This is a genomic window from Achromobacter sp. Root170, from assembly GCF_001428165.1.
Taxonomy (GTDB): Bacteria; Pseudomonadota; Gammaproteobacteria; order Burkholderiales; family Burkholderiaceae_B; genus Achromobacter; species Achromobacter mucicolens.
The window spans coordinates 171,936-228,655 of record NZ_LMHN01000016.1 but is presented as its reverse complement, the minus strand read 5'-3'; the positions used below and the strand labels follow the sequence as shown (position 1 = coordinate 228,655).

Genomic DNA, 56,720 nt, shown 5'->3' with positions numbered 1-56,720 from the left:
CGCGGCGCGCAAGGGGCCGACAAGGCGTCCGCGCGGACCGGAGACGATCTTCTCGTACACGCGCTTCTGGTCGTCGGTCATGGTGTCTGGCGTGGGCAGCGGGATACGGCTCATCTTCGTCCTCTCGTTACGGGGTTTCGTCGGGCTGCGTGCGCATCACGGACGGGCGCGCGGCAAACCGCGCGTGCCAGGCCGCCAACGCCGGGTGGCCGTCGCGCCAGGCGATATCCGGGAAACGATAGTCCTTGTACGACAGCGCGCAGCCGATGGCGATCAGGCCCAGGTCGAAGCGGCTTGCCTGCAGCGCGGGCGCTTCGGCCTCCAGCGCAGCCAGCACCGCCCGGGTCTTGAGCGCAAAGGCGTCCAGCCACGCGGGCGTCTGCCGCGCCTCGGGCTTGTTGCGTTCCTGGCGGAACAGCAGCAGCGCGTCCAGAAAGCCGTCGCCCAGCGCCTGGCGCCGTTCGGCGGTCAGGCGCGCCTGCGGGTCGGCCGGCAACAGGCCGCAGCCCGTCAGCGCGTCCAGGTAGGCGCAGATGACGCGCGAGTCGTACAGCGGCTGGCCATCGTCCAGCACAAGCGTCGGCAACTTGATGAGCGGATTGTCGGGCACCAGGTCCAGGTTAGGCTTATCCATCGCGACCGGCGTGCGCACGAGCGTCACGCGGTCCTCGATGCCGGCCTCGTGAATGACGATCATCACCTTGCGCACGAAGGGCGATCGCGGCGACCAATGCAGTTTCATCGACAGGCTCCAAAAGGGTTCAAGGTCTTCTCGGGCATTCAATGCCCCTGCGCGGGCCGCACGGCGGGATCGTTGGCCGCGTCGGGCGTGCGCATCTGAAAGAGATCGCTGGTGTGCGCGTACCAGCCCGCGCCGTGCATGCGGCCTAGAAGGCGCAGCGCGGGCGTGTCCACGTAGAATCTTTCGGCATTGAGCAAGGCGTCGTCGCGCAGGTACAGCGCCACAACGCGCGCCAGCACGATCACGCGCTGCGGCGCGGCATCCAGCACCTGCCAGACCTCGCACTCCAGCGCCGCGGGACTTTGCGCGATGCGCGGCGGCGCCACGATCAGGGACGGCTCGGTGGACAGGCCGGCACGCGCCAGTTCATCGATGCCGGCGTCGTAATCCAGGCTGGTGTGGTTCATCTGCTCGGCCAGCTCCGCCGACACCAGGTTGATCACGAACTGCCCGGTCTGCAGGATGTTGCGCGAGGTGTCCTTCAACTGGCCGCCGCGCGGGCCGATGCCCAGCGCGACGATGGGCGGATCGCTGCTGACCACGTTAAAGAACGAGAACGGCGCGGCGTTGCGCGCGCCTTGCGGCGACTGGCTGACCACCCAGGCGATGGGCCGCGGCACGACCACGCTGGAAAGCAGCTTGAAGGCGTCGGCCGAGGCCAGTTTGCTGAAATCGAAGTTCATGGCGCGGGAGGGTTCATCGTCATTTGGCCAGCAGCCCCAGCGTGCCAAGCAGCCGCTGCATATCGGCGCGGTCCTTGCGGACATAAGCGCCGGCGTCCTGGGGCGACAACGCCATCAACGATATCGCCTGATCCTGCATCACGCGGCGGTAGTCGGGATCGTCGTTCACGCGCCGGACGGTATCGCTCAGCGTCTGCACGATGTCCGCGGGGGTGCCCGCGGGCGCAGCCAGGCTGTACCACGTAGCGGCCTGCGCGCCCGGCACCCCGGCCTCGTCCAGCGTCGGCACGTCGGGCAGCAGCGGCGAGCGCTCGCTGGCCGCGTACGCCAGCGGCACCAGCCGGCCCTGGCGGATGAACGGCAGGCTGGCCGACAGATTCAGCATGGCCAGGTCGATCTGTCCGCCGACGGCGTCATTGATCGCCGGCGACGCGCCCGCATAGGGAATGTGATTGAGCTGCACGTGCGCGGCCTGCTGGAACAGTTCGGCGCCCAGGTGCGTGGCGCCGCCCACGCCGGCCGAGCCATAACTCAGCTTGCCGGGCTCGGCCTTGGCGCGGGCGATCAGCGCCTGCACCGTCTTGATGCCGCGCGACGGGTTCACGACCAGCATGATGGGCTGCACCGCCACCACCGAACAGAATTCAAAGGCCTGGATGCCGTCGTACGTGGTCTTCTGCATCAGCGGCGTCACGACGTGGCCGGCCGACGTGCCGAGCAGCAGCGTGTAGCCGTCAGGCTTGGCGCGGGCCACGAAGCCCGTGCCGATGGACGCGCCCCCGCCCGGCTTGTTCTCGACCACGACGGGCTGGCCCAGCCGCTTTTCCAGGGCGCGCGCCAGGCTGCGCGCCACCACGTCGGCCGGACCGCCGGCGGCGTAAGGATTGATGAGCGTGATGGGGTGGTCGGGATATGCCGCCGCGGCCGGCGCGGACAGCGAGACGGCGGACAGCGCGGCCGCCGCCGTCAGCAGGATTCGAAGCATCGAGGGCATGGAAGGTCCTTTCGTGAAAGCGGCGATGGCGAGACGGGCTGGCGCTCAGTCGGCGCGTGCGCCGGAGGCCTCGATGATCCGCGCCCATTTCTGCGTATCGGCGCGGATGCGTTCGGCAAACGCCTCGGGCGTGCTGTAGGTTGTCTGGATGCCGTATCCGGCCATGCGCTCGACCATCTGCGGCGCCAGCATCACGCTTTTGATGTCCGCATTCAGCCGGTCGATGATCGGGCGCGGCGTGCCCGCGGGCGCCAGCACGCCTGACCACAAGCTGACTTCGAAGGATTCGAAGCCCGGCGACTCCGAGATGGCCGGCACGTCGGGCAACGCCGCCAGACGCTGGCGGCTGGTCACGCCCAACGCCTTGACCTTGCCCTGCTTGACCTGTTCGACAAAGTTGGACGAGGTGTCGATCATCATCGAGATGCGACCGGCCATGAAGTCGTTGATCGCCCCAGACGTGCCCTTGTACGGGATGTGGCGGATATCCACGCCGGCCGTGGACTTGAACATCTCGCCCGACAGATGGCTGGTGGTGCCGCTGCCCGAGGAACTGAAGGTCAGCTCGCCCGGCTTCTTGCGGGCCAGTTCCGCAAGCTCCGCGACCGAGTTCACCTGCAGCGCCGGATTCACCACCAGCAAGTTCGCGGTCAGGTTGGTCATCGCGATCGGCGCAAAGCTCTTCTGCGGGTCGTAGCGCAGCTTGGCGTACAGCGTGGGGTTGATCGTCAGCACCCCCATGGTCGAGTACAGCAAGGTGTAGCCATCCGGCGCGGCGTTGGCCACCGCCTCGGCGCCGATCGCACCGCCGGCGCCGCCCCGGTTCTCCACCACGACGGATTGGCCCAGTTTCTCGCCCAGGCCCTGCGCCAGGGCGCGGGCCATCAGGTCGGTGGCCCCGCCCGCCGGAAACGGAACGACCAGCCGCACGGGCCGGTCGGGATAGGTGGACGCGGCCCCCGCCGCGGAAATCAGCCCCATGCCAAGACAAAGCCCGGCCGCGGTCAGCGCACTTGCGATTTTCATGCTGTCTCCAAACTTCGTTCTTGTGTTTGCAGCATGGTAGGCGCGGGACCGGGCCGGGGCTATGCGCGGGATCGCATATCTGGTTTGCGCGGGGTCTGGCCCCGGCTCAGCCGGGTTGGGCCAGCAGCCGCTGGATCTCGGCCTCGGTTTCCTTGTACCGGCCCTCGCCGAAGTGGGTGTAGACCACCTTGCCCTGCTTGTCGATCAGGTAGGCCGCGGGCCAGTACTGGTTGCGGTAGGCGGTCCAGGTGGCGTAGCGGTTGTCCTGCGCCACCGGATAGGTGATGCCGAAGCGTTGCAGTGCCTTTTCGACATTGGGCGTGGACCGCTCGAACGGAAACTCCGGCGTGTGCACGCCCACGACGACCAGGCCCTGGTCCTTGTACTTCTGGTGCCAGCTCGTGACGTACGGCAGCGTGCGGATGCAGTTGATGCAGGTGTACGTCCAGAAATCCACCAGCACGACCTTGCCGCGCAGCGATTCCATGGTCAGCGGCTCGCTGTTGAGCCATTTTTCGATTCCCGTGAATTCCGGGGCCTGCGCCGGCGCGGCCTGCGCGGTGCCTTGCATAAGGGAGGCGGCAATCAGCGCGCCCAGGGCTATCTTCTTGAACGTGGCAAACATGGCGAACTCCTTGAAGGTCAGGCGAAAAGGTTGGTGATCCAGGCGTAGGCCAGGACGTCGTACTGGAAGTAGATGGCGATGGCGGTCAGGACCAGCAGCACACCGAAGCCTTGCTGCAACCGGTGCGTGTAGCGCGACAGGCCACGCACGCGGGTGGCGATGGCCTGCCCGCCGTAGGCGATCACCAGCATGGGCACGCCCGCGCCGATGGCGAACACCAGCAGCAACGTGCTGGACTGCACCAGATCCTGCGCCTTGGCCGCCAGCACCAGAATGGAAGCCAGCACGGGGCCTGCGCACGGCGTCCATACGGCGCCCAGGGACAGGCCCAGCACGAAGCCGCCCGCATTGCCGCTGCCCGTGCCGCCCGCCGCGGACAGGCGCTGCAGCGGGCCGCCGATGCGGGCGATCAGGCGGTCGTAAGGGCCGGGCCAGATCCGCGCCAGGCCGAACAGCGCCAACAGGACGATCGAGGTCGAACGCACGGCTTCGTGCACGTGTTCATTCAGGTTGGAAATCAGGCTGAGCGCGATGCCCAGGCCCGCAAAGGCCAGCACGAAGCCGGACACGACAAACAAGGGACGCAGGCGGCCGGACCGTTCCAGCGAGGTGCCCAGCAGCACGGGCAACAGAGGCAGCACGCAGGGCGACGCAATGGTCAGCATGCCGGCAAGCAACGCGATGGGAGTATTGATGAGGTCCATGGGGTCGTCCTTGGGAAAGTGACCCCATTGCACCCGCCGCACGTATCCGGCTTGTGCCGGATCGGCGGATTTTTTCAAGCGCGTGTATCCGCCGCCCGGGCGTATACAGTACGACACACTCCGCGAGCGGCCCGGCGCTATAACCCGTTCACACCCCGCACCGGAGCCCCTCATGAAACGCCTGCTTGCCGTCCTGCTGCTGCTCTTTGGCGGCTTTACCGCCGAGGCCGCCAAGCCCTTCCAATGCCAGCTCATTTCCAACAGCCGTCCGCGCCGCGATCCCCTGCCCCCAGGCGACCGCTAGGCCGATAGAATTCCTGAACCCCGCCGGCGCGCAGCGCGCGCCGCCCTCACCCACCAAGAAGGCATCCGCAAATGGACCACACAGACCACGTCATGATCGTGGACGACGATCGGGAGATTCGCGAACTGGCGGGCGGCTTTCTGCGCAAGAACGGCCTGACGGTCACGCTGGCGGCCGACGGGCGGCAGATGCGGTCGCTGCTGGACAGCCTGACGGTCGACCTGATCGTGCTGGACATCATGATGCCCGGCGACGACGGCCTGGTGCTGTGCCGCGAACTGCGCAGCGGCAAGCATCGCCGCATTCCGATCCTGATGCTGACGGCGCGCAGCGACGACATGGACCGCGTGCTGGGTCTGGAGATGGGCGCGGACGACTACCTGGTCAAGCCCTTCGTGGCGCGCGAGCTTCTGGCGCGCATCAAGGCCATCCTGCGTCGCACCCGGATGCTGCCGCCCAACTTCCAGGTGACCGAGCCGGGCCGCGAGATCGCCTTCGGTGACTGGCGGCTGGACACCACGGCGCGCCATCTGCTGGACGCCGACGGCACCATCGTGGCGCTCAGCGGCGCGGAATACCGGCTGCTGCGCGTCTTCCTGGACCACCCCCAGCGCGTGCTGAACCGCGACCAGCTGCTTAACCTGACGCAGGGCCGCGACGCCGACTTCTTCGGGCGCTCGATCGACCTCCTGGTCAGCCGCCTGCGCCAGCGCCTGCGTGAAGACGCCCGCGAACCCCGGTACATCAAGACCGTGCGCAGCGAAGGCTACGTGTTTTCCGCCGCGGTCGAGGTCTCGGAAGGCGAGCCATGACCGGCACGTCCGCGCGCCGCCAAGCCTGGCCCCGCACGCTTGTCGTGCGGCTGTTCCTGATCTTTGTCGCCGGGCTTGTCCTGGCCTACGGGCTGTCGTTCGCCTCGCTGTTCTACGAGCGCTACAGCGCCACCCGCAACATGATGCTGGGCGACCTGGAGCGCGACGTCGCCATCGCCATGGACATCCTGGACCGCCTGCCCGCCGCCGAGCGCCCGGCGTGGCTGCCGCGCCTGTCCAGCAACAACCGTCAGTACCTGCTGGGCGACGGCAAGGCCGACCAGCCGCTCTCCCTGGATGCCGCGCGCACCGCCGCGCAGTCGATCGAGGCGGCGCTCGGCCCCGCGCGCCCCGTCACCGTCCGCGCGATGGCGGACGACCCCCGCCACATCCAGGCGCGCGTCGTGCTGACCGACGGACAGCCCGCCATCCTGGACATCGAGCTGTCGCGGATGCAACCGGCGCCGTGGCTCTTCGGCGTGCTTGCCGTGCAACTGCTGCTGCTGGCCGGCTGCGCCTGGCTGGCGGTGCGTCTGGCCGTGCGGCCGCTGACGCGCCTGGCGCGCGCCGCCGAGGAACTGGACCCCGACCAGAAAAGCCCGCTGCTCGACGAGGCCGGCCCCGCCGAGGTTGCCCACGCCGCCGTCGCCTTCAACGCCATGCAGGACCGCATCGCGGCGCATCTGGCCGAACGCATGCAGATGCTGGGCGCCATCTCGCACGACCTGCAGACGCCCATCACCCGCATGAAACTGCGCACCGAATTCATGGACCCGTCCGCCGACCGCGACAAGCTGGCGCAGGACCTGAACGAAGTCGAACGGCTGGTGCGCGAAGGCATCGACTACGCCCGCAGCGCGCACGGCAAGGCCGAGCAAACTGCCCGCATCGATCTGAACGCTTTTTTGGACAGCCTGGTCTGCGATTACCAGGACACGGGCAAGGCCGTGACGCTTCTGAGCGACTCCGTCCCGCCCTTGATGACGCGCCCGCATGCGCTGCGGCGCATCCTGGGCAATCTCATCGACAATGCGCTCAAGTTCGCGGGCGCGGCCGATGTGCGCGTGGCCGCGCGGGACGACGCCACCCTGTCCATCCTTGTCTTGGATCGCGGCCCGGGCATCCCGGCGGCGGAGCTGGACGCCGTGCTGCAACCCTTTTACCGCCTGGAAAGCTCCCGCAACCGGGACACGGGCGGCACCGGACTGGGACTGGCCATCGCGCACCAATTGGCGCAGGCGCTTGGCGGCACGCTGATCCTGTCGAACCGCGATGGCGGCGGCCTGTCGGCCGAAGTGCGCATCGCGCCGCTGCCTTCCAAGGATTGACGGTCAGGCGTCGCGCAGCGCGCCCGATTGCAGCAACGGCTTCAGGATGCCGGCGGTGTACAGCCGCGCCAGATTCACCAGAAAGTCCGTGAAATCCGTCTTCGCCGTGTGATCGGCGCTGTCGGAAATCACGCGCATCACGGCAAACGGCACGCCGAACTCGTGGCACACCTGCGCCATCGCCGCGCCTTCCATCTCCAGACACAGGGCATCGGGCAGACGCTCGCGCAGCGTGTGCGCCAGGTCGTTGTCGTTCACGAAAATGTCGCCCGTCGCAATCAGACCATGATGGACGCGCGGCGTGGCGCTTGCCGTCGGCAGGCCGCCCTTGCCCGCAAAGTCGCGGGCGCTGTCCAGCAGCAGCGCGCTCAGGGCGGCATCGGTATCGAAGCGTTCGCGTCCCAACAGCGGGATTTCATGGCGGCCGAACAAGGGACGCGCGTCCATGTCGTGCTGCATCAAAGCGTCGGCCACGACCACGTCGCCCACGCGCACCTGCGGATGCAGGCCGCCCGCCAGGCCGGTGAAGAGCACGCGCGTCACGCCAAATTCCTGGATGACGATGGACGCCGTCGCCGCCGCGGCCACCTTGCCGATGCGGCTGAGCGCGATGACGCACGGCGTGCCCCACAGCGTGCCCACCTGAAAATCGCGCATGGCGATGCGGCGCGTTTGCGCGCCGGGGTCCATGGCCGCCAGCAGGTCGGCGATCTCTTCGTGCAGCGCGCCCAGAATGGCGAGACGTCCCATGTGTGGTGTTTCCGTGATCGTTGCGTTGCGCGGCCCGTGCCGCCAGCGCGCAACATACTCCAATGCAGCCTTACCCGCCAATGACGGGGCTTCGTATCGCAGCGTATCGGCGCGTTGCCTGGATACGCGGTGACGCGAGCCAGCCCTGCCGGCGACACATGACCGATACAGCCGATTGATGCAATGCAGGCTCCCAACCCCAAGGATGCGGCCACGCCGCGCCCCCTATTTCGGAGTCATCATGGCAAAGCCCCTTGAGCAGATCCTCTACACCGCCCACACCCACACCACCGCCGGCCGCGAAGGCGCCGGACGCAGCAGCGACGGCGCGCTGGACGTGACGCTCAGCACGCCCGGATCCGGCAAACCCGGCACCAATCCCGAGCAGCTCTTCGGCGTGGGCTATTCCGCCTGCTTCATGGGCGCCATCAAGCGCGCCGGCGCCACCCACGGCATCACCGTGCCGCGCGACATCGCCATCGACGCCAGCGTGTCGCTGGGCAAAGTCGACAATGGCGCCCATTTCGCGCTGGGCGTCACGCTGGCCGTGTCGCTGCCGGGACTGTCTGGCGAACAGAAGCAATTGCTTGTGGAAGCGGCGCATCAGCTTTGCCCATATTCGCGCGCGATTCGCGGCAACGTCGACGTGCAGCTCCAGATCGTCTGACCCGGTTTCAAGTGCCCTGGATAGGCGGCCTGCGGGCCGCTTTTTTGCACGGATCGGATACCAACCTTGCCCGTCCTGGATTGCTACTGATGCGGTAGTGACGGCGTACTCCAGCAATCGGCGGATCGGCTGTTTTCCCGTGCAATTCAGGATGACGCCCGCCTCGGGCTAGGCAAAAAGGTGGTGTACGGACATGCAGCAGGGAAACCCCGCGCCCTGCTGCGATCGCCGCGCATGCTAGCTTGCCTCACGCAGGCGTTGTCCCGGCCAGCGGCATAGGTATCGCAAGCCTTTATCTGTGTGTGGGGAGACGATCATGGTCAAGAAGAACCTCGCCGTTTTCTTCGACGGCACGTGGAACGAACCCAACGACCGCACCAACGTCTACGAGCTCTATAAAGCCGCGCCCGAGACCAGCACGCAGGAAACGCTCTACATCGAGGGTGTGGGCACGCAGGGCCAGGGCCTATGGGCAGCCATCGACAAATTCATGGGCGGCGCGTTCGGCGCAGGCCTGTCAGCCAACATCCGGCAAGGCTACCGCTGGCTCTGCCAGCGTCACCAGCCCGGCGACCGCATCTTTCTTTTCGGCTTCAGCCGCGGCGCCTACTCCGCACGCAGCCTCGCGGGCATGGTGCGCAAATGCGGCCTGCTCAATGAAGCCACCGAGGCCAACGTGTCCGAGGCCTACGCGCTGTACCGCGACGACTGCACCCCGTCATCCCTGGAAGCCGCCGCCTTCCGCGACCGCTTCTCGCGCGACACCGACCTGCACTTCGTCGGCGTCTGGGACACCGTGGGCAGCCTGGGCATCCCCGTGGGCGGCATCTCGTTTCCCGGCTTTTCCAGCTTCTACAACTTTCACGACACGGAACTGAGCAACCACGTCCTGAACGCGTACCACGCCATCGCCACCAACGAATACCGCGAGCCGTACTTCCCCACGCTCTGGACCCGCCGCGCGGGCTCGCCGCCACGACCCGCAAACCTGCCCGTCGAGCAACGCTGGTTCATCGGCGCGCATTCCGACGTGGGTGGCGGATATCAGGATGGAAGCCTGCAGACGCTACCGGCGTCGTGGCTACAGGAAAAGGCGCGGCAGGCGGGGTTGGAGGCGGGGACGGTGCAGCGGATCTCGACGGATTACGAACAGTGCGAACCGCATGATTCGTATAAGGAATTCACGGAGAAGGTGCCGATTCCGGTGAAACGGCGGCCGCGGGTGTGGGATAAGGACATGGTCCTGAATCTGACGATCGATGATCGGCTGGTCCGGCGGTTCGAGCGCAATCAGGCGTTTCTGAAGGAGTATCCGGATTTCCGGGATGCGTTGGGGAAGTTGGAGGTGGGGAGGTAAAGCTTCCGGCACGAAATACGAGGGTTGATCAGGCAGCCTCGTGCAGGCGCATTTCCACACGCAGCCCGGCGGCCGCCGCCATGTTGACCAAAGCGTCTAGCCCAAACAGGTTGATCTTGCCGCGCATCAGGTCCGACACGCGGGGCTGCGTTACTCCAAATAGGCGGGCGGCCTGGGCCTGGCTCATCCCCGACTGCGCCAGGTGACTCGTCAATGCCATCATGAGCGCGGAACGCAACTTCATGTTTTCCGCTTCCGCTGGCGTGCTTTCGATCGCGTCCCACACGCTGTCGTATCGTTGCTTGCTCACGGTTTTAGCTCCTTCATCGAACACTGTCGCAAGGCGCGATTGGAGTGTCGATGAGGATTGGTCTGAATCTGTGGGGCTTCTGCGCAGGATCACCCCGCCACATACCCCAACGCCACACTGGCCGCCAGCGCCTCGCGCTTTACCGCGGCCACCACTGCCCCACCCTCGGAAACGTCAAAACCGCCGGTCGCGCCCAGCGCCGTCAATACCGCGCAGACCCGTCCAGTATGGTCATACAGCGGCGCCGAGACGGCGCTGATGCCGCGCAGGTTCGTGTCCTTCACCGTGGCGCACCCCAGCGCCCGCACGTCTCGACGCAAGACGCCGATGGGATCGTCGCGATCCAGCAGCTCTCGCTGCTCGGCAGGCGCGCTGGCCAATTCAGCCTCCGCCAGCGCCCGCACGGGCGCCTCGTCCAGCAAGCCAAGAAACGCGCGTCCCGTCGCCGACCACAGCATCGACAGCACCGACCCCACGCGTACGTTCACCGTGACCGGCAGGCCGGGTTCCTCAAACCGCACGATGGTGGGACCTTTGTTGCCCATGACGGCAATGAAGCACGTGACGGCCAGGCTTTCGCGCAGGCGAACGAGCGCGGGTTCGCCGATGCGTAGCGGGTCGGCCTGGCGCATGGCGGCTACCCCTACATAAAGCGCTTCGAGGCCCAGGTGGTACTGCTGCGTCGCCACTTCCTGGTCGACCAGGCCCTCGGCAATGAGGCTCATCAGGTAGCGGTGCACCTTGGCGGGGCTTTCGCCGACGTGGGCGGCCAGCGCCGTGAGGCTCGCGCGGCCGCCCAGACGAGCAAGGCCTTTCAGGACGGACATGCCGGTTTCCGCGGCCTGGACCCGCTGCCGGCGTTCGCGAGGCCGGACGGCCGGGGCTTCGGCGGATTCAAGATCAGACGCGAGGTCGGATTCGGGCGGCAAGGCGGCTTTGCGCATGGGGGAATACAACTCCGAGGGCAGGCGCTCGCCGGCAACCGAAGGGCCGAAAGCCTGGAGCGGCACTAAGGTTAACCCTTCTTCAAAAATTACGCATTGCGTATATGCTTTACGCAAACAAGGAATGCACTTTTGACATTCCACAACGAGGAGACTTGTCCATGCGCAGTGTTAAACACCACATCCTGGCCGGCCTGATGGCCCTGCCCCTCTTGGCTTGTGCCAGCGCGTCCGCGCAGCAGGCGGCTGCCGATTACCCGTCCAAGCCCGTGCGCTGGATCGTGCCGTATGCCGCTGGCGGCGGGTCGGACTTCCTGGCGCGCAGCATCGGGCAAGGCCTGACCGGACGCCTGGGCCAGCCGGTGGTGATCGAGAACAAGCCGGGCGGCAACACGGCAATCGCGGCGTCGGAAACGGCGCGCGCCCCGGCCGACGGCTACACGATGTTGTCCGCCGACAACGGCACGCTGGTGTTCAACCCCGCCCTCTACAAGAAGCTGTCGTATGACCCGGCGAAGGATCTGGCGCCGGTCACGCTGATGGGACGGTTTCCGATGATCCTGGTGGTCGGCCCGGCCATGAAGGTCAACTCGGCCAAGGAGTTCCTGGCCGAAGCCAAGGGACGCAAGGAAGGCCTGGATTACGCCTCGGCCGGCGCCGGCAGCCCGCACCACCTGGCGATGGAATTGCTGAAGGTCGAGGCCGGCCTGACGATGACCCACGTGCCGTACCGTGGCGCCTCGCCCGCGCTGGCGGATGTCGCCGGCGGTCAGGTGCCCGCGATGATGGTGGACCTGGCCGCCGGCGCCGGCTTCATCAACGGCGGCAAGGTCAAGGCGCTGGCGGTCGCCAATCCGACGCGTCTGCCGCAATTGCCCGACGTGCCGACGTTCGCGGAGATCGGCCTGAAGAACGTGGAAGCCGCCGCGCAGGTCGGCGTGGTGGTGCCGGCCGCCACCCCCAAGCCGGTGATCGACGCCCTGAACAAGCAGGTGGTCGCGACCATCAATGACCCGGCCACGCGCCAGCGCCTGGTGGAGTTCGGCATCGAGCCGATCGGCAACACGCCCGCGCAATACGCCGAGATGCTGACGGCCGAACGCGCCCGCTGGCAGAAGCTGATCAAAGATCTGGGCATCACGCTGGATTGAGCATTACGCGGGAATGAGCGTCATGCCGGCCTAGGCATCACGCTCGACCGCATCACGTTAAACCCCGCACCACCGGCCCGCCGCATGCATATGCCGCAAGTATGTGCCGCACCCCGCGGCGGGCCCGCAAGACGAACACACGGAACGACCTCATGAACCAAGCATCCGCCACGCCGCGCCCCTCGGGCTGTCCCATCGATCACGCCGCGCTGTCCGCCGCGCAAAGCCCGACGGGCTGTCCGGTCAGCCCGCGCGCCGCGGCGTTCGACCCTTTTGGCGACGGCTACCAGCAGGACCCGCCCGAGTACGTGCGCTGGGCGCGTGAGCAGGAGCCGGTGTTCTACAGCCCGCAGTTGGGCTACTGGGTCGTGACGCGCTACGACGACATCAAAGCGATCTTCCGCGACAACATCACCTTCAGCCCGTCGATCGCGCTGGAGAAGATCACGCCGACGGGGCCGGAGGCCAACGCGGTGCTGGCCTCGTACGGCTACGCCATGAACCGCACGCTGGTGAACGAGGACGAGCCCGCGCACATGCCGCGCCGACGCGTGCTGATGGACCCGTTCACGCCCGAGGAATTGAAGCATCACGAACCCATGGTGCGTCGCCTGACGCGCGAATACGTGGACCGCTTTATCGACGACGGGCGCGCCGATCTCGTCGACCAGATGCTGTGGGAAGTGCCGCTGACCGTGGCGCTGCACTTTCTGGGCGTGCCCGAAGAAGACATGGACCTGCTGCGGCAATATTCCATCGCGCACACGGTGAACACCTGGGGCCGCCCCAAGCCCGAGGAGCAGGTCGCCGTTGCGCATGCGGTCGGCAACTTCTGGCAGCTGGCCGGCAAGATCCTGGACAAGATGCGGCAGGATCCGTCCGGCCCCGGCTGGATGCAATACGGCCTGCGCAAGCAGCAGACGCACCCGGAGGTGGTCACCGATTCGTACCTGCATTCGATGATGATGGCCGGCATCGTGGCGGCGCACGAGACCACGGCCAATGCGTCGGCCAATGCCATCAAGCTGCTGTTGCAGCATCCGCAGGCCTGGCGCGAGATCTGCGAGGATCCGAACCTGATCCCCAACGCGGTCGAGGAATGCCTGCGTCACAACGGATCGGTTGCCGCGTGGCGCCGCCTGGCCACGCGCGACGTCGAAATCGCGGGCGTTGCGATTCCGGCCGGCTCCAAGCTGCTGATCGTGACCTCGTCGGCCAACCATGACGAAGGCCAGTTCGAAGACGCCGACCTCTTTGACATCCGCCGCGAAAATGCGAGCGATCAGCTCACGTTCGGTTATGGCTCGCATCAGTGCATGGGCAAGAACCTCGCGCGGATGGAGATGCAGATCTTTCTGGAAGAACTGACGCGGCGGCTGCCGCATTTGAAGCTGGCGGAACAGTCCTTCACCTATGTGCCCAACACCTCGTTCCGCGGACCGGAACACCTGTGGGTGGAATGGGATGCAGCGCAGAACCCGGAGCGCGCGAACCCATCCCTGCTGGAAAACAGGCATCCCGTGCGCATCGGCGAGCCTTCATCGCACGCCATCACCCGGCCCGTCGTGGTGCAAAGCGCAGAGCAGGCCGCGGACGGCATCCTGCGGCTGCGTCTGGTGTCACCCGACGGCAAGCCCCTGCCCCGCTGGAAGCCCGGATCGCACATCGACGTGGAATGCGGCGACACCGGCCTGTCGCGCCAGTACTCGCTGTGCGGTGACCCGGCCGAGACCGGCGTGTTTGAAATTGCCGTGCTGCGCGAGGCGGATGGCCGTGGCGGCTCGGCCTGGATGCACGCGAACGCCACGCCCGGCGCGCGCCTGCGCATCCGTGGCCCGCGCAATCACTTCCGAATGGACGAGTCGGCTTCCAAGCTCATTCTGATCGCGGGCGGCATCGGCATCACGCCGATCAGCGCGATGGCGCGGCGTGCGCGTGAACTGGGGCTGGACTATGAATTGCATTACAGCGGGCGATCGCGCGGTTGCATGGCGCTGGCGGACGAACTGGCGACGCTGCACGGCGACCGGCTGCATCTGCACGTCAAGGACGAAGGCAGTCGCGCCGACTACGCCGCCCTGCTTGCCGAACCGCGCGCGGGCGCACAGGTATATGCGTGCGGTCCGCAAGGGCTGCTGGATACGCTGACCGATTGCTGCGCGGCGTGGCCGGAAGATGCGCTGCGGGTGGAGCACTTCCATTCGACGCTTGGGACGCTGGATCCGTCGAAGGAACAGGCGTTTGAGGCGGTGCTGAAGGATTCGGGCATCGTCATCACCGTGCCCGCGGACCAGACACTGTTGACGGCATTGCGTGGCGCCAACATCGATGTGCAGAGCGATTGCGAGGAAGGGCTGTGCGGGTCGTGCGAGGTGCGCGTGCTGGAAGGCGACATCGACCACCGCGACGTGGTGTTGACGCGGGCGGAACGCGAGGCGAACAACAAGATGATGGCGTGCTGCTCGCGGTCTTGCGGGGGGAAGACGGTGGTGTTGGAGCTGTAGAAAAAAACGCCCCGGCGCTCACGCCGGGGCCATCCCTGCACTACACACACTGCTGCTTGCTCAGTCCGTCCCGATCAGTTCGGGAACACCTTGATCTGGTCGCTTTTCAATACCTCAGGCGTCAGGCTCTTTTCGATCCACGCCATCGACGTATCCGTCACTCCCGGCGTCACCAGCTCAGCCGGCACGATGGTGATGTCGGACAGGACCTTGAACGGGTACTTGTCGCTCTTCTTGGTGACGCCGAACAGTTGTGCTTCCAAGGCCTGGCCGTCGGCGCGGTGCATCTTCACTTCGCGGCCGTAGCCCTTGAAGCTGACGTCGTGCATGGCGGCCGCGACCTGTTCAGGGGTGGGCCAGTTGCCGCCGTTGTCCTTGATGGCCTTTTCGTAGCCGGCCTTCAGGCCGTAGATGCCTTGCACCATGTGATAGACCGAGTAGATCGGATAGGCGCCGGTCTTGTCGTGGAATTTCTTCACGAAGGCCTGGTGCTTCGGATCGTCCTTGGTTTCCGGATGCAGGAAGTAGTGATCGCCCCGCGCGCCGACCAGGACGCCTTCGGGCAGGGCATTGCCCAGGCGTTCCAGCGAGCTTTCGGCCAGCGACAGCACGAAGGTGGAGTTCTTGAACAGGTTGCGCTGCGAAGCCTGGCGCACGAAGTTGTCCAGATCGCCGCCCCACGAGGTGGAGACGATGACATCCGGGCGCAGCGCCTGCAGGCGGCTGATTTCGGTGGAGAAGTCGGCGGCGCCAAACTTGGGGAACATCTCGGCGACGACCTTGACGTCGGGCTTGAACTTCTTGAGCGCGGCAAGGAAGATGTCGCGCGAATCGCGGCCCCAGGCGTAGTCCTGGTTCACGATGGCGATGGTCTTGAAGTCGGGCTTGACCTTCATCAGGTACAGCACCTGCGCGACCATTTCGGTGGTGGCGTTGGCCTGCGTGCGCACGACGTACTTGTACTTTTTGCCTTCCAGCGCCTTCTCGGTGCCGCAGTCCCACAGCACGTTCAGCACCTTCAGGTCCTCGGCCACGGGCGCGACGATGTTGCAGTGGCCGCTGGAAATGGCCGACAGCATCACGCGCGTGCCGCCTTCGGCCAGGCGACGGTATTCGGATAAGAGCTTTTCGCCGCCGCCGCCTTCGTCGATGTAGCTGGGCACGATCTTGACGCCGTCGATGCCGCCGCCCGCGTTGATCTCTTCGATCAGGATGTCGGCCGCATCGCGCGCCGGCACGCCGAACACGGACGCCGAACCCGACAGGAAGGTCGAGATGCCGACGTTCAGTTCCTTGGGCTTGTCGGCGGCAATGGCCAGCGTGGCCAGGCCCGACAGCAGGGTGGCGCCCAGCAAGGCCGCCAGTCTTGAGGTCTTCATGGTGTTGTCTCCAGTGTTGTTGATCGGGTCTGTGCCCTTAGAAAACGATGGCGTCGCGCAGGCTGCCGCCGGTGGCGAGGTGATCGAACCCCTCGTTGATCTGGTCCAGCGAAAACGATCGCCCCATCATCCTGTCGACCGGCAGGCGGCCGGCCTTGTACAGGTCGATGTAGCGGCTGATGTCGATGGCGGGCACGCCCGAGCCCAGGTAGCTGCCCCGGATCTCGCGCTCTTCGCCCACCATCTGCGACAACGACAGCGGAAAACTGAACTTGGGATTGGGCAGGCCGGAGGTAACCGTCGCCCCGCCGCGGCGCGTGAGCTTGTAGGCGGTTTCGAAGGCCGGCACGGCGCCGGCCATGTCAAAGCCGAAGTCCACGCGGCCGCCGGCCAGATCCATGAGGTCGTCGTCGGTCTTGATCTGTTTTGGGTTGACGAGGTGCGTGGCGCCCAGCTCCTTGGCCAGCGCCAGCTTCTCGTCGCTGAGGTCGATGGCGACCACCCGGCGCGCGCCCGCGGCCACCGCAGCCAGCAGTGCGCTCAGGCCCACGCCGCCCAGCCCGACGATCGCGGCCGTGTCGCCCATCTTGATGCGGGCGCGGTTGATGACGGCCCCGGCGCCGGTCAGCACGGCGCAGCCGAACAGCGCGGCCTCGCGGTGGCTGAGTTCCACATTCACCTTGACGCACGAGCGCCGCGACACCACGGCGTATTCCGCAAAGCAGGACACGCCGGTGTGATGGTTGATGTATTCGTCGCCGATATGCAGCCGGCGCTCGCCGCCCAGCAGCGTTCCTTTCGTGTTGGCGACGGCGCCGGGTTCGCACAGCGCGGGCCGGCCTTCCATGCAGGGGTTGCAGCAGCCGCAGCTGGGCACGAACACCATGGCGACGTGATCGCCGGCCTTCAGGTCCGTGACGCCGGGGCCGGTCTCGACGACTTCGCCCGACGATTCATGGCCCAGCACGATCGGCACGCCGCGCGGCCGGTCGCCGTTGATGACGGACAGGTCCGAATGGCACAGCCCTGCCGCACGGATTCTAACCAGCACCTCGCCAACGCCCGGCGGGTCCAGTTCGATGTCCGCAATGGTCAGGGGCCGGGACTGCGCATACGGTCCTTCGACCCCCACTTGCCGCAATAACGCCGCTTTGATTTTCATGCGTCTTCATCCACAGAAGTGATCCGGACCGCGGGCGGTCGCGGCATCCGGCATGCCGGCGCGAGCGGGGTCTTGCGACCCCGGCAAGCCGGCGCCCAACCCTACACCGTGCGGCCGCCGTCGACAGGGAACTCCACGCCGGTGATGAACTCGGCGGCATCGCTGGCCAGGAACAGCGCGGCCGCGGCCACGTCGGACGGCTGGCAGAAGCGGCCGAGCGGAATGGTCGAGACGAACTTGGCGCGGTTCTCGGGCGTGTCGGGCAGGCCCATGAAGAGTTCGAACATGCCGGTCACGCCCATGACCGGGCAGATGGCGTTGACGCGGATGCCTTCGCCGCCCAGCTCCACGGCCATCGACTTGGACAGCACGTTGACCGCGCCCTTGGACGCGTTGTACCAGCTGAGCCCGGGGCGCGGACGGATGCCGGCCGTCGATCCGATATTCAGGATCACGCCGCGCCGTTGCTTGCGCATGACGGGCACGACGGCCTGCGCCATGTGGTAGATCGACTTGACGTTGATGTCGAACATGCGATCGAAGGTGGCCTCGTCCACGTCCAGCATCGGCTGGTTCTTGTGGGTGATGGCGGCGTTGTTGACCACGATGTCCACGGTACCGAATTTGTCGAGCGCGGCGCGCACCACGTTTTCGATGTCGGCGCGGCTCGACACGTCGGCCTTCACGGCCAGCGCGGCATCGCCGATTTCAGCAGCCACGCGGTCGGCGGCCTCTTTATTGATGTCGGCGATCACGACCTTGGCGCCTTCCTTGGCGTAAAGCTTGACGATGCCCTCGCCGAAACCGTTGCCCCCGCCCGTGACGATGGCAACCTTGCCTTGCAACTGGCTCATTTTCTGTCTCCGTATTGTGCGCGGCGATCACTCGCCATAGAACTGAATCAGGGTCTTGGTCGTGCTCATTTCTTCCAGCGCGATGAAGCCCTTCTCGCGGCCATGGCCGCTTTTCTTCACGCCGCCGAAGGGCAGCTCCACGCCGCCACCGGCGCCAAACCCGTTGATGTAGACCTGGCCGCACTTGATGCCGCGCGCCACGCGCTGCTGGCGCCCGCCGTTTTCGGTCCAGACCGCGCCCAACAGGCCGTAGTCCGTGGCGTTGGCCAGGCGGATGGCCTCGGCCTCGTCCGCGAAGGGCAGCGCGACCAGCACGGGCCCGAAGATCTCTTGCGTGAGCAGGTCGCTGTCGTGATTGGCCGCGGCAAAGAGCGTGGGTTTGACGAAGAAGCCGCCCTTGGGCACGCCGTCCGCGATGCCGCCCTCGGCAGCCACCTTCAGGCCGTCGGACAGCCCCTTGGCGATATAGCGGTTGACGCGGTCGTATTGCGCCTTGTTGACGACGGGTCCGCAGGTCAGGTCCATGTCCGGCGTGCCGGCGCGCACCTTCGAGAATTCCTCGCCCAGCGCCTTCATGAAGTCCGCGTAGATGCCCTTCTGCACCAGCAGGCGGCTGCCCGCCGTGCAGGTCTGGCCGGTGTTGTGGACGATGCCCTTGACGATGGCCGGAATGGCGAGCTTGTAGTTGGCGTCGTCAAACACGATGTGCGCCGACTTGCCGCCCAGTTCCAGCACGCACTTGACCGCATTGAGGGCGGCCGCCTGCTGGACCAGCACGCCGACTTCGTTGGAGCCGGTGAAGGTGATGAAGTTGATGCCGGGATGGCGCGACAGCGCGGCGCCGGCTTCTTCGCCCAGGCCCGTCACGATGTTCAGCGCACCCGGCGGAAAGCCGACTTCCAGGGCCAGTTCGGCCACGCGGACGATCGACAGGCAGGCGTCCTCGGCAGGTTTGACCACCGCGGCGTTGCCCATGGCAAGCGCCGGCGCCACGCTGCGGCCGAACATCTGCGCGGGATAGTTCCACGGAATGATGTGCGCGGTGACGCCCAGCGGCTCGCGGATGAGCTGCACCGAATAGTCTTTCTGGAACGGGATGGTCTGGCCATGGACCTTGTCGGCCGCGCCGCCGTAGAACTCGAAGTAGCGGGCCAGCACCGTGATGTCGCCGCGCGCGGTGGACATGGGCTTGCCGGTGTCGCGCGACTCCAGCTGCGCCAGCTCTTCGTGGTGCGCCAGCACGCTTTCGCCCAGGCGCATCAGCAGGCGGCCGCGCTCCAGCGCGGTCATGTCGCCCCACGCGCCTTCCAGCGCGTCGCGCGCGGCCTGCACTGCCGCGTTCACGTCGGTCTGCTGACCGCGCGGGATGGTGGTGAAGACCTCGCCGTCCACGGGGGAAACGACCTCGATCGTGCGCCCGTCCTGGGCATCGACCTGGCGGCCGCCGATAATCATCTGCGTCATGGAAATGTCTCCGTGGGGTATCAGTTCAGCGTGATCGAGCCGCGCTCGATCGTCCATATCTGGTCGGGGATGTCGCCCAGCAGCTTCACGTTGGATTCGGTGATGACCACGCACAGGTCGGGCTGCATTTCCTTCAGGCGGCCCAGCGCTTCGGTGTAGTCGCGCGCCAGCTTGGGCGCGAGCCCCTGGAAGGGTTCGTCCAGCATCAAGAGCCGGGTGCCGACCATGACGGCGCGCGCCAGCGCCACCATCTTGCCCTGCCCGCCCGACAACGCGGAGCCCGAGCGCTTGAGCATCGGTTCCAGCTGCGGCACCACCTTCAGCACCGTGTCCATGCGGGCCTGGATCTCGGCCTTGGACTGGCCCTGCACCTCGCACGGCAGATGCAGGTTTTCCTCGACCGTCATGGTCGGGAAGATGACGCGGTCCTCGGGCGCGTAGCCCACCTTCATGGCAGCGCGCTTGTGCCCGGGCAGGGACGTCAGGTCGGTGCCGTCGAACGCGATCTTGCCGGAACGAATGCGCGTCAAGCCCATGATGGTGCGCAGGAGCGTGGTCTTGCCCGCGCCGTTGCGGCCCACGATGCCGATGGTGCGGGACGCGTCAAAGTTGGCGCTGACGTCGCGCAGGATGCGATTGCCCGCCAGGTCGACGTTGATGGCCGATAGGTTCAACATGGTTCAGGCCCCCAGCACTTCGCTTCTGATCTGCGGATTGTTCAAGACGTCCTCGGGCGAGCCGTCCGCGGCCACCTTGCCCGCGATCCAGGCCGCCACGCGGGTGGCGTAGCGCGACACGATGTCCACGTCGTGCTCGACGAACCAGCTGGTGACGCGGCGCTCGTCCAGCGCGTGCATGACGGTTTCCATCAGCGCGAACTTGTCTTCCGATGCAACGCCGCTGGTGGGCTCGTCCATGATGAGCAGCTTGGGCTGCAACGCCAGCGCCATCGCCACGTCCAGCAGCTTGCGCTTGCCTTCGGGCAGCTCGATGCACGCTTCGTCGGCGTCGGGCAGAAGGCCCACCAGGTCCAGCGTCGCGTCCACCTCGCGTGCGTCGATGGTGCTTTCCAGCGACCGGAACCAGCTCAGTTCCTTGTTGCGCCGGGCGGCGGCGATCTGCACGCACTGGCGCACGGTGTGTTCGGTAAATAGCTGCGGAAGCTGGAACGAGCGCCCCATGCCCAGCCGCACGATCTTGCGCGGCGCCATCGCCGTGACGTCCTTGCCGTCGAAATAGACCTTGCCCTTGGATGGCGTGAGGTAGCCGGTGCAGATGTTGATGAAGGTCGTCTTGCCCGCGCCGTTCTGGCCGATCACGGCCAGCCGTTCGCCTTCGTGCAGTTCGAAGTTGATGTTGTCGGCGGCCACCACGCCGCCGAAGGCCAGATAGAGGTCGGTGGTTTGAATGAGCGGTTTCATCGTCAGTTCCTTGCCGCGGCCTGCAGGGGAGCCTGCGCGCGGCGCTGGGCGCGTTCACGCGACCGGATGCGCTTGGTGATCTGGCCGACGAAGCCGGTGGGGAACATGAAGATGACCAGGATCAGCGTCAGGCCCAGCAGGAATTGCCACAGGCCGGGGAAGTAGGCGGCGGACACGAGCTTGACGGATTCGAAGCCCACCGCGCCCAGGAACGCGCCGGCGGCATGGCCCGCGCCGCCCAGGATGGTGATGAAGACGAACTCGCCGGAACGCAGCCACGAGCCGATTTCCGGCGTGACCAGCCCCTGCATCAGCGCCAGGATCGCGCCCGAGAATCCGACCACCACGGCAGACAGCAGGTAGCCCTTCCACATGATGAAGTAGGCGGAAAAGCCCAGGTATTCGATGCGGGTTTCGTTGGTCTTGATGGCCGACAGCGCCTGGCCGCTGCCCGAGCGGAAGTAGCGCTGCACCCACCAGGCCAGCACCAGCGACAGGACCAGCGTCAGCACCAGCAGCGCGCGTTCGAAGGATTCGCGCTCCATCACGATGCCGGCCATGGTCGGGCGCACGATACGCATGCCGTCCGAGCCGCCGGTCAGCGTGTAGAGCTTTCCCAGGAGCGCGAACAGCACCATGCTGAGCGCCAGGTTCAACATGCCGAAGAAGATGCCTCGGTAACGCACGACGAACAGGCCGATGACGACGGCGGCGACAAAGCTGGCGACGACGCCGGCCAGGATCAGGACGAGCGCATCCAGGCCGGGCATGGCTTTGGCCAGGAACGCCACCGTATACGCCGAGATGCAGGCAAACATGGCGTGGCCGAACGAGATCTGGCCGGCGCGCGCCATCACCGACACGCCCAGCGCCGCGATGGCGTAGGTCAGGCCGATGACGATGGGCGTGATGGTCCAGGAATAGGTGTAGCCAAGAAATAGCGTGAACAGCGCGGCCAGCACGCTCAGGACAGGGACTTTCATCAGATCGTCCTCGCTTGGGCAACGGTGAACAGGCCGTGCGGACGGATGATCAGCACCAGCACCATGATGATGTAGGGCACGGCGACTTCCAGCTCCGGCGCGGCGTACACGGCGATGGCGCGGATGATGCCGATGAGCAGCGCGGCGATCAGCGCGCCGGTGATCTGGCCGAGGCCCGCGGTAGCGACCACGGCAAAGGACAGCACCGTCATGTCCGTGCCCGCCCCCGGCACCAGCGAGGTGGTGGGCGAAGCCAGCGCGCCGCCCAGCGCGCCCAGGATGGTCGCGATCACGAAGGTGACGTAGCCGATCTTCTTGGCGTTGATGCCGAGCGACGTGGCGACTTCGCGGTTGTGCGTGGTGGCCACCGTCTGCTTGCCCAGCTTGGTGTGACGCAGGAAGAATTCCAGGCACACGTAGGCCAAGAGCGCCGTGGCGGGCACGACCACCAGTTGATATGTCGTGTAGGTGATGTCGCCGATCTCGATGTTGCCCAGGCGGTTGACGACTTCGCTGGCGCTATAGGGCTGCGCGCCCCACAGCATGCGCTGGATGTCTTCCAGCATCAGGAAGGCGCCGAAGGTGAGCAGCAGCTTGAGGATGGGGTCGTAGTTCTGCGCGCGGCGGATCAGGACGAATTCCATGATGCTGCCAAGCAGTAGCCCGATGGCGATCGCGGCCACGAACAAGGCCGCGAACAGGAGGATGGGCGAGTCGGTCTTGGGCGCCAGGAACATGACGAGGCTGGCTGCGGCATAGCCGCCAAAGGCGTAGAACGCGCCGTGCGCGACGTTCAGGATGCCCATCACCCCGAACACCAGGGTTAACCCCATCGATACCAGGAACAGCAGACTGGCGTATGCCACGCCATCCACCAAGGCGAGAGGCAATAGATCCAAGGTCAAGCGTCTTCTCCCAATACGCTGAGCACGGCGGCGGCGATTTCAACATGCCACGCGCGGCGTGCGGGCTTGCGCCCGGGCGCGCCCGGCGCGCCCTTGTCTCGTTATCAACCTTTCCGTGCTGATTGGCGCACAGCGCCAGCCGCCGGAAGGCCCTTTTATTGCAGGCTGGATGCCCGCGCCGCTACGGCGTGGGCACGTCCGCCTGTGTATGTGTGCGAAGTATAGGTAGGGGTGAATCGGGCTGCTATTTATCTTTGTGCAAGGCGGGTTTAACAAGCGATGGAGTGGGTGTGGATTGCCCCAACGCCGCCAGTGGCGCCCGCGTTTGATAGTCCGGGATAATCCGGATCTGCGCCTCGTCCGGCAGGCGTACATAACGGCCTAGTCCATCCGGCGCAAGCGCGCCGACGTCCAGCCGGGCAAGCGTCGCGCCCGCGGCATCGCTTATGGCGATGCGCAACTGCGGCGGCGCCAGTCCATAGGTTTCGCCGTCCTCGGGCGTGAGCGTGCGGTCGCTGCGCGCCTGCGAGAACAGCGCCACAAAGCCCGCCGCATCAAAGCCTGCCGCCGTGCCCTCCGGGGATGCGACCCAGCCCTGCGCCTGCCGTGTCAGGCGGACCGAGCCCCCCGGGCCGTCCAGGGTGACCAGCGCGGCCTTGCCGGCCTCCCATGCGTAGAGCCTGGCAGGCTTGCCGCTGTCGTCATGCAGATGGGTATGGCCGTGATGATGCGCGGGGGCATGCGCGGCCTCTTGCCATTGCCATGCCGACAGCGCGATGCCAGCGGCGAGCAGCCCGGGCCACAGCAGGCGCCCGGCCTTCAACGGCGCCTCCACCACAACAGCAGTCCCGTCAGCAGCGCAAGCAGCGGCAGGGCCACCGTGCTGGTCCAGAACACGGCGCGCATCTGGCGGTTGGTCAGTTCCACGCGGCGGTTCTCGTAGTGCCGGGGCCGGATCGTCAGCAGCGCGTCTTCACCCGCCAGCAAGGTGACGGCGTTGGTGAACAGGGCGCCATTGCCCAGCGTGGCGAAATGCCGGTTGATGGCGAAGTCGCTGTCGCCCGCCACCAGCAGCGTGGGATGGGCCGCGCCTTCCGCGCTGGCGGCCTGCGCGTTGCGCGTGGCCAGCGCCATCAGCGTGTAGCGCGAGGCAGGCAGCCCCGGAGGATGCGCTGCGCCTGACGTCTGCGCCAGCGGCGTCACCACCACGCCTGGCGGCAAGGCGTCTGCCGCCGGCTCAAGTCCCGCCGCGCCGGGAAAGAAGCTGAGCGGCAAGCCGCGCGTCATCTTGTGGCGCGTGTAGTCGCTGACTGCCGGACTGCCGGGATCGTTGCGGTAGTGGCTGCCCGGATCGGCCAGCGCGCCCGGCGCGAGCGCGATGCCGAAGTCCGCCAGCAGGCCGTCCAACCCATGCCGCGTGTCGGGTTCCAGCAGCAACAGCGTCTTGCCGCCCGCGCCGGTCCAGCGGCGCAGCGCCTGCGCGTCGTCGTCGCCGAACGGCGTGCGCGGACCGGCCGCGACGACCACGGCGCAGCCCGGCAAGGCCTGCGCCAGACTGCCCGCGCCCACCGCGCGCGTGGAAAACCCCAGCGTCTGCAAGGCGTTGCGCGCCATCGCCATGCCGTGCTGTTCGTGCACCTCGACGCGCGCCACCAGGTTTTCGTCGCTGCTGTGATCTTCCAGGTCGTCCAGCGACGTCAGGCTGTCGAGCGTCGCCTCGCGATGGCCCTGCGTGAAGCAGACCGTCTGCGCCCCATTCTGGCTGATGCGGATGAGCGCATTGGTGAAGTCCGTTTCGGTGCCGCCGTTGATCGTGGTGCGCCGCGCGCCCGAGGCCAGCACCGCACTGCCCGCGAACTGGATGCCGGCGGCGCGCGCCTCGGCGGGCCGCAGCGCGGGGTCCACGCCGCGCACGCGGATCAGCGGATTCTCGCGCTCGTACTGCCGCAGGAGTTCCAGCGCGTCGACCATGCTCTTGTTGCGCAGGTCGTAGAACCACGTCACCTCGACGGGCTGACGGATCTGCCGCGCGACCTCAAGGCTTTCCGGGGCCAGGCTGTAGACCCGCTGCGCGGTCAGGTCGATGCGTCCCAGATTGCGCGACGCCCACAGGTTCAGCGCCAGCAGCAGCGCGGCCACGGCCAGCACCGGCAGCCACAGCGACAACCGCCGCCCGGCACGGCGCACGGCGGGGCTCATCGCAACCTCCAGCGCTTCAGGTTGACCGAGGCCACCATCAGGGCCAGCACGGTGACGCTGGCAAGCGTCACCGTGGCCGGTCCGGGCAGCACGCCCCGGATGAAGTCCACATGCTGGGCCGACAACGACAAGGCCTGAAAGAACGGCGACAGCGCCGGAAACGCGTCCAGCGCGGCGGGATAGTCGATGAACCACAACAGCACCAGGATGCCCCACGTGGCGCTGGCGGCCACGATCTGGTTCGAGCAGGCGCTGGACACGGCAATGCCGATCGCCAGGAACAGCGCGCCATACAGGAACACGCCGATGTAGCCGCCCACGATGGGGCCGTAATCCGGCTCGCCGTACCAGGCCAGCGGCAACACCGCCGACATGGTGCCCGCCAGCATCAGCGCCAGCATGGTCAGCCCCGCCGCATACTTGGCCGCGACCAGCGTGAAGTCCGACAACGGCAGCGTCAGCAGCAATTCCAGCGTGCCCTGCCGCGCCTCTTCCGCGAAGGCGCGCATGCTGACCAGCGGCATCACCAGCATCAGCAGGATGGTCATGTTGTGAAACGCCGTCACCATCTGCCCGGTGCTGACAAAGAACAGGTTGAAGCTGAACAGATAGCCCGACAGGGCCCAGAACACCGCCACCACGGCCAGCGCCACGGGCGAGCCGAAGTCGGTGCGCAGTTCCTTGCGGTACAAGGCCGCGAAACCCTTCATGCGCGTCTCCGTAACGGGGGATCGTTGGGCGCCAGCGCCGCCAGCAGGCGGGCCTCGACGGCTTCCTGCGCGGGCAGCACGGCGCGCAGTTCCGCGTGCGACAGCGCCGTGCGCATGACTGCGTCGCACGCGGCGGCGCTGGTGGCCGGGTTGGGCGTCGCGCTTACCTCCGGCGGGTCCCACGTAACCCGCCACTTGCTGGCGCCAGCATCCAGCAGCGTGATGTCCACCGCCTTCACGCCCGGGCACGCGCACAACGCCGCGTGCAAGGCGGCATGCTTGGCAGTGGGCAGGGACAGCTGCATTTGCAGCGATGCCTGCGATTCGCCCAGCGGCTGGTCCTGGACCAGCCGGCCCTGCCGCAGGATCGCGATGCGCGAACACAGCGCCTCGACTTCCTGCATCAAATGGCTGCTGAACACCACCGCGCGGCCCTCGGCGCAGCGCCGGATCATCGCGCGGGCTTCCACGATCTGCACGGGATCCAGCCCGTTGGTGGCTTCGTCCAGCAGCAGCACCGGCGGGTCGTTCAGCACGGCCTGCGCCAGCCCCACGCGCTGGCGCTGCCCCTTGGACAGCCGCCCGATCACCGAGCGCGCCACGCCTTGCAGGTCAAAGCCGTCGACGGCGCGTTCGATGGCCTGGCGGCGGGCGCGGGCGCCGCCCTGCACCTTCACGCCGGCGCCGAACTCCAGATACTGGGTGACCGTCAGCGCGTCATAAAGCGGCGCGCGCTCGGGCAGATAGCCGATGTCGGCGTTGCCGCGTCCCGGCACGGGCTCGCGGCCCCGGATGGCGATGCGCCCGCTGTCGGGCGTGTAAAAGCCCGCCATCAGGCGCAGCGTGGTGGTCTTGCCGCTGCCGTTCGGTCCCAGGAGGCCCAGGATTTCCCCGGGCCTGACGGACAGGCTCAGGGATTCCAGGACCTGGCGGGATCCGAACGACTTGCTGACCTGATGCAAGGCGACGGCGGGCTCCATGGGGCCTTCAGTCGAAGACTTTGGTCTTGGCGTTCTGCGCGTGCTGCTCCGCGTCGTGGCTGTACCAGAGTTGGCCCTGGCGCGCATCGCGGATCTGCTTGAGCCGGTCGATGGCCTGCATGGACGCGGCCGTGTTCCAGGTGATGCCGGGAATGACACCGGCCTCGTTTTCACCCGTGTAGATGGCGTCCGCGGCCAAGAGCACCGTGCCGGTCTTGGGCAGCTTGACCTGCAGCGACTGGTGGCCCTGCGTGTGGCCCTTGGTGTCCAGCAATACGATGGTGCCGTCGCCGAACAGGTCGAAGTCGCCTTCCACCTGGATGAAGTCGTAGTCGCGCGTGGTGTCGAAGTCCTTCATGACGTAGGCGGCGCGCTGGAATTTTTCTGGCCACCAGGCGGCGCGCAGCTCGGCCTTCTGCACGACGTGCTTGGCCTTGGGGAACATCTTGATGTTGCCGGCGTGGTCCAGGTGGAAGTGCGAGTACACGACGTACTTGACGTCGCTGACGTCAAAGCCGGCGGCCTTGAGCTGGCGGTCGATGACCTCGTCGCGGCCCTGGATGGAATTGAAGGCGCCGCACAGGCCCTGCCCCCAGTAATTGGCGCAGTTGCCATCGGCCGTGGCCTGGTTCATGCCGGTGTCGAACAGCACCAGCCCGCGCGGGTGCTGGATCACATAGGCCGGCACCGGAATCTTGATCTTGGTGCCCACGTCCACCATGGCGGTCATGAAGCCCTTGTCCAGCTCGATCTTGCCCACCGACAGTTGCATCAGCTTCACGTCCACCGGCGGCGCGTCGGCGGCGTGTGCCCATCCGCCCGCCATGACCGCCACCGCCCCAACCATTGCCTTCCAGCTCTTGCGCATTGTTGTCTCCTCGGACCAACAGGGGAAGCCGCAGCCCGGACGGCGCGGCCGATCAGCAAGCTCCCGGTGTGTCCCGGGTTCACATCGTCGACAGGTGTTTTCCGTGCGAAGGCGCCTTGCGGCGGGGCCACGCCCAGCGCGTGGCCGGAAACGGCATCTGGCGGCCGTTTTCTCTGTTGCGCACTCTGACGCAGCCCGGATTGGCTGCCAATTAAGGATTTGTGAAGCTGGGCTTCGCGGCGGGCGAAGTGGGGGGAACCCTAGTACCGCGCCTGCAGCTCGGCAAACGACGCCAGCTCTCCGGCCAGCGCGCTGGCCATGACGGTGGGCGGGCTGGCCAGCCAGACGCTGCCGGGGCCCGAGCGGCCGGGAAAATTCCGGTTGATGGCGCTGATCGTGACCTGCGAGGCGTCGGTGGATGACCCCGGTCCGCAGTTGGCGCACGCGCCGCAGGACGGCTGCAGGATGCGCGCGCCCACGGCGGCAAAGGTCTTGTCGTAGCCCCGCGCCACGCAGTAGTCGCGCACGGCCGTGGTGCCGTATTGCAGATATAGCGTCACGCCGTCCGGCAGCCGCACGCCGCGCGCCACCGCCCACGCCAGCACCTGATGGTAGTAGTCGAAATCCTCGCGCTTGCCGGCCGTGCAGGAGCCGCCATACGCGATGTCGATGCGCGGGCGCGCGGTCAGGCTGGACAGGGGCACGCCATTGCCCGGGTCGCCCGGCGCCGCCACCAGCGGCGACAGCGCCGCGCAGTCCACGCGCAGCGTGGCCGCGTAGACCGCGCCCGGGTCGCTGCGCATCCACGGCGCGATGCCGGCATCCACGCCGCGGCGTTCCCGCAGGAATCGCGCGGTCTCGGCGTCGGGCGCGACGATGCCCGTCAGGCCGCCCAATTCGGCGGTCATGTTGGTCAGCGTGGCGCGTTCGTCGATGGACAGGGCCGCGATGGCCTGGCCCGCAAACTCAAACACCTTGCCCACGCCCGCGCCCGCGCGGATCTCGGGCAGCGCCAGAAGATGCAGCACGATGTCCTTGGCCGTGACGCCGGCGGGCAGCACGCCGTCCAGCTCGACGCGCAGGGACGCGGGCAGCGTCAGCCGCACCGCGCCGGTGACGAACGCGTTGGCCATGTCGGTGGTGCCCACGCCGAAGGCCACGCAGCCCAGCGCGCCGCTGTGCGGCGTGTGCGAGTCGGTGCCCACGACGACCTGCCCCGGCAGCGCGTAGTATTCGGCCATCATGGCGTGCGAGATGCCCGCCACGTTGGCGCCGGTGTCGCGCGCCGCCTCGGCTTCGGTCAGCGTCCGGTGCTGGCGCAGGCCGTAGGCGTCGGCGAAGTCGCGCTGCGCCTGGCACATGGCGCGCACGTTGGGCACGATGCCGGCGCGCACGTGATTGGGGCTTTCCTCGACGTAGGACGTGTGGTCCTCGAACACCACGATGCGATCCGGGTCCACCAAACGCAGGGGCCGGCCAAACCGCGCATGCAGCATATGGGCCGCCATGCCGGTGTAGTACTCATGGATGAACCGCCAGTCCGCGCGCAGGAAGACGCCGTCGCCTTGCCGGGGGTCGGCGGCGGTGGCGGGCGTTTGCAGCAGATGGCGCAGGATGATCTTTTCAAACAGGGTGCGCGGCGGACCGATGTCCGGCGCGGCGGGATCGGCCGCGGGATGCCCGGCCACCAGGCCGGCCGCCAGCGACACATCGCGCAGCTGCGCCTGCCCAAATGCGAGCAGACCGCCCGCCTTGACGATGGCCGCAGCCAGCGCGTCGCGACCCGCCACGATCTCGTCGACCATGATGCATTCGCCCGCCTGCAGGCGCGCCACCAGCCCCAAGTCGGTGCTGGTGCAGAGCCCGATGTTGTCGGCGTTCTGGCGGTAGATGCGTTCAAAGCTCTCGGCGATCACCAGCCGCACGCCGGCGGACTTTTCGGCCATCGGGCTGTGCTCGCGCGACGAGCCCTTGCCATACCGCTTGCCCGCGACCACGACGTTGATGCCTGCCTGCCGGATCGCGTCGATGCCGATGGGCTGGGTGTCGCCCGCCCGATAGCCCGTGTACGGATACCGGCCCAGTTTCTCGTCGAAGTGCGTCAGGATCGGCACCGGCGTGATCTCGTCGGTGGAAATGTCGTCGCGCAGCGGCGCGGCCTCGGGCAGGGTCAGCGCCGCGCCGCCCAGTTGCGCGGCCACCCGGATTGGGTCGTGCGTCAGAAACAGCAGGCGGGCCGGGGCGTCGAGTACAGATACGGCAGTCATGGCAATCCGGTCATTCGATGGTGACGCCCGCCGCCTTGACGAGCGTCTGGCTCTTGGTGATCTCGGCGGCCAGCGTCTGCGCCGCCTGTTCCGCCGTGGTGCCCTGCGCCACAAAGCCCTGCGGCGACAGCGCCTTGAGCACCGCAGGCTCCTGCATGGTCTTGCGCGTGGCGGCCTGCAGCTTCTGCACGACATCGGCGGGCAGCCCGGCCGGCCCGATCAGCGAGATCCAGGCATCGTACGAATAGCCCTTCACGCCGGCCTCGTCCAGCGTGGGCACATTGGGCAGGATGGCCAGGCGCTCGGGCGTGCTGACGGCCAGCGCGCGCAGCTTGCCGGCCTGCACCTGCGCCAGCACGGACGGGGTGGCCAGGAACGCGACCTGGATCTGCCCCGACATGACGTCGGTGATCAGCGCGTTGCCGCCCTTGTACGGGATGTGCATCATGTCCACGCCCGCCTTGGACTTGAGCAGCTCGCCGGCCAGATGCAGCACGCTGCCCGTTCCCGACGAGCCGTAATTGATCTTGCCGGGCTGTTCCTTTGCGGCCTTGAGAAGGTCGCCCATCGTTCTATACGGCGAGTTCTCCGCCACCACGACCACCAGCGGCGTCGTGCCGATGACGGAAATCGGCGTGATGTCCTTGACCGTGTCGTAGGGCAGGCTCTTGTACAGGCTGGGATTGATGGCGTGGTTGGACGACACGATGCCCAGGGTGTAGCCGTCGGGCTTGGCCGACACCAGCTGGCGCGTGCCTGGAATGCCGGCCGCGCCCGCCAGGTTCTCCACGATCATGGGCTGGGCCAGTGTCTTGCCCAGGTTCTCGGCCACGACGCGCGCGACCACGTCGGCCGTGGAGCCGGGCGACGTGGGCACGATCAGGCGGATGGGACGGTCGGGGTAGCCGGCCGCCGACGCGGCAGGCGCCGCGCCAAGGACGCCAAGCGCAAGCGCACAGCTCGCGAGCAATCTGGTGGGGGTCATGATGTCTCCGTATGGGACGCAGCGGGGTCTGGATGCCCCGTATCGGCGATGAACGCGCCTTGACTATACGAACGCCGCCGGAAACGGAGAAGTGTCATCTCGGCAGCCCCGCCATCGCGAATGGCGAGGGCTGGTTGCGACGGCGGGTTTCGACGGTGCGGCCCGTCAGCCCTGCTGCGACAGAAACCGGACCAGCTTCCCGGCGGTGGCCGACAGCTGCGCCTGGCTGGGAAACACGATGCAAAGCTGGCGCCTTGCCCAATCGTCCGACAGGGGACGCACCACCACGTCCAACGCCTGCAGGTAGAGCTCGGCCACCTGCTGGGGCATCACGGCAATGCCCAGGCCCGCGTGCGTCATGCGGCACAGCGCATCCAGGCTGGCCACGCGGATCTTCACCGATAGCGTCTTGCCCAGTTCGGCGGCCCGCGCCGCCAGCAGCTGCGTCAACGCGCTGTTCTCGCGCAGGCCGACAAAGGTCTCGTCGGCGATGTCCTGCAGGCTGAGCTGCCGCGCCGCCGCCTTGGGGTGCCCGGCCGGCAGCATCACCGCCAGCCGGTCGCGGCGGTAATCCAGCTGCTCCAGCCCGTCCGCGCCAGCGATCCGGTTGCAGATGCCGAAGTCCGCCGCGCGCTCTCGCACCAGGCGCAGCACGTCGGGACTGTGCTGCTCTTCCAGGTCGATATCCACGTCGGGAAACAGGCGCTGAAACGCCGCCACGTCCTCGGGCAGGAACTGCACGATGGCCGACAGGTTGGCTACCACGCGCACGTGCCCTTTCACGCCTTCATAAAAGCGCGACAGCTCCGCCCCCATCGCCTCGACGTCGCCGATGATCTGGCGCGCGTGGCGCAGGACGGTCTGCCCGGCGGGCGTCACCGAGACGCCGCGGGTGTGCCGGGCGATCAGCGGCAGGCCGATCAGCGCTTCCATGTCGGCGATGCGGCGGCTGACGGCGGACGGCGCGATGAATTCGCGCTCGGCCGCCCGCGCGATGCTGTTCTCCTGGCACACCGCCACAAAAAGGCGCAGCGAGGTCAGGTCGAGTTTGCGTAGGATGCTTTCCATGGCGGATCGGACGAGAGCGGCGGGGACGGCCCCTGCATCGACCGGGGGATCGTACACCACGCCCCTCGCGGTATGAGACGGGAGGTCCCGCCGCGCCATTGAAGGCCATCCTCGCGGCCGGCAGGTCCCGGCGTCGCACTCAGGCCGCCAGCCGGTCCGCGCCGCCGCCGCGATACCGCTCCCACAGGCCGGCTTGCCGGACCCGGGCCTGCTCGACGCTCTTTTCCTTTACATGCCCGTACCCCCGGATCGCATCCGGCACGTTGGCCAGTTCCAGCGCCACGTCGCGATTGCCGGCGTCCAGCGTGCGGGCAAATTCGTCCGCCAGCGCCAGATAGTCGGCCGCGAGCTGGCGCTCCATGCGGCGCTCGGCCGTTCTGCCGAACACGTCCAGCCACGTGCCGCGCACGCGCTTCAAGGGCGCAAGCAGCCGGAATGCCGATTCCATCCATGCGCCGTACGCGCGCTTCTGCAACCGCCCGCGCGCATCGCGGCGCGCCAGGATGGGCGGCGCAAGGTAGTAACGCAGCGTGTAGTCGCGGCCCGGCTCGCCCTCGAACTGCGCGCGCAGCCGGTCCTTGAACGCCGGATCGGCATGCAGCCGCGCCACCTCGTATTCGTCCTTGTACGTCATGAGCTTGGCAAGATTGCGCGCCACCGCGCGCGTCACGTCCTGCCGCTTGTCGCCCAGCGCGGCTTCACGCACGCGCACGGACTCTACCGCCGTCAGGAAGCGCCGCGCATAGGCCTCGTCCTGATAATCACGCACGTGCGCGGCCAGACGCTTGACCAGCGCGTCCAGCGATTCCGGCATGGTCACGATCCGCTCGGCCGCCGCGGGGCGCAGCGCATCCACGCCCCGATGCGCGGCCTGGCGGCCCAGTTCGAAGGCAGCCAGATTCTTGTCCACCGACACGCCGTTGATCTGGATCGCGCGGCGCAGGCTGTCCAGCGACAGCGGCAGTCCGCCCTTTTGCCACGCGTATCCCAACAGCAGCGGGTTGGCGTAGATGCTGTCGCCCAGCATGGCCTCGGCCAGCGGGCCGGCCTCCAGGAAGTCGCAATTGCCGCCCGTGCTTTGCGTCAGCGCGGCCTGCGCCTGCGCCCCCGGAAAACGCCACGTGGGCTGCGACAGAAACGCGGCCGTCGGCGCGGCGCTGCTGTTGACCACCGCACGACCATGATCGGGCCGCAGGCGCGACAGCACCTCGGGCGACGCCGACACCAGGGCATCGCAGCCGATGACCAGATCCGCCTCGCCCAGCGCGACGCGCGTGGCGTGCAGGTCCTCGGGCCGGTTGGCCAGTTGCACGTGGCTGAGCACCGCCCCGCCCTTTTGCGCCAGCCCGGCCATGTCCAGCACGGTCACGCCCTTGCCTTCAATGTGCGCGGCCGCGCCGATCAGCGCGCCGACCGTCACCACGCCCGTGCCGCCAACGCCGGCCACGACCACGCGATACGCCGCGCCCGATGCAATGACAGCCTGGCCGGGCAACGGGACCTCAGCCAGCGACGGCGCGCCGCCCTGCTTGCCGGGCTTGCGCGGCGTGGCGCCTTCGGTCGTCACGAAGCTGGGACAAAATCCCTCCACGCACGAAAAATCCTTGTTGCACGACGACTGGTTGATGCGCCGCTTCGTGCCCAGCGGCGTATCCAGCGGTTCCACCGACAGGCAGTTCGACTGCACCGAGCAATCGCCGCAGCCTTCGCAGACCGCTTCGTTGATGAAGGCGCGCCGGGGCGGATCGGGATACTCGCCGCGCTTTCTGCGGCGGCGCTTCTCGGTCGCGCAGGTCTGGTCGTAGATCAGCACCGTGGCGCCATCAATGTCGCGCAGCGCGCGCTGCACGTCGTCCAGCGCCTTGCGGTGGTGAACCTCCACCCCTGCCGGCAAGGTCTGCGCCCCCGTGTATTTGTCGGGTTCGTCCGTCACGACCACCGTCTTGACGACGCCTTCGGCCAGCATCTGCGCCGCGATCTGCGGCACGGTCAGGACGCCGTCCACCGGCTGCCCGCCCGTCATGGCGACGGCGTCGTTGTAGAGGATCTTGTAGGTGATGCGCGCGCGCGCCGCGATGGCCGCGCGAATGGCGAGCAGGCCCGAATGAAAATACGTGCCGTCGCCCAAATTGGCAAAGATGTGGCGCTCGGACGTGAAGTCCTTCTGGCCCAGCCACGCCACGCCCTCGCCGCCCATCTGGCTGAAGGTGTCGGTATTGCGGTCCATCCACATCGCCATGTAATGGCAGCCGATGCCCGCCACCGCGCGCGATCCTTCCGGCACGCGCGTGGAGGTGTTGTGCGGACAGCCCGAACAGAACCAGGGCTTGCGTTCTTCGACCAGCGTGGGGCGGCTGGCCTCACGCTCTTTCGCGTCGATGACGGCCAGGCGCGCCGCAATGCGCGCGCGCAACGCGTCGGACAGGTTGGCTTTTTCGAGGCGGGCGGCAATGGCGCGGGCGATCAGCGCGGGCGACAGCTCATACCGCGCCGGCAGCAGCCAGCCGCCACGCGGCGTGGACCATTCGCCGCCGCCGTTCTCGCGCTCGTCGAACTTGCCAAAGACACGCGGCCGCACGTCGTCGCGCCAGTTGTACAGCTCTTCCTTGAGCGCGTATTCCAGGATCTGGCGCTTTTCCTCGACGACCAGGATCTCCTTCAGACCCGTGGCGAATTCGCGCGCGTCCTGCGCGTCCAGCGGCCAGATGCAGCCCACCTTCAGCACGCGGATGCCCGCCTGCGCACAGGCCGCATCGTCCAGCCCCAGGTCGTTCAGCGCCTGGCGCACGTCCAGATACGCTTTGCCGGCCGTCATGATGCCGAAGTGCGCGTTGGGCGAGTCCAGCACCACGCGATTCAGCTTGTTGGCGCGCACATAGGCCAGCGCCGCATACCATTTGTGGTCCAGCAGCCGCGCCTCCTGCGCCAGCGGCGAGTCCGGCCAGCGGATGTTCAGCCCGCCTGGCGGCAGGCTGTCCTCGGGCAGCACGATCCGCACGCGTGACGGGTCAACGTCCACCGAGGCGCTGGACTCCACCACGTCCGTCACGCATTTCATCGCCACCCACAGGCCCGTGTGGCGGCTCATGGCCCAGCCATGCAGGCCGTAATCCAGATACTCCTGCACGTTGGACGGGTACAGCACCGGAATGCCGCTGGCGATCAGCACGTGTTCGGACTGATGCGCCACCGACGAGGATTTGGCGGCGTGGTCGTCACCCGCCAGCATCAGCACCCCGCCGTGCGCGGACGTGCCGGCCGAGTTGGCGTGCTTGAGCACGTCCACCGACCGATCCACCCCCGGCCCCTTGCCGTACCACATGCCAAAGACGCCATCGCGCTGCGCGCCGGGAAACAGATTGAGCTGCTGCGATCCCCAGACGGCGGTCGCGGCCAGGTCCTCGTTCAGGCCGGGCTGAAACACCACGTCGTTGTCTTTCAAATGACGCTTGGCCTTCCAGAGCGCCTGGTCCAGGCCGCCCAGCGGCGATCCCCGGTAGCCCGACACATAGCCGGCGGTGTTCAGGCCGGCCGCCTGGTCGCGCTGCTTTTGCATCAGGGGCAGGCGCACCAGCGCCTGCGTGCCGCTCAGGTAGACGCGGCCGGTGGGCTGCGCGTATTTGTCGTCCAGCGACAGGCCATGGGTGTCGGCCACGCCAGGGGGTAGAGGGGCGTTCATGGGGGTTGTCTCCTGCAATCTGCGGTGCGGGCATTTACGTGTTTTCCGCAGTGTAGGAACGCGTGCAGTCATCGTATATTCATATATTCGACTAGCTGGTATGTGAAAAACACATGGCTAATGACGTCACCCTTCGCCAACTCCGGTACTTCGCCGCCGCCGCCCGCACCGGGCGGTTTTCCATGGCGGCGGCCGACGAACACGTGTCCCAATCGGCGGTCACCAACGCCGTGCTGGCGCTGGAAGCGCAACTGGGCGTGCGCCTGTTCGACCGCCATGCGCACGGCGTGACGTTGACACCCGAAGGCCACAACTTCCACCAGCGCGCCCGCGACGTGCTCGACTCCCTGGACGACGCGCTGCGCGAACCCGGGTTTCAGCGGTATGCGCTGCGCGGCTCGGTGCGGATCGCGGCGTCCTACACGGTGCTGGGGTACTTTCTGCCCGACCTGCTGGCGCGGTTCCGGCGGCGCTATCCCGACGTCGTGCTGGACCTGGTGGATCTGGACCGCCCGGAGATCGAACAGGCCGTGGCAAGCGGCGACGTGGAGCTGGGCGTGGCGCTGCTGTCCAACGTGGACAAGCGCGAGCGCTTCGGCCACCACGTCCTGGTGCGCTCAAGGCGCCAACTCTGGACCGCGGCGGGGCATCCGTTGACGCAGGCGGCCGCGCCCGCGCTCGCCGACATCGCGCGCTATCCCTACATCCTGCTTGAAATGGACGAAGGCGAGCGATCCACGCTGGGTTATTGGCGCGGTCACGGCCTGCAGCCCGACATCGCCTTTCGCACGCGGTCGATGGAGGCGCTGCGCGGCCTGGTCGCGCATGGCTTTGGCGTCACGATGCTGTCGGACATGGTTTACCGGCCGTGGTCGCTGGAGGGGCGCAAGATCGAAGCCGTGCCCATCACCGACGCCGTGCCGCCCATGGAGGCCGGCCTGCTGTGGCATCCGCGCGCGGCCATGGCCAAGCCGGCCGAAGCCTTCCGGCAGTTCATGATCTACGCGTGCGGGGGATGACGCCAGCCGGCGCCGCAGGCTGACCGGCCCTACACCAGCACCGCACCCTTGCGCCGCGTGAACTGCGCCAGCGACCGCAGCGCCAGCGTGTGCATGGCGGCCACCGACGGCAGCAGCGTCTCGTCCTTGCGGGTCAGCACGCCGACGATGCGTTCGACCACGGGTTCGGCCAGCGGCACAAACGCCAGCCCGCTGCCGGCCGCGGGGCGCGCCAGCACCGGCAACACCGTCACGCCCAGGCCGCCCACCACGCTGGCCAATAGCGAAGCCCGGTTGGACACCACGATCGCCGGGTCGTCGATGCCGCTGCCCAATTGACGGTTCTTCAGCGTTTCAAAAGTGGCGTTGCCGATCAGCCGCTCATCGGCCAGCGCCGCCCAGGACACCCGGCCGCGCCGCCGCGCAAGCGGGTGGCTTTTCTTGCAGACCAGCCCGAAGGCGTCGCGCGCCACGGGCGTGAACGCGACCTCGTCCGTACGCGGCGCCTGCCCGGCCACGCCCACCTGCACCTCGCCTGCCAGCACCAGCCGATGCACCTCGGGCGAGGTTTCGTCCAACGCGCGGATCCGCACGTCAGGATGGGTGCGCGCAAAGCGCGCGAGCAGCCGCGGCAGCCACTCGTCGGCCAGCGACGGCATGACGGCCATCGCCACCGGCCCCTGGCTGCCCGTGCCGAACTGCCGCGCCGCGTCCAGCACCCGGTCATGCGTGGCCAGCAGCTCGCGAAACAGCGGCGCCACCGCCTGGCCCAACGCGGTCAGCTGGGCGCGCTTGCCGGGTTCAAAGAGCGGCGCGCCCAGTTGTTGCTCCAGGTCCTGCATGGCGGCCGACACCGCCGCCTGCGACCGGAACGTGCCCTGCGCGGCGACGCGAAAACTGCCGTGATCGGCGGCCAGCAGGAACTGGCGCAGATGCTGGATCTTCAGGGACGTGGGCATGAGCAGAGCCGCCGTAAATTCGGATTTTCTGAAATTAGCTCACGTTAATTTGGATTGTCAAAATCGCACGCAGCGTCGAACAATGGATTTGTCATTCATCCCCACGATTTCGGAGCAAGTGCATGTCGCTGCAAGTGCGCAAGGTAGTCAGTTACGTCGAGAAAACCCTCATTGAAGGCGGCCGCGCGGCCGAGCGCCCGCTGGTGATGATCGTGGCCGCCGCCGTGATCCGCAATCCGTGGGCCGGCCTGCCGTTTCAGGAAGACCTGCGGCCCGGCATCCTCGAAGCCGCGCCGCCGCTGGGCGAACTGCTGGTCGGCGAGATCCTGCGCCAGGCCGGTTCGGCGGACAACATCGAGGCCTACGGCAAGGCCGCCGTGGTCGGCACTGCGGGCGAAGTCGAACATGCGTCCGCGCTGATCCACACGCTGCGTTTCGGCAACTTCTACCGCAACGCGGTAGGCGGCACCAGCTATCTCAGCTTCACCAACATGCGCGGCGGCCCGGGCTGCGTGATCTCCGTGCCGCTGATGCACAAGCTGGACGAAGGCCTGCGCTCGCACTACCTGACGGTGCAGACCACCATCAACGACGCGCCGGCGCCCGACGAGATCGTGATCGCGCTGGGCGCGGCCACCTCGGGCCGTCCGCATCACCGCATCGGCAACCGCTATTCGGACATGAAGGAACTGGAGCAGGAAGCACAGGAGGCGCGCGCAAAATGACCATGCAACGGCGGCGAACTGGCCGCGGCGAACCGCTGATCCTCTTGCACGGCGTCGGCCTGGACCACACGCTGTGGGACGACCTGGCCCCCATGCTTGAGCCGGACTTCGACGTGCTGCGATATGACCTGCTGGGCCACGGCGCCGCGCCCGCGCTGCGCGGCCCGGCGGACATACAGGACTTCATCGCGCAACTGGATGCCGAACTGGACCGCGCGGGCTGGCAACAAGCGACCGTGCTGGGCTATTCCATGGGCGGCCTGATCGCGGGCGCCTACGCGGCGGCCCGCCCCGAACGCGTCAGCCGGCTGGTGCTGCTGAACACGGTGTTCCGGCGCACGGACGAAGAAGCCGCCGCCGTGCGCGCCCGGCTGGATGCCGCGGCCACGCAAGACCCCGAAGCTGCCGCCAAGGTGTCGCTGACGCGCTGGTTCACGCCGGCCTTTCAAGCAGCGCACCCCGCGCGCGTCGCGCAGATCGAACAGCGCCTGCTCGGCAACGACCGCGAGAGCTTTCTGTCCGCGTATGCGCTGTTCGCATTGGGTGACCCGCTGCTGGCGCAGGCGGCGCCGGACATTGCCTGCCCCGTGCTGGTCATGACCGGTGAACACGACGTCGGCTCCAACCCGCGCATGACGCGAGACCTGGCGCGCGCCCTTCCCCGCGCCTGCGCCCGCGTCGCCCCCGGCCAGCGTCATATGCTGCCGGTGGAGGAACCGGGCACGGTGGCCGCCGCGCTTCGCTGCTTCGTGTCGGCGCATCCGGCAGTGGCCCATCCCGCGCAGTCGCCCTCGACGCAGGCGCATGCCGCAAAGGCCTAGCCGACGCCATCGCCACACTGATTTCCCCCGAACCCTGACATCGTCCGCCGACAGAGACGATGCGCGACAACCCCGCCACGACGCGGGGACGGAGACAAGACACATGGACCGCAGAACCCTCATCAAGACCCTGGCGGCACTGTCGCTGGCCCCGCTGGGCGCCGCCGCCCCTCGGCTGGCCGACGCGCGCGAAGCGCCCCTGCGCGTGATCGTGCCGTTCCCACCGGGCGGCGGCACCGACGTGCTGGGCCGCGTCATCGCCGCCTCGCTGGAAGGCGCGATGGATCGCTCCGTGGTCGTGGAAAACAAACCCGGCGCCAGCGGCATGCTGGGCGCGGACTACACGGCCAATGGCGCGAAAGACGGCAGCATGCTGCTGTTTGCCGGCCTGGTGCCGTCGGTGCGCTACTACGCCCGCCCGCCCGAAGACGTGCTCAAGCAGCTGGCGCCCGTCTGCCCCATTGCGCGCTCGCCCTACATGGTGGCGGTCAATAGCGACCTGCCCGCCAAGACGCTGGCCGAACTGGTCGCGCAGGCGCGGCGCGAGCCCAAGGGGCTGACCTTTGGCACGCCCGGCAACGCCACGCCCCAGCACCTGGCCACCGAACTGCTGCAAGCCGCCTGCGGCATCGAGATGCTGCACGTGCCATATCGCGGCACCGGCCCGATGATGACCGACCTGCTGGGCGGCCAGATCCAGGTGGTGGTGGCCACGGTGGCCGCGGTCGAACCGAATCTGAAGAGCGGCCGGCTGCGGGTGCTGGCCGTGACCAGCCCGCAGCGCCTGCCGAAATACCCGGATATTCCCACCGTGGCCGAAAGCGGCTTTGCGGGGTTTTCGGCGCAGATCCAGTTTGGGACCTACTGCGCGGCGGGCGCGCCCGAAGCCACCATCGCGGCGCTGAACCAGGGCATCAACCGCGCCCTGAAAACCGAGTCCGTCCACACCAAGCTGGCCGAGCAGGGTTTCGAGCCCACCGGCGGCACGCCGGCGCAACTGCAGGACGCGCTGCTGGCGGAAATCCGGGACGTGGCCGGATTGGTGAAGGCGGGCAAGGTGCGGGTCGACCTCTAAGGTGATGGCCCGCCTGCGCAGGCGGCCCTGAACCGGCCGCGCCCGCGCCCTGCCCGGCGCCCACTCCCGGGACCGGGGGGCCGCTTGCACCCGCGCCCTTGCCGGGAGTAAATTGTTGACAATTCAGCGCGACAAGCGCGCTTTCTTCCGAAAATACCCCCTTTAACGGAACGAATTGTCAACACCATGAGCAAAGTGCTCACCTTGCCGGGCGCGCAGGCGGCCGATGGCACCCCCGCTGGCGAACCCATCGGCGAAACCCTGTCGGACCACATCTTCCGCAAGATCCAGTCCGCCATCGTCAAGGGCGAGATCGCCCCGGGCAGCAAGATCTCCGAGCCCGAGCTGGCGCGCATCCACGGCGTCAGCCGCGGCCCCCTGCGCGAGGCCCTGCACCGGCTGGAGGGCCAGAGGCTCCTGGTGCGCGTGCCGCACGCCGGCGCGCGCGTCGTGTCCCTGTCGATCCAGGAACTGATCGAACTCTACGAAATCCGTGAATCGCTGGAAGGCACCGCCTGCCGCCTGGCCGCCGAACGCATGCCGCCGTCGGAAATCGACGAGCTGCGCGGCGTGCTGGAAGCCCACGAACGCGACGAAGCCTTCCAGGCCGGCCTGGGCTACTACCAGCAGGAAGGGGATTACGATTTCCACTACCGCATCGTCAAGGGCAGCGGCAACCAGATGCTGTTTCGCATGCTGTGCGACGAGCTTTATCAGCTGGCGCGCATGTACCGCATCCAGTATTCGACGACGCCCAATCGCCCGCGGCAGGCCTACGCCGAGCATCACCGCATTCTGGACGCCATCGCCGACGGCGACGGCGAGCTGGCCGAACTCCTGATGCGCCGGCACATCCGCGCATCCCGCATCAACATCGAACAACAGATCGCGCAAAGCACCCAACAGCGCACGGAGGCATGATGAACAAGTCGTACCGCAAGAACCTGCCCGGCACCCGCCTGGACTACTTCGACGCCCGCGCAGCCGTGGAGGCCATTGCGCCCGGCGCGTATGACGGCCTGCCCTACACGTCCCGCGTCCTGGCCGAAAACCTGGTGCGCCGCTGCGATCCCGCGCTCTTGACCGACGCGCTCAAGCAGCTGATCGAACGCCGCCGCGATCTGGACTTTCCGTGGTTTCCGGCGCGCGTGGTCTGTCATGACATCCTGGGCCAGACCGCGCTGGTGGACCTGGCGGGCCTGCGCGACGCCATTGCCGACAAGGGCGGCGACCCGGCCAAGGTCAATCCCGTGGTGCCGGTGCAGCTGATCGTGGACCACTCGCTGGCCGTCGAATACGACGGCAACGACCCGGACGCCTTTGCCAAGAACCGCGCGGTCGAAGACCGCCGCAACGAAGACCGCTTCCATTTCATCGACTGGACCAAGCAGGCCTTCGAAAACATCGAAGTCGTGCCGCCGGGCAACGGCATCATGCACCAGATCAACCTGGAGCGGATGTCGCCCGTCATCTACACGCAGGACGGCGTGGCCTTCCCCGACACGCTGGTCGGCACCGACAGCCACACGCCGCACGTGGACGCACTGGGCGTCATCGCCATCGGCGTGGGCGGCCTGGAAGCCGAAAACGTCATGCTGGGCCGCGCGTCGTGGATGCGCCTGCCCGACATCGTCGGCGTCGAACTGTCCGGCCGCGCGCAGCCCGGCATCACCGCCACCGACATCGTGCTGACGCTGACCGAATTCCTGCGCAAGGAAAAGGTGGTGGGCGCGTATCTGGAGTTCTACGGCGAAGGCGCCTCCAGCCTGACGCTGGGCGACCGCGCCACCATCTCGAACATGGCGCCCGAGTACGGCGCCACCGCGGCGATGTTTTCCATCGACCAGCAGACCATCGACTACCTGCGCCTGACCGGCCGCGAAGACGAGCAGATTGCGCTGGTGGAAAACTACGCCAAGACCGCCGGCCTGTGGTCCGACAGCCTGAAGACCGCGCAGTACGAGCGCGTGCTGCGCTTTGACCTGTCCACCGTCGTGCGCACGCTGGCCGGCCCGTCCAACCCGCACCGCCGTCTGCCGGTGTCCGACCTGGCCGAGCGCGGCATCGCCGGCGTGGTCGAGAACCAGCCCGGCCTGATGCCCGACGGCGCCGTCATCATCGCCGCCATCACCAGCTGCACCAACACCAGCAACCCGCGCAACGTGATCGCCGCGGGCCTCCTGGCACGCAACGCCAACCGCGCGGGCCTGGCGCGCAAGCCCTGGGTCAAGAGCTCGCTGGCGCCTGGCTCCAAGGCCGTCCAGCTTTATCTGGAAGAAGCCGGCCTCACGCAAGAACTGGAACAACTGGGCTTTGGCGTCGTGGCGTTTGCCTGTACCACGTGCAACGGCATGTCCGGCGCGCTGGACCCGAAGATCCAGCAGGAAATCATCGACCGCGACCTCTATGCCACCGCCGTGCTGTCCGGCAACCGCAACTTCGATGGCCGCATCCACCCGTACGCCAAGCAGGCCTTCCTGGCCTCGCCGCCGCTGGTCGTGGCCTATGCGATTGCCGGCACCATCCGTTTCGACATCGAACGCGACGTGCTGGGCGTGGCCGCCGATGGCCGCGAGATCCGTCTGAAGGACATCTGGCCCAGCGATGAAGAAATCGACGCGATGGTCAAGTCGGCGGTCAAGCCCGAGCAGTTCCGCAAGGTCTACGCCCCCATGTTCGGCATCAAGGACGACCGCCAGACCGCCGTCAGCCCGCTGTACGACTGGCGTGCGCAAAGCACGTACATCCGCCGTCCGCCGTACTGGGAAGGCGCGCTGGCCGGCGAACGCACGCTGCGCGGCATGCTGCCGCTGGCCGTGCTGGGCGACAACATCACCACCGACCACCTGTCGCCGTCCAACGCCATCCTGATGGACAGCGCCGCGGGCGAATACCTGCACAAGATGGGTCTGCCCGAAGAAGACTTCAACTCGTACGCCACGCACCGCGGCGACCACCTGACCGCGCAGCGCGCCACCTTCGCCAACCCGAAGCTCTTCAACGAAATGGTGAAGAACGCCGACGGCACGGTGAAACAAGGCTCGCTGGCGCGCGTGGAGCCGGAAGGCCAGGTCATGCGCATGTGGGAAGCCATCGAGACCTACATGGACCGCAAGCAACCGCTCATCATCGTGGCCGGCGCCGACTACGGCCAGGGCTCGTCGCGGGACTGGGCCGCCAAGGGCGTGCGTCTGGCCGGCGTGGAAGCCATCGTGGCCGAAGGCTTCGAGCGCATCCACCGCACCAACCTCATCGGCATGGGCGTGCTGCCGCTGGAGTTCACGCCGGGCGTGAACCGCAAGACGCTGGCGCTGGACGGCACCGAGAGCTACGACGTCATTGGCGAGCGCAAACCGCGCGCCGACCTGACGCTGGTCATCCACCGCCGCAACGGCAGCACCGAACAGGTGCCGGTGACCTGCCGCCTGGATACCGCCGAAGAAGTGTCCATCTACGAAGCCGGCGGCGTGCTGCAGCGCTTTGCCCAGGATTTCCTGGAAGCCGCTTCCGCGTCGGACGCCGGCAAGCTGGCCTGACCCGCACCGTAAAGACCGGCGGGCGATTGCATCGCCCGCCGCCCTACTCCGACACTTCAGGATCGTTTCATGTCACATGCTCCCCAAACCAAGATCGCCGCCACCTACATGCGCGGCGGCACCAGCAAAGGCGTGTTCTTCAAGCTGGACGACCTGCCCGAATCGGCCCGCGTGCCGGGCGCGGCGCGCGACGCGCTGCTGCTGCGCGTGATCGGCAGCCCCGACCCCTACGGCAAGCAGATCGACGGCATGGGCGCGGCCACCTCCAGCACCAGCAAGACCGTCATCGTCGCCAAAAGCACGCGCCCCGGCCATGACGTGGATTACCTCTTCGGCCAGGTCTCCATCGACCAGCCCTTCGTGGACTGGAGCGGCAACTGCGGCAACCTGTCTGCCGCGGTCGGTCCCTTTGCCATCACCAACGGCCTGGTCGACGCCGCCCGCATCCCGCAGGACGGCATTGCCATCGTGCGCATCTGGCAGGCCAACATCCAGAAGACCATCGTCGCGCACGTGCCCATCACCGGTGGCGCGGTGCAGGAAACCGGCGACTTCGAACTGGACGGCGTGACCTTTCCGGCCGCCGAAGTGCGCCTGGAATTCATGGACCCGGCCGAGGAAGGCGACGGCGGCTCCATGTTCCCCACGGGCAACCTGGTGGACAACCTGGAAGTCCCCGGCGTGGGCACTTTCAAGGCCACGATGATCAACTCCGGCATTCCCACGATCTTCCTGGAAGCCGACGCGCTGGGCTACAGCGGCACGGAACTGCAGGACGCCATCAACGGCGATGCCGCCGCGCTGGCGCGCTTCGAGACCATCCGCGCGCACGGCGCCGTACGCATGGGACTGATCAAGGACATCGCCGAGGCGGCCAGCCGCCAGCACACGCCCAAGGTGGCGTTTGTTGCCTCCCCGAAGGAATACGTGTCCTCCAGCGGCAAGAAGATCGGCACGGGCGACATCGACGTGCTGGTGCGCGCCCTGTCGATGGGCAAGCTGCACCACGCCATGATGGGCACGGCGTCCGTCGCCATCGCCACCGCAGCCGCGGTGCCCGGCACGCTGGTGAACCTGGCGGCGGGCGGCGGCGAGCGCGACAACGTCTGCTTCGGCCACCCGTCGGGCACGCTGCGTGTCGGCGCGCAGGCGCAGTTGGTCGATGGCGAATGGAAAGTGACCAAGGCCATCATGAGCCGCAGCGCGCGGGTGCTGATGGAAGGCCGGGTGCACGTGCCGCGCGAGGGGTGAAAGCCGGCTGAAACCGCCGCGACGATATTGCTCGGGTTCTGGCGCGGCCCCCTAAAGTCGCCGCCTGCATCTGCCGTTAGCGGGTTGCGGCCGGGGGTTTCCTGGCCGACTTGCAACCCGCCGGCCTTCCCCGCCGGCGTATCCAGTACACGAGCATGAAGATAACGTCGCTGCGCAACCGCATTTTGCTTATTACCTGCTTTACGGTGGTGGGAGCCCTCACGCTCTCCGGCCTCATCACCTACCAGATCGTGCGCGACAACATGATGTCCACCATCGCCGCCACGTTGGACGCCGTGGCCTCGGGCAACGCCAGCGCCATCGAGCGCTGGTCGGCCGACAAGGCGCAGGCGGTCGACGCCACCGCGAAAGTGGTCGAAAAGGGCGATCCCCGCGGTCTGACCCAGCTCATGGGCCAGACCAATGGCTTTCCCATCACCACCATCGGCTGGTCGGACAAGACCTTCTTTTCCACCACCAAGACCGCGGCGGATTACGATCCTACCGCCCGGCCCTGGTACAAGAGCGCCGTCGCCGCCGGCAAGCTGACGGTCACCAAGCCTTACGGCGATTCCACCACCGGCGTGCTGTACGTCGCATTCACCGCGCCGATGATCCGCAACGGCCAGACGACGGGCGTGCTGAGCGGCGCCGTGCCGCTCGATGGCGTGAAAGACATCATCAAGGCCATCCACCCCACGCCGTCCAGCAGCGCCTTCGTGGTGGCGACCGACGGGCAGGTGATTTCGCACCTGAACGACAAGCTGGCGCTCAAGCCGTCGACCGACATTTCCCCGGCGTTGACGGCCGATTTCGTGGCATCCCTGGCCCGCGACGGCGCCGCCCCCGCCGACATCATGCTGGACGGCGCGCAAAAGCTGCTGAAGGCGCGCCGCGTTCCCGGCACCGACTGGTATCTGGTCGTGGCGCTGGACAAGGCCGAAGCTACGGTCGGCCTGACGCAGGTGCTGCACGCAACCCTGATCTCGCTGGTCGTCCTGACGCTGATCGCCGTAACCATCGCCAGCGTGATCACGTCGCGGGCGTTCAAGCGCCTGTCCGCCGTGCGCGACGCCATGGACACCATCGGCTCGGGCGACGGCGACATGACGCACCGCCTGGCCGTGGTCGGCCACGACGAAGTCGCGCAGATCTCCGCCTCGTTCAACGCGTTCGTGGAGAAGATCACCCACGTCATGCGCGAAGTGCGCAGCGGCGTGCATTCGATGAGCGCCGCCACGCGCGAGATCGACATGGGCAACCGTGATCTGTCGCAGCGCACGGAAACGTCGGCCGCCTCGCTCGAGGAAACCTCGTCGGCGCTGACCGAGCTGGCGTCCAGCGTGCGCCAGACCGAGGAAACCGCCGAGCACGCGACGCGCCTGGCCGACGAAGCCAGCGCCGTCGCCGCCCGTGGCGGCCAGGTGGTCAACGATGCGGTCAGCACGATGGACGAGATCTCGAAGTCGTCGCAGCGCATTACCGAGATCATTCGCGTGATCGACGGCATCGCGTTCCAGACCAACATCCTGGCGCTGAACGCGGCGGTCGAAGCCGCCCGCGCAGGCGAACAAGGCCGCGGCTTTGCGGTGGTGGCCGGCGAAGTGCGCACGCTGGCGCAGCGCAGCGCCGCGTCCGCGCAGGAGATCAAGACGCTGATCGAGGCGTCCGTCCAGAACGTCAAGAGCGGCACGCAGCGCGTGCAGGCCGCGGGTTCGACCATGACCGAGATCGTTGACGGCATCAACCGCGTGCAGCGGATGGTGAGCGAGATCCACGGCGCGATGGCCGAACAGAGCACGGGGCTGGGTCAGATCGACCGCTCGGTCGCCGACATGGACCAGGCCACGCAGCAAAATGCCGCGCTGGTCGAGCAGTCCACGGCGGCGTCCGGCATGCTGAGCGACCAGGCGCGCGTGCTGGCCGATGCGGTGGCGCGGTTCAAGCTGCGCGAGGAAGAATCGGCGGGTTCGGCCAGGCTGATCGCGCTGCCCGCCTGATCGCGGGCGAGATCGGTGGGGTCCGCGGCGGGGTTTATTCCGCCGCGGAACCGCCCGCCGCGGGCGATCCCGCCGCCGCTGCCCCCACCTGCTTGAGCACGGCAACGGCCGTCGCAACGACCTGCCCGTCCGTGCTCAGCTCTCCTTGCATGAACACCAGCGAGGACGTCGCCCGCGCCACGCGGCCGCGCACTTCCAGAAACTGCCCCTCGCGCGCCGCCGCCAGAAAATGCGTGTCCAGTTGCACGGTCACGCAGGCGCGCCGGCCCAGCGCTTCCCAAGCGATCGCGCTGATGCCGTGATCCAGCAACGCCGTCAGCAATCCGCCATGCACCACGCCAGCCGGATTCAGATGATCGGCGGTGGCCAGGAGGCCGTACGCCCAGCCCTCGTCCTCCTTGCGCACCCACAACGGCCCGATCAGGCCCGCAAAGCCCGCAAGCCCTCTTTTGCGCCACCCTTGCGGCACGGGCGGTTCGACATCCGGTTGCGTGGTCATGCGCTCAGCTCCTGGCGGCCATCAGTTGCGACAACGCGCGCGACTCGTCCTGCAGCGCGCGCGCCAGCGATTCGACGCGCGCCGCATCAAGCTGTTCGGCCAATCCCGCGGCCACCAGCGCATGCGTCAGGCGCTGATGGCTGTCGAAGACGGGCACCGCGATCACGACGACGCCGTTGATGTAGTTGTTGCGGTCCACGCTGTAGCCTTGTCGGCGCACCGCGTCCACGTCGGCTTTCCAGGCCGAAAACTCGGGCGCCTGATCCCAGCGCAAGGCCTTGAAGCGCCGCTCCAGTTCCTTTTCCGACAAATCCGCAAAGGCCGCGACGAGCCGGCCGGTTGCGCTGATCAGCGCGGGAAAGCGGCTGCCCACGTCCACGTGCAGCCGGAACGGTGCATTGGACCGCGACAACGCCAGCACGACCATGTGATCGCTGCCTGACACCTCGACGCCGATCGCGGTGACGCTGGCCGCGTTGGCGATCCGGTCCAGCACGGGTTGGGCCAGCGCGGGAAACGGATTGCTCTCGATCACGCTGCGCGCCAGCGTCAGCATGCCCACGCCCAGGCTGTAGCGCTTGGCGCCGGGATCGACCTTGACCAGGCCTTCTTCCACCAGGACGCGAAGAATGTGCAGGCAGGTGCTGGTCACCATGCCCAATTCCTGCGAGATGGCCTTGAGCGTCATGGGCTCGCCGCCCCGCCCGAGCAGGCGCAGGATCGCAATCGATCGCGTCACGGCCGGCACGGGCCGCACGCGCGGGCCGGCGGCGGCAGGGTCCGGGGTACTGATTTCACTCATCGGTTTCTCCGTTTTTATTGCGGCAAGCATACCGTGCGGCGACCACGTCGCGGGTCCGCCCCAACGCACCTTAATTGTATATATACAATTCATAAACGCCATTGACAATTTATTTGGCGGCGCGCATAGTGGGTTCCACAGGTTGCCGACCCACACAGGTACGACGAAATGACCAAGCTGACCGATACCCTTTCTTATGCGGACGCCCAGGCGCTTTGCGCCCCCGACAAGCTCTGGGAGCTTTTCGACGGCAACCGTGAACACATGAACATCGCGCACGAATGCATCGATCGGCACGCGGACAAGGCCGAGCCGGCGATCATCCTGGTGCGTGCGGCGGGCGGGGACGAGACCTACACGTTCCGCCAGATCGCCGAGCAATCCTCGCGCTTTGCGCACTACCTGGCCGAACAGGGCATCCGCCCGGGCGACCGCGTGGCCGTCATGCTCGAACCGTCGCTGCCGTTCTACGTGGCCATGTTCGGTGCCATGAAGATGGGCGCGATCGCCGTGCCGCTGTTCACGTTGTTCGGCCCCGACGGCATCCGGCTGCGCGTGCAGGACTGCCAGCCGCGCATGCTGGTGACCAACGCGGAAAAAGCGCCGCTGGCCGCGGGCGGCGAGGACATGCGTGTCGTCATCGCCGACGAGGCGTTCCTCGGCACGCTGGCCGCCTACCCGTCGCACTACGAATGCCGCACGCGCGCCGACGATCTGGCCATCTTCCAGTACACGTCCGGCACGACCCGCGAGCTGCCCGACGCCGTCAAGCACACGCACCGCGCCCTGGTCACGCTGATGCTGGCCGCGCTGTACGGCACCGGCATCCGGCCGGGCGACCGCTACATGTGCCCGTCCTCGCCCGCCTGGGGACATGGGCTGTGGCACGGCACGCTGGCGCCGCTGGCCTTGGGCGTCACCATCGGCGCGTATGCCGGCAAGTTCAACGCCGAGCGCCTGCTGCAGGCCTTGCAGGAACACCGCTTCAACAACATATCGGCTGCCGCCACCCATTACCGGATGATGCGCAACAGCGGCGCGGCCGGGCGCTACCGCTATCACCTGGACAAGGTGTCCTTCACCGGCGAACCCATCGACAGCGAGACCGCCGCCTTCGTGGAAGCGACCTTCGGCCGGCCGGTCTGCAGCATGTACGGCACGACCGAGATCGGGGTATGCCTGGTCAATTACCCCGGCGCGCCGGACTTCACCGTCAAGGCCGGCTCGCTGGGCAAGCCCGTGCCGGGATTGCGCGTCGAGGTCCAGGACGCCAACGGCCAGCCCTGCGCGCCCGGCGAAACCGGCGAACTCAAGCTCTGGCGCCGCGACGCCTGGGTCGCCACCAAGGACCTGGGCCGCGTGGACGAAGACGGCTACTTCTGGCACGGCGGCCGCGCCGACGACGTCATCATCTCGGCCGGCTGGACCATGAGCGCCGTCGAGATCGAAGACGCCATCCTCAAGCACCGGGACGTGGCCGAGGCCGCCGCCATCGGGGTGCCCGACCCGCTGCGCGGCCAGGTCGTCAAGGCCTTCGTGGTGTCGGCGCGCCAGGGCGACGACACCTTCGTGGAAGAAATCCAGGACGCCGTGCGCAGCCGCCTCGCGCAGCACGAGTATCCGCGCCAGGTGGTGTTCGTGGCCGAACTGCCCAAAACGCCCGCCGGAAAGATCCATCGCAGGAAATTGCGGGAGCAAGAGCTTGCGACCGCCAACACCACGCCCGCCGGGGCCGCCCACGCCTAGGGCAGTCCGGCACAGGCCATCTTCAAAACCAGGAGACATCATGCTGACCCAGACCAAGACCGAACGCAGCTTTCCCAAGATCACCGAACGCGGGCTGGACGAGCTGCGCGAACGCATCGGCGTGAAGATCGGCGCCACCGCCGAACCGTGGTGCTACGAGGCCACGCGCGACAACATCCGCCATTACGCTCACGGCATCGGCGACGACAACCCCCTGTGGACGGACCCGGAATACGCGGCCAAGACCCAGCACGGCGGCATCATCGCGCTGCCCAGCTTCCTCTTTGCCACCAGCCGCATCGTGTCCGGCTACGTGGGCGGGCTGCCCGGCGTGCACGCCATGTGGTCGGGCGCGGACTGGACCTGGCACAAGACCGTCAAGCGCAACGACACCATCTCCACCGAAGCGCACCTGAAGAACCTGATCGAACACCAGACCCGCTTTGCCGGCCGCGCCGTGCAGCAGATCTATCACGTGGACTTCTTCAACCAGGACGGCGACAAGGTCGCCGAGGCCGACAGCTGGTGCTTTCGCACCGAACGCGACCACGCGCGCGAACAGGGCAGCAAGTACGCGGAAGTCCGCGCACGCGAGCCGCGCCGCTACAGCCCCGAGGAAATCAAGGAAGCCTACAAGCTCTACGCCCAGGAAGAAGTCCGCGGCGCCACGCCGCGCTACTGGGAAGACGTGAAGGAAGGCGAGGAACTGCCCGTGATGTTCAAGGGCCCGATGACGGTGACCGGCTTCATCGCCTTCGCGCAGGGCTGGGGCGGCCTGTACATCCGCGCCAACAAACTGGCGTGGCAGCTCATCGACGCGCATCCGGGCGTGGGGATCACCAACCGCTTCGGCATTCCCGACGTGCCCGAACGCGTCCACTGGGAAGAAGACTTCGCGCTGGAAGTCGGCGCGCCGGGCGCGTACGACTACGGTCCCGAGCGCAACTCGTGGTTGACCCATCACCTCACCAACTGGATGGGCGACGCGGGATTCCTGCGCAAGTCCACGTGCAAGATCCGCCGCCACAATCCCGAGGGCGACATGCTGTTCTTCAAGGGCAAGGTCGTGCGCAAGTATGTGGAAGATGGCCGGCATCTGGTCGAGATTGAACAGGAAGCGCGCAACCAGGACGACGAGCTGTCCGTACTCGGCTCCGGTGTGGTCGAATTGCCTACCCGCGCCTGACCGGCGGCAACCCAAGACGAGGTGGGCGATGTCTGATTCATCGGAACAAGCTGCACCCTGCCCCGCGCCGCGCGCGCGGGGCGCGCTGGACGGCCTGCGCGTCATCGACCTGTCGCGCGTCCTGGCCGGTCCGCTGTGCTCGCAAATGCTGGCGGACCAGGGCGCGGACGTCATCAAGATCGAGCCGCCCGGCGGCGACGAGACCCGCAGCCTGGGTCCGCCAGTCAACGAAGCGGGCGACGCGGCCTACTTCACCGCCGTCAATCGCGGCAAACGGGCCATCGGGCTGGACCTGTCCCGGCCCGCCGGCCGCGACGTGCTTTTTGCGCTGCTGGCCGATGCCGATGTCCTGATCGAGAACTTCATCCCCGGCACGATGGCCAAATGGGGGCTGGACTTTGAGGCGGACCTCAAACCCCGCTTTCCCCAGCTGATCTACTGCGCCATCACGGGCTTTGGCGACGACGGCCCGCTGGGCGGCCTGCCCGGCTACGACGCGGTGCTGCAGGCCATGTGCGGCCTGATGAGCATCAACGGCGAACCGGCCAGCGGCCCGACCCGCATCGGCGTACCCATCGTCGACCACCTGACCGGCTACACCGCGCAGTCCGGCATCCTGCTGGCGCTTTACCACCGGGCGCGCACCGGCCTGGGCCAGCGGGTCGAGGTCACGCTGTTCGACACCGCGCTCAGCCTGCTGGTGCCCCACGCCGCCAACTGGATGCACACGCAGCAAACGCCCGGCCTCTTGGGCAGCGCGCATCCCAACATCGCGCCGTATGACCGCTATGCCTGCCGCGATGGCGAGATCTTCCTGGGCGTGGTGAACGACCGCCAGTTCCGCCGCTTCTGCGACTACGCCGGCCTGACGGCATTGCCCGAAGACCCGCGCTTTTCCACCAACCGGTCGCGGCTGGCGCACCGCGATGCATTGCGCGACGCCATCGAGCACGCGCTGACGACGCGTTCACGGGACGAACTGTGCGCCGAGCTGATGCAGCTGGGCGTACCAGCGGGCCCGGTCAACAGCGTGCCCGAAGCCTTTGCGCAGGCGCACACCGCGCATCGCGGCATGCGCGTGGATCGTGATGGCTATCACGGCATCGGTCCGGCAGTCCGGCTGTCGCAGGCGCCCGCGCGCGTCAAGCGCCCGCCGCCCGCCTATGCGCAACACACCGTCGAGGTCCTGCGGGAGGCCGGCTTCGACGACTCACAAATCGCGGCGTTGCAGGAACAGGGCATCCTGCCGCGATGGCCGCCTCCCAAGCCCTAGCCGCACCCGCATGCAGCACACCATAAAAAACGAGGAGACCACCATGAAGACCATACGCCTCATCGCCGCGCTCGCGGCGCCGCTGCTGTTCGCGCAACCTGCCTCGGCCGCCGACAGCTATCCCTCCAAACCCGTCAAGATCATCGTCCCCTACCAGGCCGGCCAAGGCACCGACGTCGCCGCCCGCTACCTGGCCGAATACCTGGCCCGTGACCTGGGCCAACCGTTCATCGTGGAAAACCGCCCGGGCGCTGGCGGCAACATTGGCGCCTCCGAGGTCGCGCGCGCCGCCCCCGACGGCTACACGCTGCTGATGGGCACCAACGGCACCCACGTGCTGAACCAGTACATGTACGCGTCCACCAACTTCGACCCGGAAAAAGACTTCACGCCGGTCATGCTGGTCAGCTCGTTTCCCATGGTGCTGCTGACCACGCCGTCCTCGCCCTACGCCAGCCTGGCCGACCTGCGCAACGCGTCCAAGGCCAAGCCCGACAGCGTCAACGTGGGCATGCCCAGCACCACCGCGCGCCTCGTCTACGAACTGCTCAAGCAGCAGGGCGTCAACAGCATCCGGGGCATTCCCTACAAGGGTTCGGCCACCGCCACCACGGACCTGATGGGAGGTCAGGTGCAACTTGGCATCGACACCGTCAGCGCCGCGCGCTCGTTCATCACCAGCGGCAAGTTGCGTCCGCTGGCGGTGACCTCGTTGAAGGAGTCGGCCCTGCTGCCCGGCGTGCCTTCCGTGGCGGCGCAGGGGCTGGACGGCTTTCAGGTGATCGCCTGGAACGGCCTGTATGCGCCCAAGGGCACGCCGCCCGCGGCCGTGAAGCGGCTGAACGACGACCTGGCCAAGATCCTCGCGCGTCCGGAAGTCCGGCAGAAGCTGCTGGACCTGGGCCACGAACCCGGCGGCGGCACGCCCGACGAACTGGCGGCCTTCGCCCGCAGCGAACGGCTGAAGTGGCAGCCGCTGATCGTGCAGGCGGGCCTGAAGGCGGAATGATGCGCTGACGGCCGGCGGCGGGCGGCCCTGTCCGGACTGCGTTACGGCTGAACGGAGGCAAGCCGCTTGCCGCTTGCCGCGACGGCGGCCATCGCCAGCCCACACAGCACGGCGGCCAGGACAAACGTCACGCGCAGCCCGGCCGCCAGCGCGGCGGGCTGCGCATCGGCCAATGACGCGACTCCGGCGCCCGCGGCGAACACCGCGCCCATTGCCGAGGCGCCCGTGATCAGGCCCAGGTTGCGCGACAGGTTCAGCATGCCCGACACGGCGCCGCGCTCGCTGCCGCCCGCGGCAGCCATCACCGCCGTGTTGTTGGCTGCCTGGAACAGCGCGTACCCCGCCGTCATCGCGGCAAGCGCCGCGACGTAACCCGTCACGCCAAACGCCTGCGCGGCGGCCGGCAGCGCGGCGCAGGCGCCGCCCACCGCGCCCAGCGAAAGCAACGTCATCGGCCGGCTGCCGAAACGATCCACGCAGCGGCCCGCCGGCACCCCGGCCAGCGCCGCCACGAGCGGACCGCAGGACATCGCCAGCCCGACCTGCACAGCGCTCAACCCCAATGCCCCCGACAGATAGAACGGCCCCACTACCAAGGTCGCCATCATCACCGTGGCGACCAGCGCATTGGCCGCAAAGCCGCCCGCCAGCAACGGGTTCCCGATCATGGCCGGCCGCACCAGCGGCTGCGCCGTCCGCGCCTGCGCCCACATGAACAGGCCCGCGCCGCCCGTCGCCGCAGCCAGCAGAATGACATTGAGCACCCCAAAACTGCCACGGCCCAGCGTCATGGACAGCGAATAGGCGGCCAGCGTCAGCGCCAGCAGCACGCTGCCCGGCCAGTCGAAGCGAACCGGTTGATGCGCGGCACGCTGCGCATCGCGCGGCAGGTGCCGCCAGGCCAGCCAGAACGCCAGCAGCCCCAGCGGCAGATTCACCAGGAAGATCGCCCGCCAACCCACCCCGGCGATCAGGGCGCCGCCCAGCGTCGGCCCGAGCGCGGTGCCGGCCGCCGACATCGTGCCCAGCAGACCCATGGCGCTGCCGGCTCGCCCCTTCGGCGCCGCGTCGCCGGCAAAGGCCATGGCAAGCGTCATCAACACGGCCGCGCCCATGCCCTGCGCGGCGCGCGCCGCCACCAGCGTCCACAGGCCGGGCGCCACCCCGCACAGCACCGACGCGGCGGTAAACCACGCCAGCCCGGCCAGCATCAGTCGCCGCCGGCCGATCAGGTCGCCCAGCCGCCCGGCGCTGACGACCGCAATCGTGATGGCCAGCAGATAAGCCAGCACGACCCACTGCACCGATTGGAAGGGCGCGCCGAATGCCTGCGTGAATGCCGGCAGGCCGACGTTGGCGATGCTGGTGCCTAGCGAAGACAGCAGCATCGCCAGCGACAGGCAGCACAGTAGCGCCAGACGGGGATGGGATGGCGAGGGATCGGAAATCGGCATGATGGCGTCCTGAATGAAAGAGACAGGACACCAGCGTAGGCCGCAATATCACCTGGCGGAAGGCGCAGCATTTGCAGCTAATACCTGCACGCGGCGCCATGCCAACTGTCAGCGCGCCGGCCGCCGGCGTGCTACGTTTGCCGCATGTCCACGCCCGACCTGAACCTTCTCATCACCCTGGACGCGCTGCTCGCGGAAGGCAGCGTGGCCGGCGCCGCCCGCCGGTTGCGCCTGAGTCCCTCCGCCATGAGCCGCGCGCTGGCGCGGCTGCGCGACGTCACGGGCGATCCGCTGCTGGTGCGCGCCGGGCGCGGATTGGTGCCCACGCCCCGTGCGCTGGCGCTGCGCGAGCAGGTCGGCGGGCTCGTCCGGGACGCGCAGGCCGTGCTGCGCCCCACCGAAACGCTGGATCCCGCGGCCCTTGTGCGCACCTTCACCCTGCGCGTCACCGACGGCTTCGTGGAGAACTTTGGCGCGCGCCTCCTGGCCCGCATCGACGCGCAAGCGCCGGGCGTGCGGCTGCGCTTCCTGCAGAAACTGGACAAGGACAGCGCGCCGCTGCGCGACGGCGCCGTGGACCTGGAGACCGGTGTGGTGGGCCAGTCAGCCAGTCCCGAGCTGCGCACGCGCGCGCTGTTCCAGGATCGCTTTATTGGGGTCATGCGCGCGGGCCATCCGCTGGCCCGCGGCAACGTCACGCTGACGCGCTACGTGAACGCCCGCCACATTCTGGTGTCGCGCCGCGGGCGCGAATCCGGCCCGATCGACGAGGCGCTTTCGCAAGCCGGCCGCGCGCGGCATGTCGCCACGATTGCCAGCGGTTTTTCCACAGCGCTTGCGCTAGTGCGCGACACCGACCTGATCGCCACGGTGCCGGACAGGCACACCGCCGCGCTACGCGCGGGCATGCGCAGCTTTGCGTTGCCCTTCTCGATGACGCCCTTCACGGTGTCGATGCTGTGGCATCCCAGGATGGACGGCGATGCCGCCCACCGCTGGCTGCGCGGCTGCGTGCTGCAGGCCTGCGGGGGAGACGGGGCCGCCTAGGTGGAGCCGCCGAGGTGGGGCCGCCGAGGTGCGGCCCCAGGCGCGTTTCACCCGCCGCTACGGCTTCGGTGCGCTGGCCACCAGCGCGTCGAACTGCTTGTCCAGTTCCGCCAGCGAATCGCGGATGTGCGCGCGGCGCGCCTTGATCCACTTGTCCTGTGCGGCCAGCTGCTCGCGCGCCTCCTGGATCATGCGGTCCATCTCCTTGGGCTGCGGTCCGCCGCTGGTGGCGCGGTTCTTCACGATGGCCACGGGGTCCAGCGTCGCGCGGAACTCGGCTTCGCTCATCGGCAGGTCTGTGCCGTACTTGGAATCCTTCATGGCATCGGCATAGATGCGACGCGCCTCTGCGTACGGAAAATCCAGCGGCTTGATGTTGTTGGCCTTGGCGTACGACACCACCTCGGACCCAAAATGATGGCCCGCGCGGAATGGCAGCTTGTATTTGTGCATCAGCACGTCCGCCAGTTCCTGCGAGGCCGTCCAGTCGCTGTTCAGCTCTTCCAGCGCGCGG

Annotated in this window: 52 protein-coding genes (2 of these 52 cut by a window edge); 20 read left to right on the top strand and 32 right to left on the bottom strand. The window is 67.6% G+C overall.

Going from position 1 to position 56,720, the window contains the following annotated elements; all coding sequences use genetic code 11:
• From ASD87_RS19080 to ASD87_RS19050, 7 genes are all read right to left on the bottom strand, one after another.
• On the bottom strand, window positions 1–114 hold the beginning of the coding sequence (locus ASD87_RS19080) for a carboxymuconolactone decarboxylase family protein (protein ID WP_056325134.1). It extends 498 nt beyond the left edge of the window; 114 of the gene's 612 nt are visible here — the first part of the coding sequence; it begins with the start codon at window positions 112–114; the stop codon falls past the left edge of the window.
• A 13-nt stretch (window positions 115–127) separates the two neighbouring features.
• Complete coding sequence (locus ASD87_RS19075) at window positions 128–742, bottom strand: glutathione S-transferase family protein (protein ID WP_056325131.1); 615 nt, start codon at window positions 740–742, stop codon at window positions 128–130.
• 38 nt (window positions 743–780) lie between these two features.
• On the bottom strand, window positions 781–1,425 hold the full coding sequence (locus ASD87_RS19070; protein WP_056325128.1) for a flavin reductase family protein: 645 nt from the start codon (window positions 1,423–1,425) through the stop codon (window positions 781–783).
• A 19-nt stretch (window positions 1,426–1,444) separates the two neighbouring features.
• Window positions 1,445–2,410, bottom strand: coding sequence for a tripartite tricarboxylate transporter substrate binding protein (locus ASD87_RS19065; protein ID WP_142055961.1), 966 nt, complete (start codon window positions 2,408–2,410; stop codon window positions 1,445–1,447).
• A gap of 54 nt (window positions 2,411–2,464) precedes the next feature.
• Window positions 2,465–3,445 carry a tripartite tricarboxylate transporter substrate binding protein gene (locus ASD87_RS19060; RefSeq protein ID WP_056325121.1) on the bottom strand — a complete coding sequence of 327 codons (981 nt, stop codon included), beginning with the start codon at window positions 3,443–3,445 and terminating at the stop codon, window positions 2,465–2,467.
• 106 nt (window positions 3,446–3,551) lie between these two features.
• Complete coding sequence (locus tag ASD87_RS19055; RefSeq protein ID WP_056325118.1) at window positions 3,552–4,070, bottom strand: thioredoxin family protein; 519 nt, start codon at window positions 4,068–4,070, stop codon at window positions 3,552–3,554.
• A gap of 17 nt (window positions 4,071–4,087) precedes the next feature.
• A complete protein-coding gene (locus ASD87_RS19050) occupies window positions 4,088–4,774 on the bottom strand; it encodes a cytochrome c biogenesis CcdA family protein (protein ID WP_056325945.1) in 687 nt (228 codons plus the stop codon).
• 172 nt (window positions 4,775–4,946) lie between these two features.
• On the opposite strand from ASD87_RS19050, the gene ASD87_RS27525 reads away from it, so the two are divergent.
• The 3 genes from ASD87_RS27525 (at window position 4,947) to ASD87_RS19040 (ending at window position 7,218) form a co-directional block, all read left to right on the top strand.
• Window positions 4,947–5,078 carry a hypothetical protein gene (locus tag ASD87_RS27525; protein WP_255357275.1) on the top strand — a complete coding sequence of 44 codons (132 nt, stop codon included), beginning with the start codon at window positions 4,947–4,949 and terminating at the stop codon, window positions 5,076–5,078.
• Window positions 5,079–5,149: 71 nt separating this feature from the next.
• Window positions 5,150–5,890, top strand: a complete 741-nt coding sequence (locus ASD87_RS19045; RefSeq protein ID WP_056325116.1) for a response regulator — start codon at window positions 5,150–5,152, stop codon at window positions 5,888–5,890.
• Entirely contained in the window at window positions 5,887–7,218 is a 1,332-nt protein-coding gene (locus ASD87_RS19040; RefSeq protein ID WP_056325113.1) for an ATP-binding protein, read from the top strand. Before ASD87_RS19045 ends, ASD87_RS19040 begins: the two co-directional genes overlap by 4 nt.
• A 3-nt stretch (window positions 7,219–7,221) precedes the next feature.
• On the opposite strand, the gene ASD87_RS19035 is transcribed toward ASD87_RS19040, so the two are convergent.
• Window positions 7,222–7,968: a 5'-methylthioadenosine/adenosylhomocysteine nucleosidase gene (locus ASD87_RS19035; protein ID WP_056325109.1), complete on the bottom strand. Its 747-nt coding sequence runs from the start codon at window positions 7,966–7,968 to the stop codon at window positions 7,222–7,224.
• A gap of 241 nt (window positions 7,969–8,209) precedes the next feature.
• Here ASD87_RS19035 and ASD87_RS19030 point away from each other — a divergent pair, with 241 nt between their 5' ends.
• Together ASD87_RS19030 and ASD87_RS19025 are read left to right on the top strand one after the other, a co-directional pair.
• Window positions 8,210–8,635, top strand: a complete 426-nt coding sequence (locus tag ASD87_RS19030) for an organic hydroperoxide resistance protein (protein ID WP_056325106.1) — start codon at window positions 8,210–8,212, stop codon at window positions 8,633–8,635.
• Window positions 8,636–8,951: 316 nt separating this feature from the next.
• Window positions 8,952–9,992 carry a DUF2235 domain-containing protein gene (locus ASD87_RS19025; protein WP_056325104.1) on the top strand — a complete coding sequence of 347 codons (1,041 nt, stop codon included), beginning with the start codon at window positions 8,952–8,954 and terminating at the stop codon, window positions 9,990–9,992.
• Between the two features lie 28 nt (window positions 9,993–10,020).
• On the opposite strand, the gene ASD87_RS19020 is transcribed toward ASD87_RS19025, so the two are convergent.
• Together ASD87_RS19020 and ASD87_RS19015 are read right to left on the bottom strand one after the other, a co-directional pair.
• Complete coding sequence (locus ASD87_RS19020) at window positions 10,021–10,302, bottom strand: helix-turn-helix domain-containing protein (RefSeq protein WP_056325101.1); 282 nt, start codon at window positions 10,300–10,302, stop codon at window positions 10,021–10,023.
• Between the two features lie 89 nt (window positions 10,303–10,391).
• Complete coding sequence (locus ASD87_RS19015) at window positions 10,392–11,246, bottom strand: IclR family transcriptional regulator (protein WP_056325099.1); 855 nt, start codon at window positions 11,244–11,246, stop codon at window positions 10,392–10,394.
• 161 nt (window positions 11,247–11,407) lie between these two features.
• Here ASD87_RS19015 and ASD87_RS19010 point away from each other — a divergent pair, with 161 nt between their 5' ends.
• Together ASD87_RS19010 and ASD87_RS19005 are read left to right on the top strand one after the other, a co-directional pair.
• Entirely contained in the window at window positions 11,408–12,397 is a 990-nt protein-coding gene (locus ASD87_RS19010; RefSeq protein WP_056325097.1) for a tripartite tricarboxylate transporter substrate binding protein, read from the top strand.
• 152 nt (window positions 12,398–12,549) lie between these two features.
• On the top strand, window positions 12,550–14,901 hold the full coding sequence (locus ASD87_RS19005) for a cytochrome P450/oxidoreductase (RefSeq protein ID WP_056325094.1): 2,352 nt from the start codon (window positions 12,550–12,552) through the stop codon (window positions 14,899–14,901).
• 74 nt (window positions 14,902–14,975) lie between these two features.
• Here ASD87_RS19005 and ASD87_RS19000 read toward each other — a convergent pair whose 3' ends face one another.
• From ASD87_RS19000 to ASD87_RS18920, 17 genes are all read right to left on the bottom strand, one after another.
• Window positions 14,976–16,280 (bottom strand): ABC transporter substrate-binding protein, encoded by a 1,305-nt coding sequence (locus ASD87_RS19000; RefSeq protein WP_056325091.1) that lies wholly within the window; start codon window positions 16,278–16,280, stop codon window positions 14,976–14,978.
• 37 nt (window positions 16,281–16,317) lie between these two features.
• On the bottom strand, window positions 16,318–17,442 hold the full coding sequence (locus ASD87_RS18995) for a zinc-dependent alcohol dehydrogenase family protein (RefSeq protein WP_056325090.1): 1,125 nt from the start codon (window positions 17,440–17,442) through the stop codon (window positions 16,318–16,320).
• Window positions 17,443–17,543: 101 nt separating this feature from the next.
• A complete protein-coding gene (locus tag ASD87_RS18990) occupies window positions 17,544–18,296 on the bottom strand; it encodes a glucose 1-dehydrogenase (protein WP_056325089.1) in 753 nt (250 codons plus the stop codon).
• A 27-nt stretch (window positions 18,297–18,323) separates the two neighbouring features.
• Window positions 18,324–19,760, bottom strand: coding sequence for an aldehyde dehydrogenase family protein (locus ASD87_RS18985; protein WP_056325087.1), 1,437 nt, complete (start codon window positions 19,758–19,760; stop codon window positions 18,324–18,326).
• Window positions 19,761–19,780: 20 nt separating this feature from the next.
• A complete protein-coding gene (locus ASD87_RS18980; protein WP_056325085.1) occupies window positions 19,781–20,437 on the bottom strand; it encodes an ABC transporter ATP-binding protein in 657 nt (218 codons plus the stop codon).
• A gap of 3 nt (window positions 20,438–20,440) precedes the next feature.
• A complete protein-coding gene (locus ASD87_RS18975; RefSeq protein ID WP_056325083.1) occupies window positions 20,441–21,181 on the bottom strand; it encodes an ABC transporter ATP-binding protein in 741 nt (246 codons plus the stop codon).
• 2 nt (window positions 21,182–21,183) lie between these two features.
• The gene (locus tag ASD87_RS18970; protein ID WP_056325080.1) at window positions 21,184–22,164 is read right to left on the bottom strand and encodes a branched-chain amino acid ABC transporter permease; all 981 of its coding nucleotides are present in this window, start codon (window positions 22,162–22,164) and stop codon (window positions 21,184–21,186) included.
• Window positions 22,164–23,069, bottom strand: coding sequence for a branched-chain amino acid ABC transporter permease (locus tag ASD87_RS18965; RefSeq protein WP_056325078.1), 906 nt, complete (start codon window positions 23,067–23,069; stop codon window positions 22,164–22,166). The genes ASD87_RS18970 and ASD87_RS18965 overlap by 1 nt, the downstream gene beginning before the upstream one ends.
• A 244-nt stretch (window positions 23,070–23,313) precedes the next feature.
• Window positions 23,314–23,892, bottom strand: coding sequence for a DUF4340 domain-containing protein (locus ASD87_RS18960; protein ID WP_235512754.1), 579 nt, complete (start codon window positions 23,890–23,892; stop codon window positions 23,314–23,316).
• Entirely contained in the window at window positions 23,889–25,268 is a 1,380-nt protein-coding gene (locus ASD87_RS18955) for a GldG family protein (protein ID WP_056325072.1), read from the bottom strand. Before ASD87_RS18955 ends, ASD87_RS18960 begins: the two co-directional genes overlap by 4 nt.
• Window positions 25,265–25,978, bottom strand: coding sequence for an ABC transporter permease (locus ASD87_RS18950; protein WP_056325070.1), 714 nt, complete (start codon window positions 25,976–25,978; stop codon window positions 25,265–25,267). The genes ASD87_RS18955 and ASD87_RS18950 overlap by 4 nt, the downstream gene beginning before the upstream one ends.
• Entirely contained in the window at window positions 25,975–26,958 is a 984-nt protein-coding gene (locus ASD87_RS18945; protein ID WP_056325068.1) for an ABC transporter ATP-binding protein, read from the bottom strand. The genes ASD87_RS18950 and ASD87_RS18945 overlap by 4 nt, the downstream gene beginning before the upstream one ends.
• Window positions 26,959–26,965: 7 nt before the next feature.
• On the bottom strand, window positions 26,966–27,826 hold the full coding sequence (locus ASD87_RS18940) for an N-acyl homoserine lactonase family protein (protein ID WP_056325066.1): 861 nt from the start codon (window positions 27,824–27,826) through the stop codon (window positions 26,966–26,968).
• A gap of 260 nt (window positions 27,827–28,086) precedes the next feature.
• On the bottom strand, window positions 28,087–30,093 hold the full coding sequence (locus tag ASD87_RS18935; protein WP_056325063.1) for an aconitase family protein: 2,007 nt from the start codon (window positions 30,091–30,093) through the stop codon (window positions 28,087–28,089).
• A gap of 10 nt (window positions 30,094–30,103) precedes the next feature.
• The gene (locus ASD87_RS18930; protein ID WP_056325060.1) at window positions 30,104–31,078 is read right to left on the bottom strand and encodes a tripartite tricarboxylate transporter substrate binding protein; all 975 of its coding nucleotides are present in this window, start codon (window positions 31,076–31,078) and stop codon (window positions 30,104–30,106) included.
• A 165-nt stretch (window positions 31,079–31,243) separates the two neighbouring features.
• Entirely contained in the window at window positions 31,244–32,146 is a 903-nt protein-coding gene (locus tag ASD87_RS18925; RefSeq protein ID WP_056325057.1) for a LysR substrate-binding domain-containing protein, read from the bottom strand.
• Between the two features lie 139 nt (window positions 32,147–32,285).
• Window positions 32,286–35,825, bottom strand: a complete 3,540-nt coding sequence (locus tag ASD87_RS18920; RefSeq protein ID WP_056325054.1) for an indolepyruvate ferredoxin oxidoreductase family protein — start codon at window positions 35,823–35,825, stop codon at window positions 32,286–32,288.
• Between the two features lie 113 nt (window positions 35,826–35,938).
• Between ASD87_RS18920 and ASD87_RS18915 the strand changes: the two genes are divergently transcribed.
• Window positions 35,939–36,844 carry a LysR family transcriptional regulator gene (locus ASD87_RS18915; RefSeq protein ID WP_056325051.1) on the top strand — a complete coding sequence of 302 codons (906 nt, stop codon included), beginning with the start codon at window positions 35,939–35,941 and terminating at the stop codon, window positions 36,842–36,844.
• A gap of 29 nt (window positions 36,845–36,873) precedes the next feature.
• Here ASD87_RS18915 and ASD87_RS18910 read toward each other — a convergent pair whose 3' ends face one another.
• Window positions 36,874–37,782 carry a LysR family transcriptional regulator gene (locus tag ASD87_RS18910; protein ID WP_056325047.1) on the bottom strand — a complete coding sequence of 303 codons (909 nt, stop codon included), beginning with the start codon at window positions 37,780–37,782 and terminating at the stop codon, window positions 36,874–36,876.
• A 122-nt stretch (window positions 37,783–37,904) separates the two neighbouring features.
• Here ASD87_RS18910 and ASD87_RS18905 point away from each other — a divergent pair, with 122 nt between their 5' ends.
• The 7 genes from ASD87_RS18905 to ASD87_RS18875 all read left to right on the top strand — a co-directional run bounded on the left by ASD87_RS18905 (window position 37,905) and on the right by ASD87_RS18875 (window position 47,190).
• Window positions 37,905–38,507, top strand: a complete 603-nt coding sequence (locus ASD87_RS18905) for an amino acid synthesis family protein (protein ID WP_056325045.1) — start codon at window positions 37,905–37,907, stop codon at window positions 38,505–38,507.
• On the top strand, window positions 38,504–39,328 hold the full coding sequence (locus ASD87_RS18900) for an alpha/beta fold hydrolase (RefSeq protein WP_056325043.1): 825 nt from the start codon (window positions 38,504–38,506) through the stop codon (window positions 39,326–39,328). Before ASD87_RS18905 ends, ASD87_RS18900 begins: the two co-directional genes overlap by 4 nt.
• A gap of 103 nt (window positions 39,329–39,431) precedes the next feature.
• Window positions 39,432–40,403 (top strand): tripartite tricarboxylate transporter substrate binding protein, encoded by a 972-nt coding sequence (locus ASD87_RS18895; protein WP_056325040.1) that lies wholly within the window; start codon window positions 39,432–39,434, stop codon window positions 40,401–40,403.
• A gap of 186 nt (window positions 40,404–40,589) precedes the next feature.
• Entirely contained in the window at window positions 40,590–41,324 is a 735-nt protein-coding gene (locus ASD87_RS18890; RefSeq protein WP_056325038.1) for a GntR family transcriptional regulator, read from the top strand.
• The gene (gene acnD, locus ASD87_RS18885; RefSeq protein WP_056325036.1) at window positions 41,324–43,939 is read left to right on the top strand and encodes a Fe/S-dependent 2-methylisocitrate dehydratase AcnD; all 2,616 of its coding nucleotides are present in this window, start codon (window positions 41,324–41,326) and stop codon (window positions 43,937–43,939) included. The genes ASD87_RS18890 and acnD overlap by 1 nt, the downstream gene beginning before the upstream one ends.
• A gap of 69 nt (window positions 43,940–44,008) precedes the next feature.
• Window positions 44,009–45,190 carry a 2-methylaconitate cis-trans isomerase PrpF gene (gene prpF / locus ASD87_RS18880; RefSeq protein ID WP_056325034.1) on the top strand — a complete coding sequence of 394 codons (1,182 nt, stop codon included), beginning with the start codon at window positions 44,009–44,011 and terminating at the stop codon, window positions 45,188–45,190.
• A gap of 155 nt (window positions 45,191–45,345) precedes the next feature.
• The gene (locus ASD87_RS18875) at window positions 45,346–47,190 is read left to right on the top strand and encodes a methyl-accepting chemotaxis protein (protein ID WP_056325031.1); all 1,845 of its coding nucleotides are present in this window, start codon (window positions 45,346–45,348) and stop codon (window positions 47,188–47,190) included.
• Between the two features lie 34 nt (window positions 47,191–47,224).
• Here the strand turns inward: ASD87_RS18875 and ASD87_RS18870 are convergent, their stop codons facing one another.
• The gene (locus tag ASD87_RS18870) at window positions 47,225–47,689 is read right to left on the bottom strand and encodes a PaaI family thioesterase (RefSeq protein ID WP_056325029.1); all 465 of its coding nucleotides are present in this window, start codon (window positions 47,687–47,689) and stop codon (window positions 47,225–47,227) included.
• A gap of 4 nt (window positions 47,690–47,693) precedes the next feature.
• Window positions 47,694–48,491, bottom strand: coding sequence for an IclR family transcriptional regulator (locus tag ASD87_RS18865; protein WP_082586356.1), 798 nt, complete (start codon window positions 48,489–48,491; stop codon window positions 47,694–47,696).
• 168 nt (window positions 48,492–48,659) lie between these two features.
• Between ASD87_RS18865 and ASD87_RS18860 the strand changes: the two genes are divergently transcribed.
• The 4 genes from ASD87_RS18860 to ASD87_RS18845 are packed head-to-tail and all read left to right on the top strand — an operon-like array spanning window position 48,660 to window position 53,705.
• Window positions 48,660–50,237 carry an acyl-CoA synthetase gene (locus tag ASD87_RS18860; protein ID WP_056325027.1) on the top strand — a complete coding sequence of 526 codons (1,578 nt, stop codon included), beginning with the start codon at window positions 48,660–48,662 and terminating at the stop codon, window positions 50,235–50,237.
• Between the two features lie 40 nt (window positions 50,238–50,277).
• On the top strand, window positions 50,278–51,423 hold the full coding sequence (locus ASD87_RS18855; protein ID WP_056325026.1) for a MaoC family dehydratase N-terminal domain-containing protein: 1,146 nt from the start codon (window positions 50,278–50,280) through the stop codon (window positions 51,421–51,423).
• 28 nt (window positions 51,424–51,451) lie between these two features.
• A complete protein-coding gene (locus ASD87_RS18850; protein ID WP_056325025.1) occupies window positions 51,452–52,696 on the top strand; it encodes a CaiB/BaiF CoA-transferase family protein in 1,245 nt (414 codons plus the stop codon).
• Between the two features lie 43 nt (window positions 52,697–52,739).
• Window positions 52,740–53,705 carry a tripartite tricarboxylate transporter substrate binding protein gene (locus ASD87_RS18845; protein WP_056325024.1) on the top strand — a complete coding sequence of 322 codons (966 nt, stop codon included), beginning with the start codon at window positions 52,740–52,742 and terminating at the stop codon, window positions 53,703–53,705.
• 41 nt (window positions 53,706–53,746) lie between these two features.
• On the opposite strand, the gene ASD87_RS18840 is transcribed toward ASD87_RS18845, so the two are convergent.
• Window positions 53,747–55,159: an MFS transporter gene (locus ASD87_RS18840; RefSeq protein ID WP_082586355.1), complete on the bottom strand. Its 1,413-nt coding sequence runs from the start codon at window positions 55,157–55,159 to the stop codon at window positions 53,747–53,749.
• A gap of 144 nt (window positions 55,160–55,303) precedes the next feature.
• Between ASD87_RS18840 and ASD87_RS18835 the strand changes: the two genes are divergently transcribed.
• Complete coding sequence (locus tag ASD87_RS18835) at window positions 55,304–56,206, top strand: LysR family transcriptional regulator (protein ID WP_056325022.1); 903 nt, start codon at window positions 55,304–55,306, stop codon at window positions 56,204–56,206.
• 57 nt (window positions 56,207–56,263) lie between these two features.
• On the opposite strand, the gene ASD87_RS18830 is transcribed toward ASD87_RS18835, so the two are convergent.
• Window positions 56,264–56,720: the final stretch of an argininosuccinate lyase gene (locus ASD87_RS18830; RefSeq protein ID WP_056325021.1), read on the bottom strand. The gene runs 1,058 nt beyond the window's last position; 457 of the gene's 1,515 nt are visible here — the last part of the coding sequence; its start codon lies beyond the right edge, outside the window; the stop codon is at window positions 56,264–56,266.

Bases quoted from the DNA above. Each gene is read 5' to 3' on its own strand.
- ASD87_RS19075 (WP_056325131.1), bottom strand. From the start codon at position 742: ATGAAACTGCATTGGTCGCCGCGATCGCCCTTCGTGCGCAAGGTGATG.
- ASD87_RS19070 (WP_056325128.1), bottom strand. From the start codon at position 1,425: ATGAACTTCGATTTCAGCAAACTGGCCTCGGCCGACGCCTTCAAGCTG.
- ASD87_RS19065 (WP_142055961.1), bottom strand. From the start codon at position 2,410: ATGCTTCGAATCCTGCTGACGGCGGCGGCCGCGCTGTCCGCCGTCTCG.
- ASD87_RS19060 (WP_056325121.1), bottom strand. From the start codon at position 3,445: ATGAAAATCGCAAGTGCGCTGACCGCGGCCGGGCTTTGTCTTGGCATG.
- ASD87_RS19055 (WP_056325118.1), bottom strand. From the start codon at position 4,070: ATGTTTGCCACGTTCAAGAAGATAGCCCTGGGCGCGCTGATTGCCGCC.
- ASD87_RS19050 (WP_056325945.1), bottom strand. From the start codon at position 4,774: ATGGACCTCATCAATACTCCCATCGCGTTGCTTGCCGGCATGCTGACC.
- ASD87_RS27525 (WP_255357275.1), top strand. From the start codon at position 4,947: ATGAAACGCCTGCTTGCCGTCCTGCTGCTGCTCTTTGGCGGCTTTACC.
- ASD87_RS19045 (WP_056325116.1), top strand. From the start codon at position 5,150: ATGGACCACACAGACCACGTCATGATCGTGGACGACGATCGGGAGATT.
- ASD87_RS19040 (WP_056325113.1), top strand. From the start codon at position 5,887: ATGACCGGCACGTCCGCGCGCCGCCAAGCCTGGCCCCGCACGCTTGTC.
- ASD87_RS19035 (WP_056325109.1), bottom strand. From the start codon at position 7,968: ATGGGACGTCTCGCCATTCTGGGCGCGCTGCACGAAGAGATCGCCGAC.
- ASD87_RS19030 (WP_056325106.1), top strand. From the start codon at position 8,210: ATGGCAAAGCCCCTTGAGCAGATCCTCTACACCGCCCACACCCACACC.
- ASD87_RS19025 (WP_056325104.1), top strand. From the start codon at position 8,952: ATGGTCAAGAAGAACCTCGCCGTTTTCTTCGACGGCACGTGGAACGAA.
- ASD87_RS19015 (WP_056325099.1), bottom strand. From the start codon at position 11,246: ATGCGCAAAGCCGCCTTGCCGCCCGAATCCGACCTCGCGTCTGATCTT.
- ASD87_RS19010 (WP_056325097.1), top strand. From the start codon at position 11,408: ATGCGCAGTGTTAAACACCACATCCTGGCCGGCCTGATGGCCCTGCCC.
- ASD87_RS19005 (WP_056325094.1), top strand. From the start codon at position 12,550: ATGAACCAAGCATCCGCCACGCCGCGCCCCTCGGGCTGTCCCATCGAT.
- ASD87_RS19000 (WP_056325091.1), bottom strand. From the start codon at position 16,280: ATGAAGACCTCAAGACTGGCGGCCTTGCTGGGCGCCACCCTGCTGTCG.
- ASD87_RS18995 (WP_056325090.1), bottom strand. From the start codon at position 17,442: ATGAAAATCAAAGCGGCGTTATTGCGGCAAGTGGGGGTCGAAGGACCG.
- ASD87_RS18990 (WP_056325089.1), bottom strand. From the start codon at position 18,296: ATGAGCCAGTTGCAAGGCAAGGTTGCCATCGTCACGGGCGGGGGCAAC.
- ASD87_RS18985 (WP_056325087.1), bottom strand. From the start codon at position 19,760: ATGACGCAGATGATTATCGGCGGCCGCCAGGTCGATGCCCAGGACGGG.
- ASD87_RS18980 (WP_056325085.1), bottom strand. From the start codon at position 20,437: ATGTTGAACCTATCGGCCATCAACGTCGACCTGGCGGGCAATCGCATC.
- ASD87_RS18975 (WP_056325083.1), bottom strand. From the start codon at position 21,181: ATGAAACCGCTCATTCAAACCACCGACCTCTATCTGGCCTTCGGCGGC.
- ASD87_RS18970 (WP_056325080.1), bottom strand. From the start codon at position 22,164: ATGAAAGTCCCTGTCCTGAGCGTGCTGGCCGCGCTGTTCACGCTATTT.
- ASD87_RS18955 (WP_056325072.1), bottom strand. From the start codon at position 25,268: ATGAGCCCCGCCGTGCGCCGTGCCGGGCGGCGGTTGTCGCTGTGGCTG.
- ASD87_RS18950 (WP_056325070.1), bottom strand. From the start codon at position 25,978: ATGAAGGGTTTCGCGGCCTTGTACCGCAAGGAACTGCGCACCGACTTC.
- ASD87_RS18945 (WP_056325068.1), bottom strand. From the start codon at position 26,958: ATGGAGCCCGCCGTCGCCTTGCATCAGGTCAGCAAGTCGTTCGGATCC.
- ASD87_RS18940 (WP_056325066.1), bottom strand. From the start codon at position 27,826: ATGCGCAAGAGCTGGAAGGCAATGGTTGGGGCGGTGGCGGTCATGGCG.
- ASD87_RS18935 (WP_056325063.1), bottom strand. From the start codon at position 30,093: ATGACTGCCGTATCTGTACTCGACGCCCCGGCCCGCCTGCTGTTTCTG.
- ASD87_RS18930 (WP_056325060.1), bottom strand. From the start codon at position 31,078: ATGACCCCCACCAGATTGCTCGCGAGCTGTGCGCTTGCGCTTGGCGTC.
- ASD87_RS18925 (WP_056325057.1), bottom strand. From the start codon at position 32,146: ATGGAAAGCATCCTACGCAAACTCGACCTGACCTCGCTGCGCCTTTTT.
- ASD87_RS18920 (WP_056325054.1), bottom strand. From the start codon at position 35,825: ATGAACGCCCCTCTACCCCCTGGCGTGGCCGACACCCATGGCCTGTCG.
- ASD87_RS18915 (WP_056325051.1), top strand. From the start codon at position 35,939: ATGGCTAATGACGTCACCCTTCGCCAACTCCGGTACTTCGCCGCCGCC.
- ASD87_RS18910 (WP_056325047.1), bottom strand. From the start codon at position 37,782: ATGCCCACGTCCCTGAAGATCCAGCATCTGCGCCAGTTCCTGCTGGCC.
- ASD87_RS18905 (WP_056325045.1), top strand. From the start codon at position 37,905: ATGTCGCTGCAAGTGCGCAAGGTAGTCAGTTACGTCGAGAAAACCCTC.
- ASD87_RS18900 (WP_056325043.1), top strand. From the start codon at position 38,504: ATGACCATGCAACGGCGGCGAACTGGCCGCGGCGAACCGCTGATCCTC.
- ASD87_RS18895 (WP_056325040.1), top strand. From the start codon at position 39,432: ATGGACCGCAGAACCCTCATCAAGACCCTGGCGGCACTGTCGCTGGCC.
- ASD87_RS18890 (WP_056325038.1), top strand. From the start codon at position 40,590: ATGAGCAAAGTGCTCACCTTGCCGGGCGCGCAGGCGGCCGATGGCACC.
- acnD (WP_056325036.1), top strand. From the start codon at position 41,324: ATGAACAAGTCGTACCGCAAGAACCTGCCCGGCACCCGCCTGGACTAC.
- prpF (WP_056325034.1), top strand. From the start codon at position 44,009: ATGTCACATGCTCCCCAAACCAAGATCGCCGCCACCTACATGCGCGGC.
- ASD87_RS18875 (WP_056325031.1), top strand. From the start codon at position 45,346: ATGAAGATAACGTCGCTGCGCAACCGCATTTTGCTTATTACCTGCTTT.
- ASD87_RS18870 (WP_056325029.1), bottom strand. From the start codon at position 47,689: ATGACCACGCAACCGGATGTCGAACCGCCCGTGCCGCAAGGGTGGCGC.
- ASD87_RS18865 (WP_082586356.1), bottom strand. From the start codon at position 48,491: ATGAGTGAAATCAGTACCCCGGACCCTGCCGCCGCCGGCCCGCGCGTG.
- ASD87_RS18860 (WP_056325027.1), top strand. From the start codon at position 48,660: ATGACCAAGCTGACCGATACCCTTTCTTATGCGGACGCCCAGGCGCTT.
- ASD87_RS18855 (WP_056325026.1), top strand. From the start codon at position 50,278: ATGCTGACCCAGACCAAGACCGAACGCAGCTTTCCCAAGATCACCGAA.
- ASD87_RS18850 (WP_056325025.1), top strand. From the start codon at position 51,452: ATGTCTGATTCATCGGAACAAGCTGCACCCTGCCCCGCGCCGCGCGCG.
- ASD87_RS18845 (WP_056325024.1), top strand. From the start codon at position 52,740: ATGAAGACCATACGCCTCATCGCCGCGCTCGCGGCGCCGCTGCTGTTC.
- ASD87_RS18840 (WP_082586355.1), bottom strand. From the start codon at position 55,159: ATGCCGATTTCCGATCCCTCGCCATCCCATCCCCGTCTGGCGCTACTG.
- ASD87_RS18835 (WP_056325022.1), top strand. From the start codon at position 55,304: ATGTCCACGCCCGACCTGAACCTTCTCATCACCCTGGACGCGCTGCTC.